34 protein-coding genes are annotated in these 41,680 nt (G+C 47.8%); 10 read left to right on the forward strand and 24 right to left on the reverse strand.

Annotated features, from left to right (window positions below; translation table 11 throughout):
- Window positions 1-96: 96 nt before the first annotated feature.
- The 3 genes from HF569_RS09120 to HF569_RS09130 all read right to left on the reverse strand — a co-directional run bounded on the left by HF569_RS09120 (window position 97) and on the right by HF569_RS09130 (window position 2,880).
- Window positions 97-735 carry a hypothetical protein gene (locus tag HF569_RS09120; RefSeq protein ID WP_168902194.1) on the reverse strand — a complete coding sequence of 213 codons (639 nt, stop codon included), beginning with the start codon at window positions 733-735 and terminating at the stop codon, window positions 97-99.
- Window positions 735-1,079 carry a hypothetical protein gene (locus HF569_RS09125; RefSeq protein WP_168902195.1) on the reverse strand — a complete coding sequence of 115 codons (345 nt, stop codon included), beginning with the start codon at window positions 1,077-1,079 and terminating at the stop codon, window positions 735-737. The genes HF569_RS09120 and HF569_RS09125 overlap by 1 nt, the downstream gene beginning before the upstream one ends.
- Before the next feature lie 628 nt (window positions 1,080-1,707).
- The gene (locus tag HF569_RS09130; RefSeq protein ID WP_168902196.1) at window positions 1,708-2,880 is read right to left on the reverse strand and encodes a hypothetical protein; all 1,173 of its coding nucleotides are present in this window, start codon (window positions 2,878-2,880) and stop codon (window positions 1,708-1,710) included.
- Between the two features lie 442 nt (window positions 2,881-3,322).
- On the opposite strand from HF569_RS09130, the gene HF569_RS09135 reads away from it, so the two are divergent.
- On the forward strand, window positions 3,323-3,661 hold the full coding sequence (locus tag HF569_RS09135) for a helix-turn-helix domain-containing protein (RefSeq protein WP_168902197.1): 339 nt from the start codon (window positions 3,323-3,325) through the stop codon (window positions 3,659-3,661).
- 170 nt (window positions 3,662-3,831) lie between these two features.
- Here HF569_RS09135 and guaA read toward each other — a convergent pair whose 3' ends face one another.
- The 4 genes from guaA to helD all read right to left on the reverse strand — a co-directional run bounded on the left by guaA (window position 3,832) and on the right by helD (window position 10,121).
- A complete protein-coding gene (gene guaA / locus HF569_RS09140; RefSeq protein WP_211089704.1) occupies window positions 3,832-5,373 on the reverse strand; it encodes a glutamine-hydrolyzing GMP synthase in 1,542 nt (513 codons plus the stop codon).
- Between the two features lie 139 nt (window positions 5,374-5,512).
- On the reverse strand, window positions 5,513-6,112 hold the full coding sequence (locus HF569_RS09145) for a hypothetical protein (protein WP_168902199.1): 600 nt from the start codon (window positions 6,110-6,112) through the stop codon (window positions 5,513-5,515).
- An 11-nt stretch (window positions 6,113-6,123) separates the two neighbouring features.
- Entirely contained in the window at window positions 6,124-7,047 is a 924-nt protein-coding gene (gene coaA / locus HF569_RS09150) for a type I pantothenate kinase (RefSeq protein ID WP_168850467.1), read from the reverse strand.
- Window positions 7,048-7,823: 776 nt separating this feature from the next.
- Window positions 7,824-10,121 (reverse strand): RNA polymerase recycling motor HelD, encoded by a 2,298-nt coding sequence (gene helD / locus HF569_RS09155; protein WP_168902200.1) that lies wholly within the window; start codon window positions 10,119-10,121, stop codon window positions 7,824-7,826.
- A gap of 740 nt (window positions 10,122-10,861) precedes the next feature.
- On the opposite strand from helD, the gene HF569_RS09160 reads away from it, so the two are divergent.
- Together HF569_RS09160 and HF569_RS09165 are read left to right on the forward strand one after the other, a co-directional pair.
- Complete coding sequence (locus HF569_RS09160) at window positions 10,862-12,718, forward strand: cation:proton antiporter domain-containing protein (RefSeq protein WP_168902201.1); 1,857 nt, start codon at window positions 10,862-10,864, stop codon at window positions 12,716-12,718.
- An 81-nt stretch (window positions 12,719-12,799) separates the two neighbouring features.
- Window positions 12,800-13,459 (forward strand): histidine phosphatase family protein, encoded by a 660-nt coding sequence (locus tag HF569_RS09165; RefSeq protein WP_168902202.1) that lies wholly within the window; start codon window positions 12,800-12,802, stop codon window positions 13,457-13,459.
- A 565-nt stretch (window positions 13,460-14,024) separates the two neighbouring features.
- Here the strand turns inward: HF569_RS09165 and HF569_RS09170 are convergent.
- The 6 genes from HF569_RS09170 to HF569_RS09195 all read right to left on the reverse strand — a co-directional run bounded on the left by HF569_RS09170 (window position 14,025) and on the right by HF569_RS09195 (window position 22,115).
- The gene (locus HF569_RS09170; RefSeq protein ID WP_168902203.1) at window positions 14,025-14,984 is read right to left on the reverse strand and encodes an ABC transporter ATP-binding protein; all 960 of its coding nucleotides are present in this window, start codon (window positions 14,982-14,984) and stop codon (window positions 14,025-14,027) included.
- Entirely contained in the window at window positions 14,984-16,084 is a 1,101-nt protein-coding gene (locus tag HF569_RS09175; RefSeq protein ID WP_168902204.1) for an ABC transporter ATP-binding protein, read from the reverse strand. Before HF569_RS09175 ends, HF569_RS09170 begins: the two co-directional genes overlap by 1 nt.
- Before the next feature lie 13 nt (window positions 16,085-16,097).
- On the reverse strand, window positions 16,098-17,123 hold the full coding sequence (locus HF569_RS09180) for an ABC transporter permease (protein ID WP_168850116.1): 1,026 nt from the start codon (window positions 17,121-17,123) through the stop codon (window positions 16,098-16,100).
- Between the two features lie 11 nt (window positions 17,124-17,134).
- Window positions 17,135-18,064, reverse strand: a complete 930-nt coding sequence (gene opp3b, locus HF569_RS09185; protein ID WP_168850115.1) for an oligopeptide ABC transporter permease — start codon at window positions 18,062-18,064, stop codon at window positions 17,135-17,137.
- Between the two features lie 194 nt (window positions 18,065-18,258).
- Window positions 18,259-19,887, reverse strand: coding sequence for a peptide ABC transporter substrate-binding protein (locus tag HF569_RS09190; RefSeq protein WP_168902205.1), 1,629 nt, complete (start codon window positions 19,885-19,887; stop codon window positions 18,259-18,261).
- A 602-nt stretch (window positions 19,888-20,489) separates the two neighbouring features.
- Complete coding sequence (locus HF569_RS09195) at window positions 20,490-22,115, reverse strand: peptide ABC transporter substrate-binding protein (RefSeq protein ID WP_168902206.1); 1,626 nt, start codon at window positions 22,113-22,115, stop codon at window positions 20,490-20,492.
- A gap of 447 nt (window positions 22,116-22,562) precedes the next feature.
- On the opposite strand from HF569_RS09195, the gene hflX reads away from it, so the two are divergent.
- Complete coding sequence (gene hflX / locus HF569_RS09200; RefSeq protein ID WP_168902207.1) at window positions 22,563-23,840, forward strand: GTPase HflX; 1,278 nt, start codon at window positions 22,563-22,565, stop codon at window positions 23,838-23,840.
- 584 nt (window positions 23,841-24,424) lie between these two features.
- Here hflX and HF569_RS09205 read toward each other — a convergent pair.
- From HF569_RS09205 to HF569_RS09245, 9 genes are all read right to left on the reverse strand, one after another.
- Window positions 24,425-25,078, reverse strand: coding sequence for an amino acid ABC transporter permease (locus HF569_RS09205; protein WP_211089066.1), 654 nt, complete (start codon window positions 25,076-25,078; stop codon window positions 24,425-24,427).
- Window positions 25,079-25,097: 19 nt separating this feature from the next.
- Window positions 25,098-25,736 (reverse strand): amino acid ABC transporter permease, encoded by a 639-nt coding sequence (locus tag HF569_RS09210; RefSeq protein WP_168850111.1) that lies wholly within the window; start codon window positions 25,734-25,736, stop codon window positions 25,098-25,100.
- A complete protein-coding gene (locus HF569_RS09215) occupies window positions 25,733-26,569 on the reverse strand; it encodes a transporter substrate-binding domain-containing protein (RefSeq protein ID WP_168902208.1) in 837 nt (278 codons plus the stop codon). The genes HF569_RS09210 and HF569_RS09215 overlap by 4 nt, the downstream gene beginning before the upstream one ends.
- Window positions 26,570-26,590: 21 nt before the next feature.
- Window positions 26,591-27,331 carry an amino acid ABC transporter ATP-binding protein gene (locus HF569_RS09220; RefSeq protein WP_020089047.1) on the reverse strand — a complete coding sequence of 247 codons (741 nt, stop codon included), beginning with the start codon at window positions 27,329-27,331 and terminating at the stop codon, window positions 26,591-26,593.
- 368 nt (window positions 27,332-27,699) lie between these two features.
- The gene (locus tag HF569_RS09225; protein WP_168902209.1) at window positions 27,700-28,644 is read right to left on the reverse strand and encodes a DUF6681 family protein; all 945 of its coding nucleotides are present in this window, start codon (window positions 28,642-28,644) and stop codon (window positions 27,700-27,702) included.
- 17 nt (window positions 28,645-28,661) lie between these two features.
- Window positions 28,662-29,177, reverse strand: coding sequence for a hypothetical protein (locus HF569_RS09230; RefSeq protein WP_168850108.1), 516 nt, complete (start codon window positions 29,175-29,177; stop codon window positions 28,662-28,664).
- A 76-nt stretch (window positions 29,178-29,253) separates the two neighbouring features.
- Complete coding sequence (locus tag HF569_RS09235) at window positions 29,254-29,718, reverse strand: Fur family transcriptional regulator (RefSeq protein WP_168902210.1); 465 nt, start codon at window positions 29,716-29,718, stop codon at window positions 29,254-29,256.
- An 82-nt stretch (window positions 29,719-29,800) separates the two neighbouring features.
- The gene (locus HF569_RS09240; RefSeq protein ID WP_168902211.1) at window positions 29,801-30,361 is read right to left on the reverse strand and encodes a nucleoside/nucleotide kinase family protein; all 561 of its coding nucleotides are present in this window, start codon (window positions 30,359-30,361) and stop codon (window positions 29,801-29,803) included.
- A complete protein-coding gene (locus HF569_RS09245; protein WP_168902212.1) occupies window positions 30,351-30,776 on the reverse strand; it encodes a bis(5'-nucleosyl)-tetraphosphatase in 426 nt (141 codons plus the stop codon). The genes HF569_RS09240 and HF569_RS09245 overlap by 11 nt, the downstream gene beginning before the upstream one ends.
- Window positions 30,777-31,172: 396 nt before the next feature.
- Here HF569_RS09245 and HF569_RS09250 point away from each other — a divergent pair, with 396 nt between their 5' ends.
- The 4 genes from HF569_RS09250 to HF569_RS09265 all read left to right on the forward strand — a co-directional run bounded on the left by HF569_RS09250 (window position 31,173) and on the right by HF569_RS09265 (window position 37,037).
- Window positions 31,173-32,573 carry an APC family permease gene (locus HF569_RS09250; protein WP_168902213.1) on the forward strand — a complete coding sequence of 467 codons (1,401 nt, stop codon included), beginning with the start codon at window positions 31,173-31,175 and terminating at the stop codon, window positions 32,571-32,573.
- 588 nt (window positions 32,574-33,161) lie between these two features.
- Complete coding sequence (locus HF569_RS09255) at window positions 33,162-35,600, forward strand: Xaa-Pro dipeptidyl-peptidase (RefSeq protein ID WP_168902214.1); 2,439 nt, start codon at window positions 33,162-33,164, stop codon at window positions 35,598-35,600.
- Between the two features lie 103 nt (window positions 35,601-35,703).
- A complete protein-coding gene (locus HF569_RS09260; protein ID WP_168902215.1) occupies window positions 35,704-36,615 on the forward strand; it encodes a proline-specific peptidase family protein in 912 nt (303 codons plus the stop codon).
- 146 nt (window positions 36,616-36,761) lie between these two features.
- Complete coding sequence (locus tag HF569_RS09265) at window positions 36,762-37,037, forward strand: type II toxin-antitoxin system RelB/DinJ family antitoxin (protein WP_168902216.1); 276 nt, start codon at window positions 36,762-36,764, stop codon at window positions 37,035-37,037.
- A gap of 211 nt (window positions 37,038-37,248) precedes the next feature.
- On the opposite strand, the gene HF569_RS09270 is transcribed toward HF569_RS09265, so the two are convergent.
- The gene (locus HF569_RS09270; RefSeq protein ID WP_168902217.1) at window positions 37,249-37,842 is read right to left on the reverse strand and encodes a L,D-transpeptidase; all 594 of its coding nucleotides are present in this window, start codon (window positions 37,840-37,842) and stop codon (window positions 37,249-37,251) included.
- A 102-nt stretch (window positions 37,843-37,944) separates the two neighbouring features.
- Complete coding sequence (locus HF569_RS09275) at window positions 37,945-39,468, reverse strand: ABC-F family ATP-binding cassette domain-containing protein (RefSeq protein WP_168902239.1); 1,524 nt, start codon at window positions 39,466-39,468, stop codon at window positions 37,945-37,947.
- A 217-nt stretch (window positions 39,469-39,685) separates the two neighbouring features.
- Between HF569_RS09275 and HF569_RS09280 the strand changes: the two genes are divergently transcribed.
- Window positions 39,686-40,069, forward strand: coding sequence for a VOC family protein (locus tag HF569_RS09280; RefSeq protein ID WP_168902218.1), 384 nt, complete (start codon window positions 39,686-39,688; stop codon window positions 40,067-40,069).
- 118 nt (window positions 40,070-40,187) lie between these two features.
- Complete coding sequence (locus HF569_RS09285; RefSeq protein ID WP_168902219.1) at window positions 40,188-40,880, forward strand: CPBP family intramembrane glutamic endopeptidase; 693 nt, start codon at window positions 40,188-40,190, stop codon at window positions 40,878-40,880.
- Window positions 40,881-41,680: the final 800 nt, after the last annotated feature.

Genomic DNA, 41,680 nt, shown 5'->3' on the forward strand with positions numbered 1-41,680 from the left:
GGTCCCACTGAGCATCTTCCAGTTCGTATCGTTTAGGTGTTGTCATCGGAATGCCTCGATTCGTTTTTCCTCAGATTATACCTGAATTTTTAGTTTTCAGACAGTCCCTAGTTCAACATGGTACTTATCATAGATAGGGATATCATTTCCGTTTGTGATTTTGAGCTGAGAATCAATATTCACATTTTCCAAATCCAATGTAACCGAGTTTCCAGTTTTAGATACCTGTGTATCCGTAATTCTTAAATTCTTCGTCATATTTCTAAAAGCAGAATTCAAAGTAGCAATCATATCCGGTTCATTAAAGACGTTCTCCAGCTCTGGTAATTGTTCCACTTCTATCTGACCAGAAAATTGTCCATTTCCGTTAGAAACATAGCAATTAACAAATGGTACACGTATCACATCTATATTGCCTAAAAGTTGATAGTATCTGGCTTGACGTACAATGTTTCGAATTAATACTTTAGAAACCTGATGTCGCACTACAACTCTCGTTACTAGATCCTTGAATGATGAAAAACGCCTTACTTGCACCCCTTCGATAAAATCAATAACGTAATCCATATTCAGTAACAGGTACAATAGCCCTAAGGCTACCAATTTCCCCCGTGGAAGTACGAGCAAAATAATCAAAGTACCAATTACCCCAATTCCTAACTTCACATTTATCCGTTTTTGCACGTCCTCAGTAATGAAAATCTTCCGACGTTTTCTAAAGGGATTATATTTCATTACTCCTCATCTCCTTCAGAACTCATTCCATCACTACCAATTGGTTTGAATCCATCCGCATTATATGAATACCGCACAAATTTCTCTCCCAGCCTCGTATATGGCGTAACCGTTAAATTAATTAACTCAACCTTTTGTCCCTCTTGAACTTCAAACTTCTCGTTAGGCAGCTTAATTTTAATCATGCCTTTTGGTTTCATGACATCTACAAGTTTTCCAAGTGGATAAGCAAGCAAATTAATTCCCTCAACTTTATCCGTTCTCTTATGATCTACGAAAAGATTCCGAATTTCCTTAGACTCTACCAGTGCTTTGTTGACCCCTTGTAATGGAATACGTGCCACGTTAATCAATTCCTTTCATTAATTGAAATTTCAGTAAAGTACAATCCTGTTTAATAGAAAATTCTTTTTTAATCTCACATATTACAACCTCCTTCAATTCATGTGTATCCTCCTTTCTTAACCTGGTGAACTCAATGTATCAGAAGACGAAATTAAAAATAGAAAATCTAGCCGAGAAACCACATAATTTGCACACTTCAAGTAAATTGTTAAAAAGAGCTAGGCATTCTATCCATTTATTTAAATTTATTTTATCAACAATCGCTTTAGTTATACGAAATGTCTAATTAAATTTTCATCCCACATATTTTTCAATATTCGTATATACCATAAAACACCAATAACGGATGTTTTAATGTAAAAAAATGGAGCAAAACCGCTCAAATAAACGGTTTTGCTCCACTTCTCATGTATTCCAACATCCACCTGAGTCAAATCAGGATGTATCTTTTACCTAAGGGACTTAGGATTTTAGGGGTGAACATGTCTAAGATAATACTAGAGTTTACTTAACAGCACTATATAGATGGGATAGTTCTATACAGTGAAATCACTGAAGTTGGAGTAATTCTCCTGAGATATCTCTATAAAATTAAATCTATAGAATGAAGGCTTAGAGAGTGAAAACTTATTGCTGTGTAGTTACTAACTGAGTTTTCTTAGCTTGATCTGCCTTCCACGCTGAAGAGCCAACATAATTCTTATCATCTTGACTGCGAGGAATGGCATCAGGGTCTACAACTGTAGTCTTTGATGAGGAAGAATTAGAAGAAGCACTTGATGCATTTGCCTTTGTGAGTGGAGCAGCTGATGAGATAATCACAATATAAGTTACATTGTCCCCATCTTGATCTTTAGTTGTTGCCATACCAAATCCGTAGTATACTAGACTTGAACTTAAGAGCATATTTTTATGACCATTGTTACTATCTTCATCAGAAGTAATCATAGTTTTTGCTCCACCATTTAAATCATCTTGAATAGAATCCTTAGTAATCTCATTGTGCTCATTTGTAAATCTACCAAATTGAGCAATTGCTTCATTTGAATGAGTTAACATTGAATTATCCCAAGGATTGTTAAGGAATCCAAGATCTGTCTCAACCTTATTGAACATTGGCATCTTAGCTGAAGAATTTGGATAAATTGCAATTTTACCAGTTTCAGGATCGGTATAATGACTTTGCATCTTGAGTTGAGCTGCTTGTTGAGCTCGAATATCTGCAACTTGTTGAGCACCTGCATCATGAATCCAAGGTGAAACACCAGCCTTAGCACGTTCATTTTCAATAAACTTAATCAAATCTTGCTTAGCAATTTGGATACCTTGAGAATAACTATATGACTTGACATTCTTTTCTGATGAATCATTACCAAAAGATTCATAAGTCCAATTTAACTTTTGTGACTTCTTGCTCTTCTTATACTTTTTAATATGTGAGTTATGTACCCAACCACTCTTCTTAGAATGACTCATATCCTTCACATAAAGATAACGAGAATTATATGCTTTACCTTTCTTAGTATGCTTACGTACTGTTTCTTGCTTTGTCACATATAACTTATCCTTTTTGATCTTCTTAAGTGTAGTCCGCTTCTTAGAAAGATTTGCTTTACTATAAACTGGACCATTCTTTTTATATGATACTCGATACTTCTTCAACTTCTTAGTCTTAACAACCTTATACTTCTTAGCAGCCATAACTTTTGTTGTGGCTGTTTCATTTATAACAGTAAATCCAACTCCTAGTGATAATGCAGCAACTGAAACTAATAATGATTTCTTTAATCCCTTATTCATATTGATCTTCTCCTTAAAGTATTTTCACCCCTGATTAGGTGAATTATATAACTGACTAAGTTGAACCTTTATGAATGCTGTTTTCCAAATACTACCTCACAACATAGAAGCTTATGACTGCCACATACATAGCGTATGAGCTTCACAGCCCAGTCTCCAACCACATCTCTTTAATAAAGCTTTCATACTCAAATAAGGGATAACAATGGCCTTTAGGGCTCATGAAATTACCTTCTTACATATTCATCGCTAAAGTCAATTGTGTTAATATTTTTTGAACAACATCATATAAACAAAATTATACCACATCATAAGCAATTTTAATCAAAAAAATCAAATATATATGTTCGATTCCAATCAGGTACTATAAGTTGTTAAATAGTGTATTGAAAGCAACTATATTCAAGACATACACATCAATTTATAGTGGGGTATTGCGAATATGGATATTAACCTTATCATTGGGGAGAACATTCGAGCTAGACGAAGGGTTTTGGGATTAAGCCAAGAAAAATTAGCAGAATATAGTCACCTCTCCACTAACTTCATCTCAAGATTAGAGCATACGAATCATCAAAATATTAGTGTTCAGAAGTTAAATCAAATCGCTCAAACACTTGATACCGATATCTCTCAGTTGTTAAAAAGTACGGATATCGAAAACATAACCCCTGAGCTTCCACCCAACGTAAATTATTTGCTTAAACAATTTGAGAACATGAATTCAGTTAAGGCCGACAAAATTGCAAAATCTTTTTCAGATATTCTAAATGAAATATAAAAAATGCTTCGTATCAAAATAAACGATACGAAGCATTTTTACGTCGACATTGGTTTGTCTTTGGCAAACATTTGGCAAACAACCATGTCGTTTTATCTATCTTTTCGGTGTATTAACACCCAGTAGAATCCTTGATTCTCAACGATCTCTATCTAAGTGGGATATATAATTTATTCCCACTCTATAGTCGAAGGTGGCTTACTCGTCACATCATACAGAATGCGGTTCACGTGATCCACTTCATTTACGATCCGCACAGAAATCTCCTGCAGAACGTCCCATGGAATCCGTGCGAAGTCGGCCGTCATCCCATCGATGGACGTGACAGCGCGGATACCCACGGCGTAGTCGTAAGTCCGGCCATCACCCATGACACCGACACTCTTGATGTTTGGTAAGACCGTAAAGTATTGCCAAATATCGCGGTCGAGGCCGGCCTTCTTGATTTCTTCACGCAGAATTAAGTCACTATCGCGAACGATTTGTAACTTTTCTGGCGTGATTTCACCCAGAACGCGAATCCCTAAACCAGGACCAGGGAATGGTTGCCGCCAAACGAGTTCGCTTGGCATCCCCAGCTTTTCACCCAATTCACGGGCTTCATCCTTGAATAAGGAACGGAGCGGTTCGATCAACTGGAAGTGCATATCTTCCGGCAAACCACCCACGTTATGGTGTGACTTGATCGTCTGGGCCGTATCAGTCCCACTTTCAATCACGTCGGTGTAGAGCGTCCCTTGGGCCAAGAAGTCGATACCATCCAGCTTCTGAGCCTCATCGTTAAAGACTTGAATGAACTCATTACCGATGATCTTGCGCTTCTTTTCAGGTTCCGTGACCCCAGCTAACTTCCCGAGGAAACGGTCCTGTGCGTCAACCTTAACGATGTTCAGTCCGAATTTACCTTCCAAACTGTCCATCACTTGCTGGGCTTCACCCTTCCGCAACAGGCCGTGATCAACGAAAATACTGGTCAATTGCGTCCCGATGGCCTTGTGCAGCAGCACGCCAACCACGGATGAATCGACCCCACCGGACAGCCCCAGCAGGACGCGCTTGTCACCAACGACCTCGCGGATGTGTTCAATCTGTAAATCAATGAAGTCATCCATTGACCAATTAGCCTCTGCCTGGCAGACATCAAAAGCGAAGTGCTTCAAAATGTCATTTCCGTATTCCGTGTTCCGGACTTCCGCGTGGAATTGAATCCCATAGAAGTTACGGGTCGTGTCTTGCATCGCTGAAATCGGGCAGTTCTCGCTCGTAGCGACGCGTTCGAAACCATCTGGCACTTGGGTGACCAAGTCGCCGTGGCTCATCCACACCGTCTGTTGCTTAGGTGTATCTTTGAATAGCTTTGCTTCATCACTCAGAACGGTAATATCTGCCCGCCCGTATTCCCGGTTATCAGCAGATTCTACCTTCCCACCGGCCAAACTGTGGGCCATCAGCTGCATCCCATAACAAATCCCTAAAATTGGAATACCCAATTCAAAGATCTCAGGATCAACATTGAACGCACTGCCATCGTACACACTATTCGGTCCACCAGAGAAGATGATTCCCTTGGGGCCCCAAGCCTTGATTTCAGCGGCGCTCATGGTGTGAGCCTTTAGTTCGGAGTAAACGCCCATGTCACGAATCCGGCGCGTAATCAATTGATTGTATTGACTTCCGAAGTCCAAGACGATGATTTTATCGAATTTGGACATATCAACGTTTGCCAAGCCATTCACCCTTTCTTCTTTTTCAACATTGTATATATCATACAGATTTCTCAAACGCGGGTCAATCTAAATGTAACAGAAAACCATCAGAATTAATTCACCCGTTAATCGACCAGTTTACTACCTATAGTTGTGTATCCGTTTTCTCACGTAACTTTAAGCGCAAGTGAAAGTAGGTCTGGCGATCTAATTTACGCCGTTCCACCGCGACGAACCCAAACTGGGCGGCTAACTTAGCCAACTGGCTACCGGGACGGACGTCCATCCCCATGGCAACTGCGGTCGTCTGCTTCGCCCGGTGAATCGCATCGCCCAGCAACCACTCGTCGAACCATTTCTGCTGGTAGGTCTTCCCCTGATAGCGCGCTCGAACCGTCAACATGTCCAGATACCATTCATCTGGACGGGCGCGTGGCGTTACCACTAATTGCTGCGGTGGCGTCACCTGTAGTCGCGCAAACAATGCGGTCCATTGATTATCCAAGGTCGACTCAATCGCCGCCGGATAGCCATAAGCCACCCCTACGGCCACGCCCTGATTCTGGTAGACCCGGGCCTGCGGATAACCATAGCGAAACCGCGGTTGATGGTATCCGACAAAGAGCAACTGCGACAGCTGCTCCTTACTCAACCGACGCAGGCGTCGTAACTGACGCCGCTCCAGCTCGTGTAGCACTAGCATGGCGACCGAGTCCGCATCCACAATCGTTGCATCGCGTAACATGCGGTCACCCCCTAATACTTACGCAACAACAGTCGATCCACCCGGTGATGGAACGTCTTATGAATAATCATATCCGCTCTGTTCCGCGTCGGCAGAATGTATTCTTTCAGATTTTTCAGATCAATATCTCGCCAAACTTGTTTAGCCTTGGCAATCGCCTGATCATGGCCGCCAATGGCATACGGATAGTAGTAGTTGGTCGGATCTTGAAAGGCCGTATTCAGCAGCAAATCAAACCGTTCCAAGAACCAATCCTCGATTAATCCCGGATCAGCATCCACGTATAACGAGAAATCCGTAAAGTCACTCACATAAATCTGTTCATTGGTCGGCAACTGAAGGGTGTTGATCCCCTCGACAATCAAGACATCCGGATGAACAATATAATCAAATTGTTCCGGCACAATATCATAGATTTTATGCGAATAGACCGGCGCCTTAATCAGCGGTTTTCCCGCCTTAACGTTGTTCAAGAACTGGATTAGCCCCGCCATGTCGTAGCTTTCCGGAAAGCCTTTACGCGCCATTAAATTGCGTTTCTTCAGTTCCTCATTGCTATACAAGAAACCATCGGTCGTAATCAACTGGATGCGTTGCCCTTGGAAATAGTGATTGAGCAGCACCTCGAGCAACCGGGCCGTGGTACTCTTCCCCACGGCCACACTCCCGGCAATTCCGATGATAAAGGGCACTCGGTGCGCCGGGCGCTGTAAGAAGTGGGCCTTGTCCTGCTGCAACTGTTGGTAGTGGTCAAATTCCAACCGCAGCAAGTGAATCAAGGGAATATAAATATCTTGCACATCTTGGAGTGAAATTCGATCATTAAATGCTTTAATCTGGCGCAAACTTTCCTGAGTCAACGGTAACGTTGCATCATCAGAAAATGCACGCCACTGCGCTCGGGTGAATGCGTTGTAATTGATGGGATCTGCCATGAGGACACCTCAACTTTTTCAGAAATAATTAGCCCCATTATACCGCAGATAACGCTGAATTTCGCCCAGAAACCCAAGTCATCTGTTTCGCCATTATCAGCTAAAGATTGAACATCACCAACGCTGAAGTGACCAGGATTTTAGTCTGAAGAATAGTCTAAACCCGTCACCTGCGGCTGGCAGAGATTCCGCCTGCTGTGGGGACCGCCTGCGGCCTGAGAAGCGGTCCTCCGGCTCGGTTTGAAGCTCGGAAGTTCACCGATCTCCAAACACGTCCCACGCTGTAAGCCGAAATCGGCTAACACCGTCGACACAGCTGGCTCCACCTCTGCCCTCCTCCGGTTATGTTAGCCTTTGATTAGTAAATTGGTTTAATCGATTGGTACATCAGCACTTAGCAAATATAGATGACAATATCTGTGTAGCCGAGAGTGAGCTAAATTTGAGCTCAGCCGTGGGATTTACCAAGTGACTTTCTTGGTAAATGGCGACTTTGAGACGTGATTTTTCGGCTCAAAGCGAGGCTAGAGACCGCTCTATGGCTCTAGCCGTCCTCCCCACAACGTTCCAGCTCAAATTTGGCGAACGGCAAGGCGGCAGAGATTATCTGTTTGTCTATTTTTCAATCATTCAAGCGTAATGCCGCGGCCTTCACAGAGCCCTTTTAAGTTTCAACCTTTAGATTATCAGCCTACAAGAAAGGCCAGGCCCCAATCGGGTCTGGCCTAACGTTTACTTGATTTCATGATCCTAGTCGCACAAGTTCTAACGACATCTTACTCCGTTACTTCATACTCGTCCGTCGGCACAGCGTTCAGCAGTGGTGACAATTCGCCAACCGCCACCAAGCTCAACCGGTGCATCGCCCGCGAGCAGATCGTATACAACAACTGCCGCTCGTCATCGGCACCATACCGACTGGCAGAGGCGTGCCAGACAATCACGGCATCGAATTCCAACCCCTTAGCCAAGAATGATGGCACCACGATGACGCCGGGCGCCAGCCGTTGGTTCTCAGATTGAATCAACGTTACCGCCACACCCTGGGCACGTAGCTTTTCCGTCAGGTCACGGCAATCTGCCAAGTCCTTCCCAATAATTGCGGTCGTTTCATCCTCCGCGTTATTCTGTTGAACCTGAGCAATCACGTGTTGTAAGGCGGCATCTTCATCCGCAGCCACCGTCACCGTTGGCAATTCACCCTCGCGATCAAAGGCGGTAACTGCCTCGCCGTTCTTCAAGATATGCTTGGTGAAGTCGGTCACCTGTTGCGTTGACCGGTACGACTGCGTGAGTTGGACGACCTTAGTCTTATCCGGATCAAACATCGTACTGAGTTCTTGTAGCAACGTCCGACTGTTCTCTTTGGTGAAGATCGCCTGATTAAGATCCCCGAGCATCGTGAAGCGTGCCCGTGGAAAACTAAACTTCAGGAAGGCCAACTGAAAGGCGTTGTAGTCTTGAATTTCATCCAAGAAAACGTAACGCATATCCCGTTCGCCGGACTTCCCCGTCATCTTATCGTACAGGTACAGATACGGCGTCGTATCCACTAACTGCATGCTGTGATCGCGGAGTTTAGCAATCGTTTCTTCCACGCCCGCTTGCCAGTCGGCCTCACTGATCCGATAGTCACTCAGCTCAATGCGGTTCGGCATGTCCCGCAGCATATGCACGTATTGATTGTTAATGCTTAAGAACCGGGCCCGCACAATCGCCTTTCGAATGGGACTAAAGGCTTGCATAACGACTTTACGCGCTAAAAATTGAAATTCCTTATCAGCTGATTCAAACTCACGTGGATCCTCACCGTACAGCGCATTCAGCTCTTCACGATCGAGGTCCTGAATTTTTTCTTCAACCCATTTGGCCTTCATTTCGCTGGAAATCCGGCGGTTCAAAATCCGCACCAGGGCTTCCTTCGTCGCCTGTAGCCGGTTAGCCAAATGATAATTACGGTTAAAACTGTAGTAAATCTCTTGAATTTTTTCTTTAGGAATAAAGACCTTACCGTTAAATTTAATGTTCCGGAAAACCATATCCTTGCTTTCCAGGTGATCCGCATATCCGGTCACGGCATCAAAGAAGTCTAGACTCCCCTTCAACCGATTAATCCGCTTTTGTGCGGGCGTATTGACCTCGCCAAAGCGTTGGGCCAGCGTCTCCACATCAATCTTCGGTAACCGCCGACCAGCGTACTGGTAGTACGTCATTTGAACCATGTTGTGCTCCCCTAATTCAGGCAACACTTGGTCAATATAGTCATTAAATAATTGGTTAGGCGAGAAGAGCATGACTTGTCCGGCTGTCAAATGGCCTCGATACCGGTACAGCAGGTAGGCCACCCGTTGGAGAATCGCCGCCGTCTTCCCAGACCCTGCAGCTCCTTGAACAAAGAGTAAATCGGACCCCGTATCCCGAATGATTCGGTTCTGTTCCTTTTGAATGGTGGTCACAATACTCTTCATCTTGGTGTCGGAGTGTTCGCTCAACGCCGATAAGAGCATCTGATCTGTCACGGTCTGATCAGTATCGTACAGGGTAATGATCGTCCCGTCTTCAATCTGGAACTGACGCTTCAGCTGAACATTGACGGTCTGCTCGCCATCCGGCGTTTGGTAGCTCACGTTCCCCAGCTCACCATCGTAATAGATACTCGAGATGGGAGCCCGCCAATCGTAGATCAAGAAATGATCCGGCGAGTCTGAAAATGACCCCAGCCCGATGTAAATGGTCTCTGGCTTGGCTTTAGCGCCCTCTTGAAAATCAATCCGTGCAAAGTAGGACTTTTTCTCCAAGCGTTTCAGCGTACTGAGCTCAGTGGTGGCATGTTGCCAACTATTCTGGCGTTCTGCCAGTAATTGTTGTTGTTGCCGAACCGACAGAGCCGTTTCCAGAATACCTTCATAGCTATCCGTCTTGATTCGTAAATCATTGACAAAGTTCTTGCGAATTCCCGCCTCGTCATCTTCGGCAGAATCGATGCGCTTCTTAGATTCGGCTTGTGCGACCTTAATCTTCGCAACTACCGCGTCTAAATGTTTCTGTTCGTGAGCCTTAATTGAATCTGGCAAGCCAATCCCTCCTCAAATTAACTGGGCTAACTAAACGTTATACCAAGGACCCCAGATATCACCGATAAAGACCATCAGACAAGATCAATCCAGCGGTAATGCCGGATTACTATTGTCTCACACTCCCCCAAATTCAGTGATTCTAGGCACAATAATTCGACTTACAATTGTACACTTAATCCCCTTATAAATAAAGAATTGTGACTGCTTAGTACCGATTACTAAATGGGGAAAGATAAAGCACCCATCGCATTTCAGTGTTAGCAGTAATTCACATCCATAACTTAGTCCAAATTGGTCGCACTCCGGCTTTGATTGTGTTTTACCACGACAATAGTTTGGAAGCGTGGCTACTCAGCGTTTCAGAAGCAATTGATGACAACCTTATCAGTCATTACCTCAACTACCCAAGAACACTGTATCTGTTGACCGGTAAGGCGCAATAATTGTCGACATCCAGTGTAGCCGTGAGTGAGCCAAATTTGAGCTCAGCCGTGGGATTTACCAAGTGGTTTTCTTGGTAAATGGCGCCTTTGAGACATGATTCTCGGCTCAAAGCGAGGCCTAAGACCGCTCTATGGCTTAGGCCGGTTCTCCCCACAGCGTTCCAGCTCAAATTTGGCGAACGGTAAGGCGCAATTCAATATCAACCAAGTTCAACAATTTCTCAACACCTACAATCGGTTAGATTGGCATAACTTTGGTATAATTGAGACGATATTTTTTCGGGGGTGACATTTTTGGACCAAATTTCTGTGTTAATTATTCTAGCCGCCGCGTTAGTCACGCCACTGGTCATGGCTAAATTCAACCTGACCGTGCTGCCAACCGCCGTGGTGGAAATCCTAGTGGGGATCATGCTGGGACCCAGCCTATTCAACGTTGTCCACACCAGCGAAACCTTAACCTTACTCTCCAATACTGGGGTTATCTTCCTGATGTTTCTCAGTGGGATGGAAATCGATTTTAGCCTCTTCAATCGGCGTAAACAACCCCAGACCCCACTGGCGGCCAAAGTGGCGGGCCAGGCGCCGAAGTATTCTCCCGTATTCATTGCGGTGAGCAGCTATGCCGTCATCGCGATCAGCTCGCTCCTACTGGGCTTCATTTGTCAATGGACCGGGCTCTTCAAAGACCCTTGGCTAGCGGCCATCATCTTCATGACCATTTCACTAGGGATTGTGATCGCAACGCTCAAAGAAAAGGAGCTTTTGAGCAAGCCCTTTGGTCAAACGGTCTTGCTGATTGCGGCTTTAGGAGAAATCATTCCCCTCTTTGCCCTAACCATCTACGCCTCGATCTTCGGTAAAGGTGGGCAGTCACTCTGGCTGCTCCTCCTGGTCTTCCTAGCTGCCGGCGTTCTGTTTCGCCGCTTCAAGCCATTCTTTACGTTCTTCGAGCGTATCAATAAATCCACCACGCAACTCGACATTCGTTTGGCCTTTTTCCTCATCTTCAGTATGGTCGTGATTGCCGAATCCGTGGGGGCCGAAGGGATTCTCGGAGCTTTCGTGGCCGGGATTGTCATGAAGCTTCTACAACCACAAGAGGACACCCGCACCCGGCTGGACGGCATCGGCTATGGCTTCTTCATCCCCATGTTTTTCATGATGAGTGGGGTTGAGCTGAATCTCCGCACGTTACTGGCCGATCCCGCTACCATTCTCCTCATTCCCGCCTTCTTTGCCGCGTATCTCTTGGCCAAAGCCGGCGTCTACTTTATCCTGCGACTACGCTTTAAACGGGGCAACGCCTTTGCTGGAATGGCGATTACCTCGGCTACCATCACCATGGTGCTAGCCGTCTTGCAGGTTGCTAAGGCCATGAAAGTTGTCACCAACCAACAGTCCGGGGCCTTCTTACTGGCCGCCATCTTGACCTGTGTCCTCGGCCCACTGCTCTTCAACACCGGATATACGGCCGAGGCGGAAGACCTCAAGAAGTCGACCGTCCACTTTCTCGGTACGAATTTACTCACGGTTCCCGTTGCCCAACAGCTGGCTGACAGTTGGTATGACATCAGCATGTACACCGATAAACCAGCCAACTACAAGACCTACAATTCCGAGGTCAATGTCCAACTCCTGGATTCCTTAGATACCGACTACGTCATCGATCAAAATGTCTTCGACGCCGATATCGTCGTCTTAGGCCACTTCAATGCCACTAAAAACTATGAACTGGCGAAGGCCGCTAAAGCTTACGGGGTTAAACGGGTGATCGTCCGCTTTGAAGACCGCAACGTTCTCGACGAGCGTGAGGATGAATTGACCGCGTTAGGCATCGAAGTCTACAACACCCCTAACGTGAATATTGCCATGCTCCGTAGCCTGATCGAAGCGCCAACCACGCTGCGGCTGATGACCGCGTCAACCTCGGCCGTTTACGAAGTTGCCCTCCGTAACCGGCGTTACACCGACCAACAGATTCGCAACCTCGATTTTGTGGGGGATGTCACGATCAGCCAGATTTTCCGCAACGGTCATTTCGTTCGGCCTACCGGAAGTACCCTTTTGAAATTCAACGATCGGCTCATCTTCACCAGTACGCCAGAAACTGCTCGTGAAATTCGGCGCGAACTAGGCATTCTCAATTAAAACTGTTACAATGATAGCCGCACTGCCGCTGACAGCTCGTCAACGGTATCACATTAGATTAGTTAAAAAGGAGCGAATGACATGGCGACAGTTGAACTCTATTTGGTGCGTCACGGCCAAACTTTCTTAAATAAATACTTCCGCATTCAGGGGTGGATTGACGCCCCGCTCACCGACAAAGGCTTGGCAGACGCTAAACGTGCTGGTCAACGACTGACCGACATTCCCTTTGCGGCAGCTTATGCCAGTGATATGTCGCGTGCTCAAAAAACGGCAGATATCATCCTAGCCGCTAACGCTCTGGACCAGTCCGCCTTACAAACTGAACCCGCCTTTCGTGAAGAAAGTTTTGGTTTCTTTGAAGGCATGGACGAAGGCGAGACTTGGCATACCGTGGGCAGTCCTAAGGGGTTCCACACCTTCAACGACATGATCGCTGGTCTGACCATCGAAAAGACTAAGGACATGTTCCACGCCCAAGATCCTTACGGTGACGCCGAAGATAACGCCGCCTTCTGGGCACGCCTCCAACCCGGCTTCGATCGGGTCGTCGCCGCAGCCAACGATGGTGACAAGGTCCTGATTGCGACGCACAGCACCACCATCCGAAGCACGGTATCAAAGTTCTCTAACATTGACATTTCCGTTCCCGTGGAAAATGGGAGCATCACGAAGCTGACCGTTACTGACGGTCAGTATCACGTGGATTATTACAACAACTTCAAAGGTCCGGTTCACTAACAGACCGCTCGACAAAGCCCCACGTAACCTAATTGCTGGTTACGTGGGGCTTTTACTATTTCATGACTAAAGGTTGAAAGGATCATTACCAACGCTGAAGTGACCAGGATCTTAGTCTGAAAAATAGCCTAAACCCGTCACCTGCGGCTGGCAAAGATTCCGGTTACGTTAGCCTTTGATTAGCAAATTGGTTTAATCGCTTGGTACATCAGCACTCGACAAATATAGAGGACAATCTCTGTGTAGCCGAGAGTTAGCTAAATTTGAGCTCAGCCGTGGGATTTACCAAGTGGGTTTCTTGGTAAATGGCGACTTTGACACGCGTTCTTCGGGTCAAAGCGAGGCTAGAGACCGCTCTATGGCTCTAGCCGTCCTCCCCACAGCGTTCCAGCTCCAATTTGGCGAACGGCAAGGCGGCAGAAATTATCTGTTTGTCTATTTCTCAATCATTCAAGCGTAATATCGCGGCCTTTACAGAACCTTTTTAAGTTTCAACCTTTAGTTTCATGACCGATTGGACGAAAAAAGCCAGCAGCCTTTCAGCTCCTGACCCTTCTCATTGACGCTATTCTTTAATTAAGGAAGCTGCCTGTGCACGTTGCTTGTACAGTGAGACTTCATCGCTAGCGGCGCGGACCCAGTGACGTGGCGAAATTTCAACCAAGTGACGTTCTTTGCCGTCATTTTCTTGGCTACCATCATAGGCAATTTCTTCACGTGTCCGTTCGAACTCTGGATCGGGAACCGGCACGGCCGACAACAGACTCTTCGTGTAGTCATGCAGCGGGTGGGCGTAGATCTCGTCAGCGTCGGCGATCTCTAGCATCCGTCCGTAATGCATCACGCCAATTCGATCGGAGATGTACTTCACCATGGATAAATCATGGGCGATGAAGAGATACGTCAACCCCTGTTCCCGTTGGAGCTTCTTCATCAGGTTAACCACTTGGGCCTGAATCGACACGTCCAACGCGGAAATTGGTTCATCGGCGATCACAAACTTAGGATTCACGGCCAACGCCCGGGCAATCCCGATCCGTTGCCGCTGACCACCAGAGAATTCATGCGGGTACCGACTGGAGTGGTCCTTGTTCAGACCCACCGTTTCCAGCAAGTCTTCAACCTTCTTCGTCCGATCGGCATCGTCCTTAGCTAAGTGATTGATATCAATCCCCTCAGCAACGATGTCCTTCACCTTCATCCGGGGATTCAGGGAAGCGTAGGGATCTTGGAAAATCATCTGCATCTCTTGGCGAAAGTCACGTTGATCTTGCTTGCTCGTAAAGGAATCAACGTTCTTCCCATCAAAGAGAATCTCACCTGACGTTGGCTCGTACAAGTGGATAATCGCCCGGCCAGTCGTGGTCTTCCCAGAACCGGACTCACCCACTAACCCAAAGGTTTCTCCCTTGTAAATATCAAAAGAAATATCATCAACGGCGCGGACCTCATCGGCCTTGCCTACGTTGAAGTATTGTTTGAGGTGCTTGACCTCGAGGATTTTCTCGGCATTTTCGTAGTCCATTATTGCTGTTCCTCCTCTTCTTCAACTGGCGTGGTAGGCTGTTGAGCCTTTAACCAGGCTTTTTGCATCTGAGCATACTTCTTCTGCCGCTCAACAATCTGAGCAGGTGGCGTCACCTTAGGCGCATCCGGATGGAGCAGCCAAGTGGCCGCGTAATGCGTATCGGACACCTTGAAGAATGGCGGTTCTTTCTCCGTATCAATCTTCAAAGCATACTCGTTACGGGCCGCGAAGGCATCCCCAGTTGGCGGATCCAGTAAATCTGGTGGCGTTCCGGGAATTGATGGTAGGGAGTCCCCGCTAGAATCCAAGGTTGGCATGGAACTCAACAGTCCCCAAGTGTACGGGTGCTTTGGGTTGTAGAAAATTTCATCAACCGTACCGTACTCAACGATCTTCCCGGCATACATCACGGCGACCCGATCAGCCATACCGGCCACCACCCCTAAATCGTGGGTGATGAAGATAATTGACGTGGAAATCTTGTTTTGCAGTTCCTTCATCAAGTTCAGGATCTGCGCTTGAATGGTCACATCCAAAGCGGTGGTCGGTTCATCAGCGATCAAGACCTCAGGGTAATTGATCAACGCAATCGCAATCACGATCCGTTGCCGCATCCCCCCGGAGAATTGGTGCGGATAGTCATTAATCCGGTTCTCAGCGTCCGTGATGCCGACTAACTTCATCATTTCCAAAGCTTGCGCTAACGCCTTTTCTTTTTTCATGCCCTTGTGAACCATCAGTGGTTCGGCGATCTGCCGGCCAATCTTCATCGTTGGGTCCAATGACGTCATCGGATCCTGGAAGATTTCAGCGATATCTTGCCCACGAATGGCCTGCATGTCTTTTTCGCTTTTCTTCAGTAAGTCTTGACCCTTGTACAGGATCGATCCCCCAACGATATCGGCGTTGGTTGCGTTTAAACCCATGATCGTCCGCGTAGTAACGGACTTCCCTGATCCGGATTCACCCACGATGGCTAACGTCTCACCCTTCCGCAAGTCAAAGCTCACGTTCCGGATAGCCTTAACGTCACCGGCATAGGTCTTGAAGTTAACTTGGAGGTTTCGTACCTCTAAAATATCTTTTTCGTTATCCATGACGTTCTCTCACCTACTCTTTCGTCCGCGGATCGAATGCATCCCGCAACCCATCACCTAACAGGTTAAAGGCTAACATGATGATACATAGGACCAGTGCTGGCCACCACATCTGATAAGGCAGGAACTGGAAGTTCTTCTGCCCATCGTTTAACAGGGTCCCTAGTGACGCTTGTGGTGAGGAAATCCCAATCCCGATGTAGGACAACGTTGCTTCGAAGAAGATGGCGCTAGGAATGGTGAACATCGTGTTGATGATGATCACACTCGATAGGTTTGGTAAGAGGTGTTTGAAGGCAATCTTCAACGAACTCTCCCCCAACGTCTTCGCGGCCAGCACGTACTCTTGCTCCTTAATTTCCAAGGTCTGCGCTCGCACCAGTCGGGCCATATTCACCCACGAGGTTAACGCGATGGCCAAGATAATCGACAACATCCCTGGCTTTAAAATCAAGATGAATAACACGATGATCACCAGATTAGGAATCGACAGGATAATTTCGATGACCCGCTGCATGAACGTATCCACGCGGCCACCTTTCCAACCGGAGACTAACCCGTAGGTCACCCCGATGGTCAGGTCAAAGAAGGTCGCCACTAACGCGATGATTAAGGAAATCCGTGTCCCGTAGAGTACCCGGGAGAACAGGTCCCGACCTAAGTAGTCGGTCCCCATGATATAGTGCACACCGGATGCCCCTGCTTGTTGGTACGCGTCAATCCGTTGTCCCGCTTGAACCAGCGTCCCATTAAACCCGTTGATGTTCACGCCGGGAATCTTCGAAGGAAGGTTAGCGTAGGACGGGTTAACGGCATTCGGGTTATGCGGTGAGAAGAACATGGAACCAAACGCCATGATAAAGATGATCCCTAAAATAATCAATGAAACCCAGGCACCACGGTTTTTCTTCAACCGCCGCCAAGCATCTTGCGTGAAGGTTAGTGACGGTGCCGCGATCTTTTCACTATCTAAAGCCGCCCGGTCATTGGCCGTAATCGGCTTAAAGCTATCTTCTGGGAGTTTTACTGTATCTGCCATTTATTTACCTCCTAGTTAGCCTTTCCTGTGATCCGAATCCGTGGATCAACGATACCGTAAAGAATATCGGTGATCAACAGAACGACACACAACATGAATGAATAGATGATGGTCAAGCCCATGATGGTTGGGTAATCATTCGTTAAGACGGACTTGACGAATTGTTCCCCAATCCCGGGAATCGAGAAGATGTTTTCCACAACCATCGACCCGGTCATGATGTTAACCGCTAAGGGACCCACGATCGTAATCAATGGGATCAGACTGTTCCGCAGCGCATGGTGGTAAATGATTCCCATGCGGCTTAACCCCTTAGCCTTGGCTAATTCAATGTAATCAGAACTCAACACATCCACCATTTCCGTCCGGACGAACCGGGCCGATTCAGCTAACGGAGTGGCACCCAACGCCAAGGTTGGCAATACCGTGTAGATAAAGCCCCCCCATTCAGCGATTGGGAACCAGCCGGCCTTCAACCCCAGGTAGTACTGTAACAGTACCGCCAGAACGAAGGAAGGAATTGAAATCCCCAAGATGGAGACCACCGTGGTCGTGGTATCAGCCCACGTATTCTGCTTCATCGCACCGATAGCCCCGACGATGATTCCAAGAATGACACCCAAAATCATCGCTTGCAGCCCAATCTGTAAGGAAGGTCCAATCCGGCTTGATAGCAAGTAGGACACGGGTTGATCACTGAATTGGAAGGACGTTCCGAAGTTCCCTTTGACAGCGCCTGCTAGGTACAACAGGTATTGTTGCCAAACCGGCTTATCCAGCCCATATTGCTGATAAATCAACGCAATCTGGCTTTTGGAAAGCTTAGCTTGGTTGGTCAATGGCGTCCCCGGTAACAACTTCATCAGGAAGAAGGTGACGGTAATGACGATGAATAAGGTCAGGATCAGGTAAAAGATCCGCTTTGCTAGGTACTTTGCCATTTGTTTACCTCTCAATCAATAGACTTATTCGTAACCATTAAGTTATTAAGCTTAACAAGAATTATATGAAAACAACAAGACGATAAATAATTGCTAAATATCGAAAAGTAAGGACTAACTGCTTCGTTAATCCTTACTCCCCGATGGAACACTATAACGTTGGTCTCTTACGCGTAATGACTAATTTAACGATATTATTTGGAAATGTAGGCGTGACTGAAGTCCCAGTTAGCGCCGGTTGGGAAGTAGATGACACCCTTGACATTAGACTTAACTAATTGTGATTTCCCTTGTTGGTAAAGCGGGATGATCCCTTGATCCTTCATCAACGTCTTCTGGGCATCCACTAAATCAGTCCAACGTGCTGCTTCATTGTTGGCATCTTTGCCATCGGCAGCCTTGATATCATTGTCGTATTCAGTGTTGAGCCACTTCCCACGGTTGTAGGAATTAGTCTTCGTGAACATTTCCAGGAAGGAGATGGCATCAGGGTAATCAGCACCCCAACCAGAAACAACGGCTTGGAACTGACCATTTTCGGAACGGCTTAACCGCGTCTTGAATGGTAGGCTTTGGGTGGTAACCTTGATGTTATCCAGCTTGGACCATTGACTCTGAACGAATTCCAAGGTGTTCTTACCAGCTGGCGTATCGTCAGCCATCAACGTTAAGTTGTAGTTTGAACGGCCGGTTTCCTTCAAAGCTTCTTTCCATAACTTCTGTGCCTTAGCTAAGTCGTGGTCCGTTGCTTCAGGAACAGCTGAGGCGGTGTTGAAATCTTTGCCCTTGTAGCTCATCAATCCAGTGGAAACTAACCCTTTAGCTTCGGAAGAACCATCGGCTAAGACCTTGTTGACGAACTGCTTCCGGTTGATTGCCAAGGACAATGCTTGACGGGCCTTCTTGTTCTTCATCATAGAATCTTTCCGTTGGTTCATTTCGATGTAGAAAGTTGAAGCCCCCTTCCGTTCAACGTATTGCTTGTCATTCTTGTAGTTCTTAGGTTGCTGACCACTCAGGTAAGTAGCGTCGAGCTTACCACTCTGGAACTGACTCAAGGATGTTTGCGGATCCTTCACCGCCTTGAAGTTAATCTTCTTTAGTTTAACATTCTTTGCGTTCCAGTACTTAGTGTTTTTACTCAACGTCCAGTTATCTGACGTCCCGGTCCAGTAAGTTAACTTGAATGGTCCATTGTAGACGTTGCTCTTCGCGTTAGCCGCGTACTTCTTACCATATTTATCAACCACTGATTGGTTTTGTGGGAAGAACATTGGACTCGCTACTAATGCAGGGAAGTAATCAGTAGCCTGCGTTAATGTTACGACCACCTTGTAATCGCCCTCTGCCTTAATCCCTAAGCTGGAAACTGGCTTTTGGCTCTTCATGATCTCATTGGCATTCTTAACCGGTGCGTACATGTAAGCGTATTGAGAAGCCGTCTTGGGATTGACGGTGCGTTGCCAGGCATAAACGAAATCTTTAGCCGTCACTTTATCACCGTTACTCCAGTTAGACTTTCGTAAGTTGAAGGTGTACGTCTTCCCATCCTTAGAAACTTTATAGCTCTTCGCTACCCCAGGATGAGTCGTACTCTTCTTACCAAACCGGAGTAATCCTTCACCAGTGTTGTTCATGGTTTCACCGGAGACCACGTCGGTTGCCGTTGATAGGTCCATTGATGGTAAGGCCGAAGACTCCATCCAATTTAACGTTTGTTTACTTGCTTGACTTGAACTATTTGATGATGACCCACACGCTGCGAGCAAGACTGCCGCGAACGTCGCCACCGTCCCTAGTTTGACTGCCGAATTGATTTTCATTAAGATCCAACCCCTCTATGTGTTGTCTGTGAAATAAATTGACATCCTCAAATTTGATGTTTCCAATTGTATATTAGAAAAAGATTAAAATCAATGGCAAAAACTAATATTTTTTAAATATTCAAATAGAAGTACCGGTATATCAGCATTTCAAGTGCAAAAATAAAATTAAAAAGTATATTTTTTCTCATTTGTCAGTCAATTTTTGGGTAGCGCTTTCATGACTATTTGTTAATTATACATTCTTATTTCGTACGCATTACTGCTCGTGTATCGGATCGACATGTTGGCGATAAAGCCTATTGCTATCCTGTTTCTAACGTAAGCATGTCAGCAATAGTTGGTCCCTTATCGTCATTTTTAGCCACGTTTTTAGAAAAACGCGCACTGAATTTATTCAAATAGTAAAAAACATCGAATTATGAGAACTTTGCCACCACTTTCTCGTCCAAAGCCCACTTAAAACGATTTAACTTCGCCGTCAATCGTTTAACCGCCCCAGCCATCATCAGACAAGAAAACGGCCCTCAGAAGGCTATTATTGCCTCTGAGAGCCGCTTTCTTATCTATCCTAAGGGTTAGCAACTTAGCTTAGTAGTTGTTTACTTACCGATGTAAGCTTTACTGAAGTCCCAGTTAGAGCTGACTGGGAAGTAAATGACACCCTTGACCTTGGACTTAACCAATTGTGGCTTGCCACTTTGAGAAACTGGGATAATCCCTTGATCCTTCAGCAAGATCTTCTGGGCATCAATCAGATTCTGCCAACGAGCAGCTGGCTTATTGGCATTCGTCGTCGTGGCTTCATTGATCAATTTATCGTAAGTCTTGTTGGACCACTTCCCATTATTGTAAGTGTTATCCGAGGTGAACAACGACAAATCGGTGATTGGATCTGGGAAGTCAGCGCCCCACAACGTCACTACGGCGTCAAATTGGCCAGCAGCAGAACGGGTTAACCGCGTCTTGTATGGCAAGTTAGAGTTAGTGACCTTGAAGTTAGGCAGCTTGGACCATTGACTCTGAACGTATTCGGTCGTGCTCTTCCCTTGCGCAGTGTCATCAGCCATTAACGTCAGCGCGTAATTCTTACGACCCGTTTCCTTCAAGGCTTCCTTCCACAGCTTCTGTGCCTTAGCGACGTTATGTTCAGTGGCGGCTGGGATGGTCCCTTCCTTAGCGAAGTCCTTGCCGTTACGAATAGCCAGGCCGCTGGTCACAATTCCCGTAGCAACCTTAGAACCGTCGTCCATAACCTTATTCACAAATTGTTTCCGGTTCAAGACCAGTGACAACGCTTGACGGGCCTTCACATTCCGCATCATGGAATCTTTCTTCTCGTTCAATTCAATGTAGGTTACTCGAGAACTGTTCCGGGCGTGGTACTCTTTGTCATTCTTGTAGTTCTTAGGTTGTTGACCACTCAGGTAAATCGCGTCCAGCTTCCCACTCTGGTACTGACTCAAAGCCGTCTGGGGATCCTTAACTGCGCTGAACTTGATCTGATGAAGTTTCACGTTCTTAGCATTCCAGTACTTTGGATTCTTCGTCAACGTCCAGTTGTCTGACGTCCCCGTCCAGTATGTAAGCTTGAAAGCCCCGTTGTAAACGTTGCTCTTGGCATTCGTCCCAAACTTCTTGCCGTACTTCTTCACGACCGTTTCATTTTGTGGGAAGAAGGCCGTCTGGGCCACTAACGTTGGGAAGTAGCTCACTGGATGAACCAGCGTCACTTTAACTTTGTAGTCGCCAACGGCTTTGATCCCCAGAGTGGACACGGCCTTCTTACCCTTCATAATGGCGTTGGCATTTTGCACGTCAGCGTAAAGGTAGGCGTATTGTGACCCCGTCTTCGGGTTGACGGTGCGTTGCCAGCCGTAGACAAAGTTTTGGGCGGTTACTTTATCCCCGTTACTCCAATTGGATTTCCGCAGATTAAACGTGTACGTCTTCCCATCCTTGGACTTCGTGTAACTCTTGGCTACCCCGGGATGGGTACTGCTATTCTTACCAAACTTCAGTAACCCTTCACCCGTATTATTAAGCGTTTCTCCCGATACCACATCGGTTGCCAGCGAATTATCCATTGTTGGCAGGGTTGATGCTTCCATCCAAGTTAAGGTTTGATCCTTAGCTTGCTTACTCCCAGAGGATGTGCCACACGCAGCTAGTGAGACTGTCGCCAACGCTGCCACCGTCCCTAATTTGACGATTGACTTTACCTTCATAAACATTCCGACCCCTCTAAATATATGTAGTCTTAACACCACCATCAACTTTCCTCATTGTTAATGCCGACAATGGGTTTCCACCAACTATGGTGTCTGACGTGGATTAATTTGTAACAGCCACTATTCTAAATTAAAATAAGGTTAGAATCAATACTATTTTCTAATTTAATTAGACTAACTAGTGATTTTCTTTCGTAATCCTGCGAGAGATACAGTTGCCTTTCCTGGCACATTTTCCTTCATATCAACCTTTATCATCCGTAATTCGTAAATGATCAATGACCATTTATCTTGGAATCGCATTAAAATTTAGCCATTATTCCGTGACCATCACCGCTTCGCGTCATTTGCCCTTCCCAACTTTCCCTTCCGCTGGCTAATGTTTATTCGCTCAGGACTAAACATGTTATACTCAAGTCATAGACTTTAAAGGAGGGTGATCTTTTGGACGAAACCCCACGAACACCCGTCATTACGATTGGATTAAACGCTGGTCAAGCCTCGTTTAACTATTCCATGACGGAGCTCAGAAATTTGGTCGAAGCCAACAACATGGAAGTGGCTGAAGAAGTCCAGCAATCGCTGACTAAGCCCAATCCCGGCATGTACTTTGGGACCGGGAAAGTTGAAGAATTAGCCATCATTGTCGCCGATACCGGCGTAGACACGGTGGTGGTCAACGATGAGCTGACGCCTAGCCAAATTCGGAACTTGGAGAACAATACGAAAGCCAGAATTATTGACCGCACTGGTTTGATTCTGGAAATCTTCGCCAACCGGGCCCAATCCCGGGAAGCCAAGCTCCAAGTTCAACTGGCCATGCTGCAATACCAATTACCACGTCTCCACACCAGCGCTTCTCAACGGCTGGACCAACAGACCGGTAGCGGTGGTGGCGGTGGCTTCACCAACCGTGGTTCTGGTGAATCACAAACGGAAATGAGTCGGCGTACCATTCAACGATCCATCACCCACGTGAACCACGAACTCAAAGAAATTAACCAAGCGGCCGCAACCCAGCGGCAACAACGCGAACGTAATCAACTGCCTTCTGTTGCGCTGGTAGGGTATACCAACGCCGGTAAATCAACGTTAATGAACGCACTCGTCCGTGAATTTGGTAAAAGTGAGGACAAACAAGTCTTCGTTAAAGATATGTTGTTTGCCACGCTCGACACTAGTGTCCGGCAACTCGTCTTCCCCGACCAGAAGAAACTGCTGCTGAGCGACACGGTTGGTTTTGTCAGCAAGCTGCCAACCCAACTGGTTAAGGCCTTCCGTTCCACTCTGGCTGAGGCGGCGAATGCCGATCTGCTGGTTCAAGTCGTGGACTATGCGGACCCTAACCGCGAAGCCATGATGGCGACGACGGAAAAGACTTTAGAAGAAATTGGTGTAACCGATGTGCCGATGATTACGGTCTTCAACAAAGCGGATCTCACCGAAGCAAGCTACCCTAGCCGCGTCGGTGACCAACTGATTCTCTCGGCAAAGGACCCTGACTCAATTGCTTTACTGGTTAAAGCCATGAAGGAAAAGGTCTTCCACAACTACGTTACTGCCAACTTCCTAGTTCCCTTCGCAGACGGCGAAATCGTCTCTTACCTGAACGAACACGCCAACGTCTTGAACACAGACTACGAAGCGGCTGGTACGGCACTGCGGGTTGAGTTACAACAGGCTGACTTCGATCGTTTCAAAAAATTTGTCGTGACTGAATAAGATCTAAGGGCCCATCGCCAACAATTTCTGGCGATGGGCCCTTTTTCTGTCCGCTTTGCCATTCGCCTGCCGTTCGTCCCAGTTGGGCTGGAGCACTGTGGGCAGGACGGTTCAAGCCAAAGAACGGTCTTGAACCTCGCTTTGAGCCAAAAAAGGCATTGTCTCAAAGCCGCCATCTGCTAGTCGGCTCACGCCGTCCAGCAGATCCCACGGCTGAGCCCAACTGGAACTCACTCTCGGCTAACATAGCGTCTTCAGTAAATACTCACCCACATTTCACTCATGACTTGCGGTCCCGTAACGCCAGTTCTGTATGCCGTCAGACGCCAGCGTAGCCGTGAGTGAAGGCAAATTTGGGCTCAGTCGTGGGAGTACTAAGTGGCACACTTAGTACTCGGCATCTTTGAAACGTGATCTTCGGTTCAAAGATGAGGCCAAAGACCGCCCTATGGCTTTGGCCGTCTTGCCACCGCGTTCCAGCCCAAATTTGCCGAACGGAAGGCGACAGCCCCCCTCAAACAGAAAACAGCTCACACCATCCCCAACTACGGAGACGATGTGAGCTGTTGTTTGAATTGGTAAAGTTAAGCCTGACGCTTCTCCAAATAACGCGAGAGCAGTGACAGCAAGTAACACACGATAAAGTACATCAAGGCAATCGCCACAAACATCGGAATGATATAATTGGTATTTTGCCCGTAAATGATCTGTGAGCGGAACAACATTTCCGGCAACAGAATGATCGTCGCCAGCGACGTGTCCTTAACCAGCGAAATAAACTGGCTCACAATCGCGGGGATCATCTTGACCAGTGCTTGCGGCAACACAATGTGCCACAACCCTTGCCAGTAAGTGAGTCCGTTGGCCCGGGCCCCTTCCATCTGACCGGAATCGACCGCTTGAATCCCCGACCGCACAATTTCTGCGAGCATCGTCGATTCAAAGATGGTCATGGCTAGAATAGCCGCTGGAATAATCTCCGGCTTAACTCCTAGGTTGGGTAAGCCAAAGTACGTGAAGAACAGAATCAACAGTAACGGGAGATTCCGGATAACATCAATCACAAATCCTACGACCGCTGAGACATACTTAATTTTCACGTAACGAATCACACCGAGAATTGACCCGATAATAAAGCTCCCGATAATCGACACCACGGAAACCAGAATGGTAATCCACAGGCCCCCGAGCAAGTAGCGTAAGTTGTCGGGAGAATAAGCATCAATAAAGTTCTGCAGCATAAATATTCTCCTTCCCTTAAGCTAACCGCTTTTCCAAATAGCGCATGTAATAACTAATTGGCATGGTGATGATCAAGTAGAGTACCCCCACGGCGGAGTATGCCGCCATGGTTTCCAGTGAGCTCGACGCAATCACATTACCTTGATACATCAGATCAAAGCCCCCCACGAAAGCTAACGTGGACGAGTTCTTCACCAAGTTAACGAATTGATTACCTAACGGCGGAATCACATACCGAAAGGCCTGGGGCAAGACGATGTAGCGCATCGCCTGCCAGAAGGTCAGTCCATTAGCGCGGGCACCTTCCATCTGCCCCGTATCTACGGACTGAATCCCAGCCCGCACCGTTTCGGCGATAAAAGAAGACGTGTACAGTGTCAAACCAATCGTGCCGGCAGTGAACCCATTCATTTTCACCACGTAGAGCGGGAAGACCACGTAGAAGAACATGGTGATCACCAGCAACGGGATGTTCCGGAAGAGCTCGATGTAAGCTCGCGCAATCCGCCGGGCACCCTTACTTGGGGATTCCTCTAGTAAGGCGAAGAAAGTCCCGATAATCAAACTAAAAATCAACGCAATCAGACTACACAATAGCGTTTGGCCTAGGCCATAAAGGAGCGTGCCTCCATAAGCTTGAAAAATATGAATCATTCTTTAGCCGCCTCCTCATAGTCAAAGCCCTTCACGTTGTGGAACCACTTGTGAAGTAACTTCGCATACTCGCCATTTTCCCGTAGCGCCGTCAACGCTTGGTTAACCGAGTTCTTAAATGGCGTTTGGTTCTTATCCATGGCAATCCCATAAGGTTCGGAGACGAACGTGCCCCCCGTTACCTCGTAACCTGGGTTCTGCACAGACATCCCGTAAAGAATCCCGTTATCCGTCGTCAGTGCCTGACCCTGACCGGACTTCAGCGCCGTCATGGCTTGTGCGTAGTCGGTCAGTTGTAAGACCTTGGCATTGGGGGCTACTTTGGCCACGTTTTCAACGGAGTCAGAGCCCACAACCCCGAGGACCGTGCCCTTCTGCCGATTAAGATCCTTAACGTTCTTGATGCTACTTCCCTTCTTCACCAGTAATGATTGGCCGGCGTAGAAGTAAGTATTAGAAAAAGCGACTTGTTTACGCCGCTCAGGGGTGTTGGTCATCGTGGCAATAATCGCATCAATATTACCATTCTTAAGCATCGGCATCCGTGTCGAACTCGTCACTTGGATGAACTTAGCCTTAGCGTCTTTACCTAACATTTGCTTAGTCAACGCCTTGGCAAGATCCACTTCAAAGCCCTTGATCTGGCCATCTTTAGTGTCCAGTAGACCGAAAAGACGGGTGTCGGCTTTGACACCCCAAGTGATCGTTTTATCCTGTTGGTCCGTCTTCAACACGTTTCGTTGAGACAGTGGCTTACTACCACAAGCACTCACAACCACCGTTAGCGTGAACAGGGTCAGGACTAAGCCGAGGATTCGAATAAACTTTTTCATATTGCGCGTTCCTCCCCTGAATTAGTGTGTAATAATCTTGCTCAAGAACTGGCGTGCCCGCTCGTTGGTGGGCTGCCCATCAAAGAAGGTTTCCTTAGAGTCATCCTCTAGAATCCGGCCATCCGCCATAAAGATCACGCGGTTAGCCACTTCACGCGCAAAGCCCATTTCATGAGTAACGACCAGCGTGGTCATACTAGAATCCCGGGCGATCGTCTTCATAACGTTGAGCACATCGTCAATCATTTCGGGGTCCAAAGCACTCGTCGGTTCATCAAATAATAAACACTTTGGCTTCATAGCAAGTGACCGGGCAATCGCGATTCGTTGTTGCTGTCCCCCGGACAATTGTGACGGCATCTTAGGCGCTTGGTCAGCCAGGCCAACTCGGTCCAGCATTTCCATAGCCACTTTTTTATTCTCGTTTTCGTCACGATGCAGGACAATTCGTGGCGCCAACATGATGTTTTCAAGAATGGTCTTGTTGGCGTACAAATTAAAGTGTTGGAACACCATGCCCACGTTCTTCCGAATCCGGTTCATATCGGTCTTCGGATTAGCCAGATCCTGTCCGTTAACGATCAATTGACCGTGACGAATGGATTCCAGCCCGTTGATCGTACGAATCAACGTCGACTTCCCCGAACCAGAAGGCCCGATGAGCACCACGGTTTCCCCGTCCTCAATCGTCAAGTTAATGTTGTGTAATGCGTGAAAACTACCGTAGTATTTTTCAACGTTGTGAAATTCAATCATTGACATAAGTCTTTCCCTCCACATAACTAAAGTAGTTGCCATGCAGGCGTCCCCGACGTCCGTGCATCTGATTTTTTGTGTCTAAAATCAAGTTTAAACCAAAAAAATAAGGCGGTCAAAATAAACACTTCCGGTGTAAGCACCCCCGAAAACGATTTAAGTACAAAAAGATTAGGCATACCACGGGTTTAACAAGTGTCCACTATTCGTTAAAAAAATTTGTTAAGCTAGCACCACCATGTAAGAAAAGCTAACATAGGTTACTGCAAATCACGAACATTCTGTCAAAAAAATAGCGCTCAGACTTTTTTGTCTAAGCACTACTTATCATTCTAGAAAATTTGAGTATCCCTAATCCTACTCACCGTTAGCGATTAATGGTGGTAACGGGACGTCCGGGTCATTGGCTCCGAATCCGTCTGTGACTCTGGCGCCTGATCATACCGCGCGCGACGTGACGTTGTCGTGGTATCACGCGCCGGCTGATCGGCTGAGGATGCTTGGTGCGTAGCGTTTTGGTGCTTGTACGCTAATTGAACCGCGACCTGAAAATCATTGGCTTGTTCAATCACTGAAGTTCGACCCAAAACTTTAAACGGACCACCAACTAAAGTTGCATTGGCCAAGTACAGTTCGATCTGATCGCGCACATCCGCGACGTTTTGTAAGCCGACCGTGCTGACGACCCCAACACGTTCTTTTTCGGCCTGGTTCATCCCGGCATAAACGACGAGTTGGTTATTCTCCGTTTGCATTTCGAAGTAAGGAATCAGTGCGCCCGGACCTGAGGCATAGACTGGTTTGCCAGTCTGTCGCGTTTGTTCCAGAATCTCCCGCTCGCCTAACCCGGAATAATCCATTTGGAGCAATTGATTTTGCTGTAAGCGCGTCGCTAAGTGTTGGATATTCTCCTGTTCTAGTGGCGTTGAGGTCAATTTCCCAGGTAATATTTTCTTCTCATCAAAGTACCCGTTCGCCGGAATGTTCCGGCCACCCAAAGTTCGTTTCGGCTGATCCAGTTCAGCTTCCTTAGGCTTCATATGCAGCAACTTTTCAATCTTAGGTGAAATATCAAACGGCGCCTTCTTTTTCGTGAAGTAGTACACCGTATTCAGATAAGCAAAGTAAAGCAGGATCAAAGCGACCAGTAAAATCAATAAGCCCCAGAACGGATGCCCATTTTGCAGGTAACGAATCGCAATATAGAATAAGTAAAGATCCCCTAGCGCGCCTAAAATCACGTAGACGCGATTCTTAATCTTAACACTCACATTGATGTAGCCTAAGTAATGGTTGACCATATCAAGAAAGCTAAGCATTGTTGGTCCCCCTTCCTTTATTGTTGATCCGTAGTCGTATCATTCGTTGCGTTGGCATGGCTGTAAGTGTTCGCGCCACTGTCGTCCGTGGTGTCGTTGGTCGTCGTGCTGGTATCGTTAGTCGCAGAATCATCATCCGTGGTCGTTGAACTCGAGTTCGTGGTAGCCGGCTTCTTGGAAGATGATGTTGTCCCCGTATTGCCAGTTGAATTCGTCGTCCCGGCATGACTTGATTCGGTTTCAGACGTGGAATTTGCAGAAGAACTCTCCGTATCCGTTGTAGAACTACTATCCTTATCGGAAGACTCACTGTCTTTCTTAGAAGAATCGGAATCCTTCTTCTTGCTGTCGTCACTAGCCTTCTTCTTGGAATCATTCGACTGATTGACGACTAGCGATGAACTCGTCGACGTCCGTGAAGCCCCTTCATTGGTCTTCGTGACGGAATTAGTCACCACGTTGGTAGCCCCGAGTGCTAGCGCAATTGATACGATCGCAAACGGCGTGATAAAGGGTGGTGTCCGGTACGCCATACTACATTCCTCCTTCTCCATTTGTACAATGTCTCTTATTATCGCACGTTAATCTCAAAAATTTCTCAAGTTTATGTTAATTTTTAACTAAAGTGGCCGGGTCAGCGCTAACGCCGGCAGCCTTGCATTCCGCACAAATTCCGTACAGTTCAAAGCTGTGTCCCGTAATTTCATATCCCGGTAATTGGTCAGTGAAAAAGTCCATCGGGCACATCTGTAGCTCGGTGACTTTACCACAATTTTGACAGATAAAATGGTGGTGATGCTGATGATGGAAGTCGCATTGATACTTCACCCGCGTACGTTCCTGTTCAGTATTCTGCTCAACAATTCCGACCTCTTCGAACTCTTTCAAGTTCCGGTAAACCGTATTGTGACTCATCCCCGGGAACTCAGTCCGCATATAAGCATCAACGGTCACCACATCCGTGTAATGACCCTGATTGGTCAACAGAAATTCTAGCAACGCGTGCCGCTGCTTGGTTAACTTAAACTTGTTCTTTCTTAAAATCGCCACAGCGGTATTCAACGTGTCTGCCATGATGGCGGCCTCCTCTTAAAATTTAGTCCGAATTCCTAGTAAGTTTCGCACATTTTCAAATGAAACTCAACCAAAGTGCCACTTATTCAGCCTGTAAGCGTTTCATCAACTCATCTAACTTAATCTGGGTCCGTTGCCAGTTGTCATTATTGAGCCGGATGGCTTTGCCTCGTAAGGCTAACGGCATCGTCAGATCACGCCGATATTCGGGACTGGCGAAGCGCTGTTTCAACATCGCCCGGTCATCCCCACGTTGCGTCACCCGTTCGAGCAACTCTTCTGGTTGACTCACCGTCAAGAAGATGATGACCGCCTGCTCACCCAGCTCCTGCGCATAGGTGATGGCGCCTTTGCTGTCCAAGACAATGGCCACGAAAGGTGCTCGCTCAAAGCCCGCCGCTAAGCCTTCCCGCGACGAACCGTAGTGGTAACCGGAATAAAAGACGGATTCCAGGTAGTGATTCTTAGGAAAACTCGTCTCCGTTTCAAAGTAGTAATCCCGACCATCGACTTCGCCTTGCCGGGGTGGCCGAGTCGTGTGCGTAATCACCTTGGTAACTGGGTATTGCGCCACCAAATAATCCTGCACCGTGGTCTTACCCGTGCCCGTCGCGCCGGTAATCACTAAAACCTTATTCGCCATGCCGATCCCCCGTTAAGAAGTCATTCGCTTGGGTCAGCAAGTCCTGCAAGTTGGGATAGCTCAACCGTTCGTGCGCCGTGGCAAAGTCAAACCAGCCAAAGTCACTGATTTCTTCAAACTGCCGTTTAATGGTCACATCAGCGGGAACCTTCGACGTGTAAAGCACCACGTGTTTATGATGACCATTCTTCATATCGTAGTCCAGGTCCGCGTGAAACGTCGGGTCAACCGTGACCTCGAGGCTGGTCTCTTCACGAATCTCGCGAACCGCCGTCTCGATGTCCGTCTCATTACCCTCGACGTGTCCCTTGGGAAAGCCCCAGAAATCACTGGTCGCACTCTTTAACAGTAAGTATTGTGGCTGTTGATCCACCAGCCGATAGACCACTGCCCCACTCGCATTTTCTGTAATCATGTCTAAATTGCCTCCTCTTTCACTGGTTAACAGCAAATTGGTCCGCGTTTAAATGAACCTTAACCATACCATGAACGACAAATAAATTGGAATTATTTTCAAAAATTTCTGTATCAGCTCGTCGCTCACACGTGGCGGCCCTATTCGCCGGACACCCATCACTAGTCACAGGACTAGGAATGGCGTAACACCGGCATTTGTCGTCACCTTTCGCCATCTCAAAAGTCCGATGGCGCCAATTCGCTATTACCATATCTGTTCTATTTTATCTCGAAAACGGGGATTACGGGGAATTTTTAACCAGGAATTCCCCAAACTCACGGCAACTCTCATTGACTTTTAATTTAACTCTAGGGTACACTATCCGAGATATCATCATTATTAAGGAGGCTTTTTATGGGTATTTCGCGAATTTTCCGCCGCGAACGCTTAGATAATTATTTAAAAAGTGATCAGCACTTTGCCAAGACCATGACGGCAAAGGACCTGATGTCACTAGGCATTGGGGCGGTGATTGGGACAGGGATCTTTATCCTGCCTGGTACCATCGCCGCCCAGTACAGCGGGCCCGGAATCGTACTTTCCTTCCTGTTGGCAGCCATTGTCTGCTCAACCGCCGCCATGTGCTATGCCGAATTCGCCTCCGTTTTGCCAGTCGCTGGTTCCGCTTACTCATACGGAAACCTGGTCTTCGGCGAAATCATTGGTTGGGTCCTCGGCTGGGCGCTGATCCTGGAATACGTCTTGGCCGTCGCAGCGGTAGCCAACTCATTTGGCGCGTATTTCAACTCATTCTTGGCCGGTTTCCACCTTTCCCTACCAACGGCCTTCACCGGCCCCTACGACCCCGCACACGGTACATATGGCAACATTGTGGCTATCCTGGTGGTCCTCTTGATCAGTTGGTTGCTCAATCGCGGGATGCGGGAGTCCATGCGGATCAACACGACCATCGTGTTCGTCAAGATCGCCATCATTATTCTCTTCGTGTTGGTCGGTATCTTTTACGTGAAGCCAGCCAACTGGCAACCCTTTGCGCCATTCGGAACGAAGGGTATTCTCCGTGGTGCTTCGACCGTCTTCTTTGCCTACCTAGGTTTCGACGTGGTCTCCGCGTCTGCCGCCGAGGTCAAGAATCCCAAGAAGAACATGCCCGTGGGGATTATCGGCACACTGATCGTTGCCTCCGTGCTGTATATGTTAGTCGCCGTCGTCCTGACGGGAATGGTCCACTACACCAAGCTCAACGTGGCCGATCCCGTCGCCTTCGCGTTGACGCTGGTTCACCAGAACTGGACGTCCGGAATTATTTCCCTGGGTGCCTTAGCGGGAATGTTTACCATGATGGTCACCATGATTTACAGTTCTTCACGACTCATCTACTCCATTGGTCGTGATGGTCTTTTGCCTAAATTCTTAGGTAAAATCGACACGTCCAACGGCACACCTAAGAACAGCCTGGCGGTGATCACCGTGGTTATTGCCCTACTCGGTGGCTTCGTGCCACTCGCACAACTGACCAACTTAGTTAACATCGGGACGCTGGTGGCCTTTCTCTTCGTTTCATTTGGGATCATTCGGCTCCGTCACCTCAAGGAGCTCCCAGAGAATTCCGGCTTCAAAGTGCCGTGGTATCCCGTCTTGCCAATCGTGTCAGGGTTGTTGTGCTTTGGCATGATGCTCCAACTACCGGCTGAAACGTGGATTGCGTCATCCATTTGGTTTGCCTTGGGCTTAATCATCTACTTCACTTACGGCCTGCGTCACAGCCGGTTAAACGATGACCAGTCCGATTAAGCACTACCGTCTGAGTTGAACATTTCCAAAATCTGAGTGGCAAGAATAGTTGACTGAAAAATAGGCTAAACCAGTCACCTACGGCTGCCAGGGATTTCGCCTGCTATGGGGACGCTTCAGACTGGAAGACCACCAGTCTTCTCGCTCGCTTTGGAGCCACGAAAAAACCGTGTCTCCAAAGACGCCCGTGCTGTAAAGCTGGCTGAAAAGTCGCCAGCTAACACCACTTTCACGGCTGGCTCCATCCCTGGCCTCCTCCGGTTTTGATAGAGTTTTACCACGACAACAGTTGGAGAACATTGTTACTTGATGATTTTAATTCAATCGATAACGACTATAACGGTCATCACTCCAGTCGCCTAGGCATGCTGTGTTAGCCGTGAGTGAGTCAAATTTGAGCTCAGCCGTGGGATTTACCAAGTGGTCCTCTTGGTAAATGGCGTCTTTGAGACGTGTTTTTCGGCTCGAACCGTCCTCCCCACAGCGTTCCAGCTCAAATTTGGCGAACGGTAAGGCGGCAAGAATTATCTAGGTTGCCTACAACTTTTAATCCATGATTTACAATTACTCTTTAGGAAGGTGATTTATTTGCGTAATCAACAATTTGCAATTCGACCCACACAACCGGCTACGGCCCTGCGTGAGCTGGAACGGATTCATTTTTTAACTGCCGCTAATCAAAAATTGACTAGTGTGAGTGCTCTGTTACGTGATTTCTATGACAAGAGTTGGCCTGAACACCTGACCGTTGAGGGTGTCGACCGCCAACTTGCCAACCTAATGGCAACACCGGATGTTGATGGGCTGGACTTCTTATCCCATCATGAAAATGTCCCCGTCACCGTCTTCTACAACCTCGCACTCCAGCGGTTGGGCTTTACCCCCGACCTCGACTTCAACTTGGCCGATCCACTCACGGCTATGGCTAAGATCCAGTTACCCGTAGCCGAGCACGCCACCGACGAGTTAACCCTCGTGGAATTAAAACAAGCCTGGTACTTACTGCTCACCACCCACACCAAGGACGGTCAAACCTTCTTGGATCACCTGACGACCCACGGTTACTTTGCGCCCCTGGTTCACGACCCCAGCGTTGAAAAACCATTGATCTTTAATGGCAAAGCCCAAGCCGTATTCGACACGACTCGTCTCATTCGTGAGGTGGTCTACGTGGAAAGTCCTCAGGATACCGATGGCGACGGTCACCGTGATTTACTCAAGGCAGAAGTCATTCGACCAGCCGAAACTGAAAATGGTCTCAAGGTTCCCGTACTGTACACAGCTAGCCCGTACAACCAAGGCACCAACGACGAAGCCGGCGATCAGATGATGCATAACGTCAACGTTCCTTTAGAGCCTAAACAACCCAACGACCGGACTTTAGCCGACGTCACGGCTCAGCCACAATCAACGTCCGTTCCCGAACCACGATCCGTGACGACCACGACTAAAACGGCCGAGGAAACCTTTGCTCGCGAACAGTCCTACACGCTTAACGACTACTTCTTAGCTCGCGGATTCGCCGTGGTCTACGCCGCTGGCATTGGGACGCTTGATTCTGACGGCGTGCGGACCACCGGCGATCCCGAGGAAACGACGTCAACCATTGCCATTATCGAGTGGTTAGCTGGTAACCGGACCGCCTTCACTAGTCCTGCTGCCACTCAGGCCATCCCCGCTTGGTGGAGCAATCACGCCGTGGCGATGACGGGCCGCTCCTACCTCGGAACTCTGGCTACGGCCGCTGCCACGACCGGTGTCGCGGGGCTCAAGACCGTCATTTCTGAAGCCGCCATTTCCAACTGGTATGACTACTACCGTGACGGTGGCCTCGTGGTCGCCCCCGGCGGCTTTCCTGGTGAAGACGCGGATGTCCTCGCCGAAGAAACCTTCAGTCGGCAACTCAAGGCCGGCGATTACCACCGGATTCAGGCCAAATGGCAAGCGGATCTCGCCGCAATTACGCAAGGTCAGGACCGCGCTTCCGGCAACTACAATCGTTTCTGGGACGCCCGTAACTACCTGAAGAACGTCAAAAATATCAAAGCAGATCTGTTGCTGGTCCACGGCCTCAATGACTGGAACGTGAAGCCCCGTAACGTCAACAATCTCTGGAACGCAGTCCGTGACTTACCCGTGACGAAAAAGTTGATTCTGCATCAGGGCCAACACATCTACATCAACGCCTTCCGCTCGATTGACTACACGGATATCGTCAATCTCTGGCTGACCCACGAGTTGCTGGGCGTTGACAATCAGGCCGAAACTCTCCTCCCGAATGTGATTATTCAGGACAACATTCAACCTGAGACTTGGCATGCCACCGATGATTGGGACGCACCTACCAATGCTAAACGCGTCTTCAATCTTCAACACGACGAGCTGGTCGATCAAGCGACCCACGAACCCCTGGAATTTGCCACGAGCTTCAACGATCAGCTTCCAGCCGCGCAGTACCAACGCTACACTAAAGATATTGCGGGCTGGGAAACCGACCTGCTAGGGCAAAAACACAACGACATGTTCGGCCATCGCCTCATCTTCAAATCCGCCGTCTTAAAAGACGATCTGATCTTAGACGGTAAGCCCGTTGTCAAACTTCAAGTTGCGGTTAACCAACCCATGGGGATGCTGAGCTTCCAAGTCGTCGACTACGGCCAAGCCCAACGGTTAGGCGTCAGTCCTACCCCGCTACGGATTAGTCTCGATGAAGGCTACCGTTGGCGTGAGGACAGTCTTCGCGAGTTTAAACTAGCCAAAGCGACTCCTTGGAAGATGATCACGAAGGGCCATCGCAATCTTCAAAACCGCACCAATGCTTATCAAGTGGACGAACTTAAGCCAAACCAGTTCTACGACCTCAGCGTCACGTTGCAGCCGACCCATTATCGGCTATTAGCAGGCCATCAGTTGGGGCTAGTCGTCTATGCGACCGACTTCGGCATGACAGTTCGTGGGAATCAGGATCTCCAATATTCCGTTCAACTCGGCGCATCGACTCTTACGATTCCCTTCGTCGAAGCGTAACGCCTAACGTGGCGGCAGGACCTCCCTGATTAACTTTAGTTTCAGATTCCATGTGACAGTGATAAAATATTATATAATTCATTAGAAACGGGGGACTTTCATTATGAAACAAGGCACGACGATTATTACCTTAGACAACGGCTACCACCTCTGGACCAACACCCAAGGCACTGGCGACATTCATTTGCTCGCCCTACATGGTGGCCCTGGTGGTAACCATGAATACTGGGAAGATACGGCTAAGCAATTGGCTGCCCAAGGCCTGAACGTTCAGGTCCACATGTACGATCAACTCGGCTCCTGGTACTCTGACCAACCCGACTATAGCGATCCAGCAATTGCTAAGAAGTACCTGACCTACGATTACTTCTTGGATGAAGTTGAAGAAGTTCGCCAAAAATTAGGCATCGACAAGTTCTACTTGATCGGCCAATCTTGGGGTGGCGCCTTGGTTCAAATGTACGCTGCTAAATATGGTCAACACTTAAAGGGTGCTATCATTTCCTCAATGGTTGATAACATCGACGAATACGTTGAAAGTATCAACCATATCCGGGAAACGGTTCTGTCTGCCGACCAAGTTGCCTACATGAAGCAAATCGAAGCCGATGGTAACTACGACGATCCGAAGTACCAAAGCTACGTGGACATCTTAAACGACGGCTACGTGGACCGGAAGAAGCCAGCCGCAATCTCTCACCTGATCAGCACCATGGCGACCGACGTTTACGGCGCCTTCCAAGGTGACAATGAATTTGTCATCAAGGGCAAGCTGAAGGAATGGAACTTCCGCGATCACTTGAAGGACATCAAGGTCCCTACCTTACTGACCTTTGGGGAACACGAAACTATGCCTATCGCCACGGGTAAGAAGATGGCTGAACTCATCCCCCACTCTCGCTTCGTGACGACGCCCGAAGGTGGTCACCACCACATGATCGACAACGCGCCGGTCTACTACGACCACTTGGCAACGTTTATCCGCGATGTGGAAAACGACAACTTTAATGCTTAGAATTTAATCAAAGCGTTCTGCGATTTCACTTTTGTGAGATTGCAGAACGCTTTTTTGGGCCAGTATTAAATTCTTTTCGCTTCGTATTTGTGACAATTGGTGATAAAATAGTCACCAGTTAGCAAAGGACAGTTGGGAGGATACTTATGAAAAATTCAGAAAAAACGCGACTAACCATTAGGATGGACCTTGACCGTAAAAAGAAAGCTGAACGCATCGCTGAAGGAATGGGCATCGATCTCACCGCCGCAGTTAACCTCTTTGTTTCCCAAATGATCAAGGAAAATGGACTGCCATTCAAGCCCACCAATAATTCGTTAGCCATCGACTTAAAACAAGCGTTAAAGGACGTTCAAGATGGTAATACAACGGATTATTCGACCGAAGATTTCATGGAACATTTAAACACCTCCGAGGACTAAACTAATGATTAACCAGACCATTAGTGACACTGAAATCACACTATTACTCTTAGATACGGGGTCACACGATATTCTTTAATGATTTAAACCACGTCTTTCACTATCCGATCATTTCGAAGACTACCAAAAATAGCCCCTTATTGTTCTACAATACAAAAAACAGCCTCGCCCCAATCGGCGAGACTGTTTCGTTTGCTTAACAACCTAAACTCTAGTGAACGACAACCTTCATCCCATAAGGAACGTTGGTGTAGACCCACTTAGCGTCAGCCACCGATAACCGCACACAACCGTGCGACGCGGCATTTTTACCGAGCTCTTCGGCTTCGCTCTTGATGAACTTACCGTTCTGATCGGTGGGCACACTGTGGAAGAGATAAATCCCGTGATCCTTCCAAGAAACCCAATATTTAGCCCCTTCACCAGACGACTGATTGTAGAAGAACTTTCCACGCTCAGCCTGAATGGCAAAAGTACCGTGTGGCGTTGCATTTTCCTTGCCCGTTCCCGTGGAACAGTACATGGTATAGAGGACTTTATCCCCATCTTTAATGTAGACCCGTTGCTTGCTGGTATTCACGTCCAGCCAAGCATTGGGGTGCGTCTTTAAGTTCGGATAGGCCTTGTCTTCGGAAGGCTTCCGCCAATTGATCTTCTTGACGGCTGCCTTCTTGGGCGTTGCCCTTTTAGTGGTCTGCGTTGTCGGCGTCTTAGCCGCTGACGAGTGCTGGATAACCCGGTTGATCCCCAGTCCCGCAACGACCACTAGAATGACAATCACGACTAATTGTCTGAAACGTCTCATGCTTTTCCGTCCCTTTCTCCTGTGATTAACTCCAACGTTAACTGTAACGGATTTTCCCAGAAAAGGGAACGGTTTTTACCGAAACGTAACCTTCCCGCAACCTTAATTTTGGGTATTTTTCAAACTCAACTTTTCAACGTTAAGGATCTTGTCGACCAATCCCGTGTAGAAACTAGCCTCATGGCTCACGATGATCGCATTCCCTGGGAAGTTCGCAATGGCTTCCTTCAGGGCTTGCTTCGTTTCATCGTCCAAATGATTCGTCGGTTCGTCCATGATTAAGAAGTTAGCCGGTTCAAATTCCATCATAGCCAACTTAACCTTGGTCTGTTCGCCCCCGGAGAGCTCACCGATCGGTTTCATGGCATTGGCGGAATCTAACCCACACTTGGATAGCTTACCACGAATCGCCTTCTGCGGTAACTTTTCGTACTTCGCCTGGATAATCTGCAGTGGTGTCTGCCGATTGTTATCCCAAACTAAATCCTGACTGAAGTAGCTGATCCGTGCAGATGGGGAGAAGGACGCTTCCCCACCCTTGGCTTTAATGATCCCCAAGATGGACTTGATCAGCGTCGACTTTCCGACCCCGTTAAATCCCGTCAAGCCTACCTTTTGGTCGGTCGTCACGGAGAACGTCACCGGCTTCAACAGTGGCCGGTCATACCCCACGGATAATTCGTCCACCACCAGCGCATTCTGCGACCCCGTTTCCTGATAAGGAAAATCGAAGTGGGCTTGAATATTCGTCGAAGGCGGATCGACCCGATCCATCCGGTTAAGCATCTTTTCCCGTGACTTCGCCATCGTCGACTTAGAGCCCGCCTTGTTCTTGCGAATAAAGCGTTCCGCCTTTTCGATGACCACCTGTTGCTTGTCAAATTCACGCTGCTGGGCCTTTTCCTTTTCAGCCCGCTGACGCATGGCCTGCTTGAAGTTGCCCCGGTATTTCGTAATCTGACCAAACGCCACGTTGATGATACAGTTCGTCACGTCCTGCAGAAAGTCATAATCATGGGAGACGATCAGCGCTGCCCCCTCGAAACTATTCAAATAATCTTCCAGCCACTCAATGTGCGCCGTATCCAAGTAGTTGGTCGGTTCATCCAACAGAATGACGTCTGGTGTTTCCAGCAACAGCTTTGCTAAAATAATCTTAGACCGTTGTCCCCCAGACATCTTGGCCACTTCATGGTCCCGGCCCATATCATCCAGGCCTAACCCCGAAATAACCCGTTCAATCTGCGTTTCCACGTCGTAAAAGTTGCGAGCATCCAATTCCTCTTGAATCCGACCAGCCCGTTCCAAGAGCTTGTCATCCATGCTCTCGGCGTATTCGGTATACATCGCGGTCATCCGATCGTTCATCTCGTACAAATCAGCGTAGGCGGTGTGCAGGAAATCAATCAGCGTCATCCCCGCTGGAATATCGGCGTATTGGTCCAAGTACCCCACGTGGGTCTTCTTCTGCCACTTCACTGATCCCGTCAGTGGTAGCTCCTGACCTGTAATAATTTTAATTAACGTTGACTTTCCAACCCCGTTTTGCCCAACGACACCCATGTGTTCGCCTTTCTCTAGGGTAAAACTGGCATCTTCGTAAAGCTTCTTATCAGCAAAGCTCATACTCAGATCGTCAACTTCTAGTAATGGCACGTAGATCCTTCCCTTCTGCTCTCATGCAAGAAAAAAGCCCCGACAACGTCAAGGCCTTCTCCCAAACGGTAATATATAAGTAGTAACTTACCACGAAACGCCCGGGTTCGTCAACTTCATGGTCTAGGGTCTTCTGTGAAAACTATGCTATAATGGTGAAAATTTACTTCTAAGGACTGAAACTTTCATGAATATTCGAAACATCGACCACATTACGCTGACCGTCAGTGACATTGAGCGTTCCGTACGTTGGTATCACGAGGTCTTTGACCTGCCCATCATCGAATTCGACGATGGCCGTCGCGGTGTTAAGCTGGGCAAACAAAAGATTAACTTCCAACAGAGTGCAGATCTCCACTTGCCGGTTGCCAAGCATCCCACGGTGGGTGGCGCCGACTTCGCCATCATCGCGACCGATCCGCTGGCTAACATTCTCTCCCACCTCACGAACTACGCGGTTGAGATCGTTGACGGGCCGTTTCCCAAGCAGGGAGCCCTTGGCCCGATGACCTCGGTCTACGTCCGCGATCCTGACGAAAACTTGATTGAAATCGGCAAATACGACAAGTAACGGTCACTCATGACTGGGCTTGTCCATCACCGCTGGTCATTTTAAGCAGACAGTGGGCAAGTCCCCCGTCTGCCGATTGACCGAACCACCTGACCTATCATATTGGAGGACTGCTTGAATGAATTCGTTAAACAAAGCCATTAATTGGTTGCTTGACTGGGTACTGCGGGACCTCAAGTGGCTCGGCTTTTTACTGTTATACCTGATTGATAGCCTCTTCCTGACGTTGGCCACGCAACAGGCGAGCCATGGCAGCGCCACGAACCGGACGATCGGCAGCATGCTGATTTATTCCGGGTTGCTACTGGCTTTTATCACCTGGCGCTATCAAAAACAGTTGCAGCAAAACAACCCCCGCCTCTTCGGCCGCACGCCCTTTACCGGCAAGACGGTCAGTCAGCTGATTGGCTTCTTCCTGTTGATGCTTGCCATCCAGTACTCGTGGTCCATCCTGATTACAACCCACATTCTACCGAGTCCCGCCAATCAGACGGCAATCAACCAGCAGGTCATGCAACTGCCGTTTTGGAACCTCGCCTACGCCGTCTTACTGGCCCCGGTCATTGAGGAACTGATCTTCCGGGGAATCTTTCTCAACTACTTCTTTAGCAAAAATACCAAGCTCATGAATTTCCTAGGGATCTTCGTCTCGGGTCTCATCTTTGGCTTCATGCACGTCAGTAGCTTCACGCCCACGCTGATCATGTATTCAGCGCTGGGCTGGGTGCTCGGTTACAGTTATCTTCACTTCCGAGACATCCGCTACGATATGACACTACACTTTTTAAATAACGCGCTGTCGCTAATTTAGCACACAGTAAAGGCCCGGAGCATGCGCCCCGAGCCTTTTTTATGTACGGCCGCTTTTCCACTGAATACCTAGTCATCGTGGCAGCGTCCTTGGCGATTTTCTGACTACGCGTTTGACCTAGTCAGCGCTTCACTCAACTTTAAATACGGATCCCATTATGGTAATGATAACAAGGTTACCCTAGAATCTAAACATAGTATAGCTTATCGGCCGATTATTGGGAAGCGAACTCCCACATATCAGGGAAGGTGCCGTGCGATCATTAAGACACGAAAAGGACCCCGCCTGAAATTACTGCAGAGTCCAGTGATTAACTTATGAAACAAATTTCTGCCGTCATACTGTTTACGTCTAGCTTTAGAGAATATTCAGGTTACGACACTGAAGGTTGAAACTTAAAAAAGGTTCTGTAAAGGTCGCAGCACTACGCTTGAATGATTGAAAGATAGACAAACAGATAATCTCTACCGCCTTGCCGTTCGCCAAATTTGAGCTGGAGCGCTGTGGGGAGGACGGCCTAAGCCACAGGGTGGTCTTAGGCCTCGCTTTGAGCCGAAAAATCATGTCTCAAAGTCGCCATTTACCAAGAAAATCACTTGGTAAATCCCACGGCTGAGCTCAAATTTAGTTCACTCTCGGCTACACAGATAGTGTCATCTATATTTGCTAAGTGCTGATGTACCAATTGATTAAACCAATTTACTAATCAAAGGCTAACATAACCGGAGGAGGGCAGAGGTGGAGCCAGCTGTGTCGACGGTGTTAGCCGATTTCGGCTTACAGCGTGGGACGTGTTTGGA

It is taken from the genome of Levilactobacillus tujiorum (assembly GCF_012641185.1).
GTDB classification, from domain to species: Bacteria; Bacillota; Bacilli; order Lactobacillales; family Lactobacillaceae; genus Levilactobacillus; species Levilactobacillus tujiorum.

Excerpts from the sequence above, each read along its gene's own strand:
- HF569_RS09180 (WP_168850116.1), bottom strand. The coding sequence starts at position 17,123 with ATGGCAGATACAGTAAAACTCCCAGAAGATAGCTTTAAGCCGATTACG.
- HF569_RS09170 (WP_168902203.1), bottom strand. The coding sequence starts at position 14,984 with ATGGACTACGAAAATGCCGAGAAAATCCTCGAGGTCAAGCACCTCAAA.
- HF569_RS09145 (WP_168902199.1), bottom strand. The coding sequence starts at position 6,112 with ATGTTACGCGATGCAACGATTGTGGATGCGGACTCGGTCGCCATGCTA.
- HF569_RS09120 (WP_168902194.1), bottom strand. The coding sequence starts at position 735 with ATGAAATATAATCCCTTTAGAAAACGTCGGAAGATTTTCATTACTGAG.
- guaA (WP_211089704.1), bottom strand. The coding sequence starts at position 5,373 with ATGTCCAAATTCGATAAAATCATCGTCTTGGACTTCGGAAGTCAATAC.
- HF569_RS09250 (WP_168902213.1), top strand. The coding sequence starts at position 31,173 with ATGGGTATTTCGCGAATTTTCCGCCGCGAACGCTTAGATAATTATTTA.
- HF569_RS09230 (WP_168850108.1), bottom strand. The coding sequence starts at position 29,177 with ATGGCGTACCGGACACCACCCTTTATCACGCCGTTTGCGATCGTATCA.
- HF569_RS09220 (WP_020089047.1), bottom strand. The coding sequence starts at position 27,331 with ATGTCAATGATTGAATTTCACAACGTTGAAAAATACTACGGTAGTTTT.
- HF569_RS09225 (WP_168902209.1), bottom strand. The coding sequence starts at position 28,644 with ATGCTTAGCTTTCTTGATATGGTCAACCATTACTTAGGCTACATCAAT.
- HF569_RS09195 (WP_168902206.1), bottom strand. The coding sequence starts at position 22,115 with ATGAAGGTAAAGTCAATCGTCAAATTAGGGACGGTGGCAGCGTTGGCG.
- HF569_RS09135 (WP_168902197.1), top strand. The coding sequence starts at position 3,323 with ATGGATATTAACCTTATCATTGGGGAGAACATTCGAGCTAGACGAAGG.
- HF569_RS09175 (WP_168902204.1), bottom strand. The coding sequence starts at position 16,084 with ATGGATAACGAAAAAGATATTTTAGAGGTACGAAACCTCCAAGTTAAC.
- HF569_RS09285 (WP_168902219.1), top strand. The coding sequence starts at position 40,188 with ATGAATTCGTTAAACAAAGCCATTAATTGGTTGCTTGACTGGGTACTG.
- HF569_RS09245 (WP_168902212.1), bottom strand. The coding sequence starts at position 30,776 with ATGATTACAGAAAATGCGAGTGGGGCAGTGGTCTATCGGCTGGTGGAT.
- HF569_RS09130 (WP_168902196.1), bottom strand. The coding sequence starts at position 2,880 with ATGAATAAGGGATTAAAGAAATCATTATTAGTTTCAGTTGCTGCATTA.
- HF569_RS09210 (WP_168850111.1), bottom strand. The coding sequence starts at position 25,736 with ATGATTCATATTTTTCAAGCTTATGGAGGCACGCTCCTTTATGGCCTA.
- HF569_RS09215 (WP_168902208.1), bottom strand. The coding sequence starts at position 26,569 with ATGAAAAAGTTTATTCGAATCCTCGGCTTAGTCCTGACCCTGTTCACG.
- HF569_RS09260 (WP_168902215.1), top strand. The coding sequence starts at position 35,704 with ATGAAACAAGGCACGACGATTATTACCTTAGACAACGGCTACCACCTC.
- HF569_RS09265 (WP_168902216.1), top strand. The coding sequence starts at position 36,762 with ATGAAAAATTCAGAAAAAACGCGACTAACCATTAGGATGGACCTTGAC.
- opp3b (WP_168850115.1), bottom strand. The coding sequence starts at position 18,064 with ATGGCAAAGTACCTAGCAAAGCGGATCTTTTACCTGATCCTGACCTTA.
- HF569_RS09235 (WP_168902210.1), bottom strand. The coding sequence starts at position 29,718 with ATGGCAGACACGTTGAATACCGCTGTGGCGATTTTAAGAAAGAACAAG.
- HF569_RS09240 (WP_168902211.1), bottom strand. The coding sequence starts at position 30,361 with ATGGCGAATAAGGTTTTAGTGATTACCGGCGCGACGGGCACGGGTAAG.
- HF569_RS09270 (WP_168902217.1), bottom strand. The coding sequence starts at position 37,842 with ATGAGACGTTTCAGACAATTAGTCGTGATTGTCATTCTAGTGGTCGTT.
- HF569_RS09275 (WP_168902239.1), bottom strand. The coding sequence starts at position 39,468 with ATGAGCTTTGCTGATAAGAAGCTTTACGAAGATGCCAGTTTTACCCTA.
- HF569_RS09280 (WP_168902218.1), top strand. The coding sequence starts at position 39,686 with ATGAATATTCGAAACATCGACCACATTACGCTGACCGTCAGTGACATT.
- coaA (WP_168850467.1), bottom strand. The coding sequence starts at position 7,047 with ATGGCAGATCCCATCAATTACAACGCATTCACCCGAGCGCAGTGGCGT.
- HF569_RS09165 (WP_168902202.1), top strand. The coding sequence starts at position 12,800 with ATGGCGACAGTTGAACTCTATTTGGTGCGTCACGGCCAAACTTTCTTA.
- HF569_RS09190 (WP_168902205.1), bottom strand. The coding sequence starts at position 19,887 with ATGAAAATCAATTCGGCAGTCAAACTAGGGACGGTGGCGACGTTCGCG.